This window comes from Shinella sp. WSJ-2, from assembly GCF_003432075.1.
Classification (GTDB): Bacteria; Pseudomonadota; Alphaproteobacteria; order Rhizobiales; family Rhizobiaceae; genus Shinella.
On record NZ_QWBU01000008.1, the window covers coordinates 168,994 to 223,946 of the forward strand.

The following is a 54,953-nucleotide window of genomic DNA, read 5'->3' on the forward strand; positions in this document are numbered from 1 at the left end:
CCTTCCGCCGGGGTGACATCATGCCTTTCCTCGCCCATATGAAGGCGGACATGCCTGACCACTTCGAGGACGTGACGATCTGCGATTTCGGCCATATCGGCGATGGCGGCGTGCACTTCAACCTCGTCGTCGCCAAGGACGATCCGCGCCTTGCCGATCCCGATTTCGAGGCGGACCTGCGCGCCTGGGTCTTCACCGTCGCCGTCGAAAACTTCGGCGGCAGCTTCAGCGCGGAGCACGCCATCGGCCGCAAGAACCAGGCCTTCTACGACCAATACACCCCGGAAAAGATCCGCGACCTCGCGGCCGGGCTGAAAACCATCACCTCGCCGGGTCCGCTCGGCGCCATGACCTTCTAAGAAACTCAGGGAGATACCCCATGACGAAAGTCGACGTGAAAAAGGAAACCGAAGCCCTTCTCGACAAGCTCGGCGTTGCCCGTGGCCTGTGGCAGGGTGGCGACATGGCCTCGTTCAGCCCGGTCAGCGGCGAAGAGATCGGCAAGCTGAAGACCGTTTCGGGCGCCGAGACAGACAAGGCCATCGACGCCGCCCATGAGGCCTTCAAGGCCTGGCGCCTCGTGCCGGCCCCCAAGCGCGGCGAACTCGTGCGCCTGCTCGGCGAAGAGCTGCGCGCCGCCAAGGCAGATCTCGGTCGCCTCGTCTCCATCGAAGCCGGCAAGATCACCTCCGAAGGCCTCGGCGAAGTGCAGGAAATGATCGACATCTGCGATTTCGCCGTCGGTCTCTCCCGCCAGCTCTACGGCCTCACCATCGCCACCGAGCGCCCCGGCCACCGCATGATGGAAACCTGGCACCCGCTCGGCGTCGTCGGCATCATCTCCGCCTTCAACTTCCCGGTCGCCGTCTGGTCGTGGAACGCGGCGCTCGCGCTCGTCGCCGGCAATTCCATCGTCTGGAAGCCCTCTGAAAAGACCCCGCTGACCGGCCTCGCCTGCCAGGCGATCCTCGATCGCGCGCTGGCCCGCTTCGGCGATGCGCCGGCGAACCTTTCCCAGGTCCTCATCGGCGACCGCACCATCGGCGAAGCCCTCGTCGACAACCACAAGGTCGCGCTCGTCTCGGCCACCGGCTCCACCCGCATGGGCAAGGAAGTCGGCCCGCGCCTCGCCAAGCGTTTCGCCCGCTCGATCCTCGAGCTCGGCGGCAACAATGCCGGCATCGTCTGCCCGTCCGCCGATCTCGACATGGCCCTGCGCGCGATTGCCTTTGGTGCCATGGGGACCGCCGGCCAGCGCTGCACGACGCTCCGCCGCCTCTTCGTGCATGACAGCGTCTACGACCAGCTCGTGCCGCGCCTGAAGAAGGCCTATACCAGCGTTTCCGTCGGTAACCCGCTGGAGACCTCGGCCCTCGTCGGCCCGCTCGTCGACAAGCAGGCCTTCGACGGCATGCAGAAGGCGCTGGAAGCCGCCAAGGCCGAGGGCGGTTCCGTCACCGGCGGCGAGCGCGTTGCCGACGCCGGCAAGGACACGGCCTACTACGTCAAGCCGGCCATCGTCGAAATGCCGAAGCAGGCCGGCCCGGTTCTCGAAGAGACCTTCGCGCCGATCCTCTACGTCATGAAGTATTCCGACTTCGACGCCGTTCTCGAAGACCACAACGCCGTTTCGGCCGGTCTCTCCTCGTCGATCTTCACGCTCAACGTTCAGGAAGCCGAGCGCTTCCTCTCGGCCGACGGTTCGGACTGCGGCATCGCCAATGTCAACATCGGCACTTCGGGTGCTGAAATCGGCGGCGCGTTCGGCGGCGAGAAGGAAACCGGCGGCGGCCGCGAATCCGGCTCCGACGCCTGGAAGGCCTATATGCGCCGCGCCACAAACACGGTGAACTACTCGAAGGCCCTGCCGCTCGCCCAGGGCGTCTCCTTCGATATCGAGTAAGCCGATATGAACGACCAGACCAAGATCGAGGAGGCGGGCTTCCAGCCCGCCTCGCGTATCGCCGCCATCGGCGTCTCAAAAATCCTGCAGATCGGCGCCCGCGCCGCTGCCATGAAGAAGGAAGGCCTGCCGGTCATCATCCTCGGCGCCGGCGAGCCTGATTTCGACACGCCCGATAACGTCAAGGCCGCCGCCAAGGCCGCCATCGACCGCGGCGACACGAAATACACGGCCCTCGACGGCACGCCGGAGCTGAAGAAGGCGATCTCTGAAAAATTCCGCCGCGAAAACAACATCGACTATGCCGTCGACGAAGTCACCGTCGCGACGGGCGCCAAGCAGATCCTGTTCAACGCCTTCATGGCGACGGTCAATCCGGGCGACGAGGTCATCATCCCGACGCCCTACTGGACGTCCTATTCCGACATCGTGGAAATCTGCGGCGGCGTGCCGGTGCTGATCCCCTGCGACGCGGAAGCCGGCTTCCGCCTGAAAGCCGAGCAGCTGGAAAAGGCGATCACGCCAAAGACGCGCTGGGTGCTGTTCAACTCGCCGTCCAACCCGTCCGGCGCCGCCTATAGTGAAGCCGACTACCGCCCGCTGCTGGACGTGCTTCTTCGTCATCCGCATGTCTGGCTGATGGTCGACGACATGTACGAGCACATCGTCTATGACGGCTTCAGGTTCGTGACCCCCGTCGCGATCGAGCCGCGCCTGAAAAGCCGCGCGCTGACGATCAACGGCGTCTCCAAGGCCTATGCCATGACCGGCTGGCGCATCGGCTATGCCGGTGGCCCGAAGGCACTGATCAAGGCCATGGCCGTGATCCAGAGCCAGGCGACCTCCTGCCCCTCCTCCGTCAGCCAGGCCGCCTCGGTCGAGGCGCTGAACGGCCCGCAGGAATTTCTGAAGGATCGTCAGGCGAGCTTCAAGCACCGCCGCGACCTCGTCGTCTCGGCCTTGAACGCCATTCCCGGCCTCGCCTGCCGCACCCCGGAAGGTGCCTTCTACACCTTCTCCGGCTGCGCCGGCGTGATCGGCAAGACCACCCCGAAGGGCAAGCGCATCGAAGCCGACAGCGACTTCACGGATTATCTCCTCGAAGACGCCAACGTCGCCGTCGTGCCCGGCTCCGCCTTCGGCCTCTCCCCTTATTTCCGCATCTCCTACGCCACGTCGGAAACGGAACTGACGGAAGCGCTGAAGCGCATCGCGGACGCCTGCGCCAAGCTCGCCTAAGTCAGCAAAAAGACAATCCGGCAAAAATCATAACCTCCACCGGAGGTGGAGGTTTGAAACGCTGCGCTTGGACCGCTAGAAGCGGTTTTGCTATAAGTTAGTAGCTACGGTTAAAGAGGTCGGCAGAGTCGGAAGCTTTGTCGACCTTTTCCTGATTACGGATATATCGTCTGACGACCTGCTCATCATAGCCAGACGTCGACACGAAGTACCCTCGCGCCCCAAAATGGTATCCCTTGTAGCGCCGCTTGCGCGCATATTTATTGGCAACGTAAAGAGCCGTCTTACCCTTTAAAAAGCCAACAATGTGCGACACAGAATACTTCGGCGGTATCGATATCAGCATATGCACATGGTCGGGCATCAAGTGCCCTTCCTCGATCCGGCAATCCTTCTGCAAAGCAAGTCTATGCAACAGATCACCAAGCTCACGGCGCAAATCCCCGTAGAGCCTTTTCGTTCGGTATTTACTCGCGAAGACCACATGATATTTGCAGTCCCACGTCGCGTGCGATTGCGAGCGTTCGTCCATAAAACCTCCGTTCTATGTCTCGGAAAACCTAACGGTCCAAGCACGGAGGTCTCTCAATCACGATGTAAAACCCGTCCAGTCCTCCACCGCAGGTGGAGGTTTATTTACTTCATAATAAAAGGGGCCTCGAAAGAGGCCCCATTTTTATGTGTCCGCGCCTTGTGGCGTTCTCTGCTTCCCCGCGGCTTTGGGCCACAGATGCGAAAGATGCCCCGGCCTTTTCGGCCGGGGCATCGAAGGTCTTCAAAGAGATCAGGCGGCGTGGGCGCCGCGGTTTTCCTGGGCGTAGTAGTGACCAAAGCGGTTGGCGAGGAAGGCGTCGAGGGCGATTTCTTCCTGGCGGATGAAGCCTCTAGCGCGCAGCGAGCCATCGGCCAGCATGTCGAGCACGGCGCAGATCGAGCCGGCCGTCGTGATCTGGATGGCGGAGTGCAGGGCGCCGGCGACCGGGGCGCTATAGACCTTGTTGGCGTAGGTTTCCTGGATCAGGCGGCCACCCTTGCGGCCCGAAACGGTCACGAAGATGATCACGACGTCCTGCGTGGTGGTCGGCAGGGCGTTTTCGAAGATGTCCTTGAGGACTTCGCGGCGATGACGGAGACCCAGGTCGTTCAGCAGCGCCTTCATGATGGCTGCGTGGCCGGGATAGCGGATCGTGCGGTAGTTCAGCGTCCGAACCTTGCCCTTCAGCGTCTCGCAGAGGGTGCCGAGGCCGCCCGAGGTGTTGAAGGCTTCGTAGGTAACGCCATCGAGCGAGAATTCTTCACGCTCTTCCAGCGCCGGAACCTCGATCAGCGCGCCTTCGACGATGGCTTCGCAGGGCTCGATATATTCGTTGATGACGCCGTCCGTGCTCCAGGTCAGGTTATAGTTCAGGGCGTTGGACGGGTACTGCGGCAGGGCGCCGACGCGCATGCGCACGCTGTCGAGCGTGTCGAAGCGGCTGGCAAGGTCGTTGGCGACGATGGAGATGAAGCCCGGTGCCAGGCCGCACTGCGGAATGAAGGCCGTCTTGGCGTTTTCGGCGATGCGCTTGACCTGGCGGGTGGATTCGACGTCTTCCGTGAGGTCGAGATAGTGCACGCCGGCAGCGGCGGCCGCTTCGGCGATCGCGACCGTCAGGTGGTAAGGGGCGGCCGAGAGAACGGCGAACTTGCCGGTCAGAAGGGCCTTCATGGCGGCAGCATCGGCGATATCGACGACGGCCGTGGTGACCGCGGCATGCTTCTCGATGGCAGCGAGCTGCTCTTCGGCGCGGTCCGCAACGGTGACGCGGTAATCCCCGCTGTGAGCCAGCATGCGTGCAATGGTCGAGCCGATCTTGCCTGCGCCGATGACGACGATGTCCTTCATGTGATTTCCCTCCGGCATGAATTGATGCGCTTAATTTGAGAGGGATGGCTGTCGATTTAAAGCGCCATATCTGGCATAATCAATTATCGATATCGGCAGAACGACGGTAAAAATGAGCATTTCGACGCTAGGCGCCAAGGATCGTGAGCTCCTCGCCATCCTCAGCGAGAACGCCCGCGAGCAGACCGCGACGATCGCCCGCAAGCTGGGCCTATCGCGCACGACCGTGCAGGCGAAGATCGACCGGCTGGAACGGGCTGGCGTGATCGCCGGCTACGGCGTCAAGCTTTCGGATGCCTATGAGAGCGGCATGGTGAAGGCCCATGTCCTTATCACCATCGCGCCGAAGACGCTGGCGCGCATCACCACGGAACTGCACGCCATCTCCGCCGTGCGCACCCTGCATTCGGTGAGCGGCAGCTTCGACCTGATCGCCGTGGTCGAAGCGGCCTCGATCGCCGAACTCGACGACCTGATCGACAAGATCGGCGCCATCGACGGCGTGGAACGCACGCTGTCATCGATCATCCTGTCGACGCGGATAAGGCGGTAGCCGATACTGTCATTCATGATTTACTGAAAGCATCAGTCGATCCTGCGCCACAAGCCTGCGGGCAATAGCCGCCACCATCGGCCGTATGACGCAGGGGACATAGCGGCGGGCACAAAAAAACCGGCTGCTTTTGACGGCCGGTTTTATTGTTAGCAATGAAGCGTCCCTTAGAAGCGGTCCTCTTCGTCCTCGTCCGGGGTAGACGACTTGAGCGACTTGAGCTTGGCGAAGACGGCGTCGGCGTCGATTTCCTTTTCCTCTTCACGGTCGTTGTAGGGCAGCTTTTCCGTTTCGTGGGCGGATTCGAGCGTGGCACCGAGTTCGGCGGCCGTCGGCAGAGGACGGCCCTTCGAGGCGCGTTCGACTTCGAGGTCGAGATCGATCTGCGAGCACAGGCCCAGCGTGACCGGATCCATCGGCGTCAGGTTCGTCGAATTCCAGTGGGTGCGGTCACGGATCTGCTCGATCGTCGATTTGGTGGTGCCGACGAGACGCGAGATCTGCGCATCCTTGAGTTCCGGATGGTTGCGCACGAGCCAGAGAATGGCGTTCGGGCGGTCCTGACGCTTGGAGACCGGCGTATAGCGCGGGCCCTTGCGCTTGGATTCGGGAACGCGAACCTTGGGGTCGGAAAGCTTCAGCTTGTGGTTCGGGTTGCCTTCGGCGCGCGCGATTTCCTCGCGCGACAGCTGGCCGGTCGAGATCGGGTCGAGACCCTTGATGCCCTGGGCTGATTCGCCGTCGGCGATCGCCTTCACTTCAAGCGGGTGCAGTTTGCAAAAAGTCGCGATCTGTTCGAACGACAGCGCCGTGTTGTCGACCAGCCAGACCGCGGTCGCCTTTGGCATGAGGAGCTGCTGAGCCATGCATATAGTCCTTCTGTCCGTCCGCGCCGGTGTCGCGGGTCGTGGGGTAGTTAACCACTATGTTCCGGGAATTGCGCCCTCTATACCCTCACTGTCGCAGAAATGCAATTCTTCAAGAGACAAATGACCTTTGTCTAATTGCCGTAATGCTTTGACCTGATATGAATGGCGCCGAGAGTGGCGGGGCCGGAGGAGAATACGGTTTCCCGCGCATGCGCAGTCATAGGGAGGCATCCATGTCCGCAAAGACCTATCCGGTCCTGAAATCCGCGAAAAACCGTACGCTCATCGACAACGACACCTATCAGAAATGGTATCGCGAGAGCATCGAGAACCCGGAGCGCTTCTGGGACAAGCACGGCATGCGCATCGACTGGTTCAAGCCCTATACAAAGGTGAAGACCACCTCGTTTACCGGCAAGGTCCCGATCAAGTGGTTCGAGGACGGCATAACCAACGTCTCCTACAACTGTATCGACCGTCACCTGAAGGCGCATGGCGACGACGTCGCCATCATCTGGGAAGGCGACAACCCCTATATCGACAAGAAGATCACCTACAACGAGCTTTACGAACATGTCTGCCGCATGGCGAACGTGATGAAGAAGCACGGCGTCAAGAAGGGCGACCGCGTCACCATCTACATGCCGATGATTCCGGAGGCAGCCTATGCGATGCTCGCCTGCGCGCGTATCGGCGCCATCCATTCGGTGGTCTTCGGCGGCTTCTCGCCGGATGCGCTGGCCGGCCGTATCGTTGACTGCGAATCGACCTTCGTCGTCACCTGCGACGAGGGCGTGCGCGGCGGCAAGCCGATCCCGCTCAAGGAAAACACCGATACGGCGATCGACATCGCCGCCAAGCAGCATGTCATCGTCAACAAGGTTCTGGTCGTGCGCCGCACCGGCGGCAAGATCGGCTGGGCACCCGGCCGTGACATCTGGCATCACAAGGAAGTGCTGACGGTGCCGCGCGATTGTCCGCCGGCCAAGATGAAGGCGGAAGACCCGCTGTTCATCCTCTACACCTCCGGCTCGACAGGCAAGCCGAAGGGCGTGCTGCACACCACGGCCGGCTACCTCGTCTACGCCTCGATGACGCACAAATACGTCTTCGATTATCAGGACGGCGATATCTACTGGTGCACGGCCGACGTGGGCTGGGTCACCGGCCATTCCTACATCGTCTATGGCCCGCTGGCGAACCGCGCCACCACGCTGATGTTCGAAGGCGTGCCGAATTTCCCGGATGCCGGCCGCTTCTGGGAGGTGGTCGACAAGCACAAGGTCAACATCTTCTATACGGCGCCGACGGCGATCCGCGCGCTGATGGGTGCCGGTGACGATTTCGTCAAGCGCTCCGACCGGTCGTCGCTGCGTCTGCTCGGCTCGGTCGGCGAGCCGATCAACCCGGAAGCCTGGGAATGGTACTACAACGTCGTCGGCGAAGGCCGTTCGCCGATCGTCGATACCTGGTGGCAGACGGAAACCGGCGGCATCCTGATCACCCCGCTGCCGGGGGCGACGGACCTGAAGCCGGGTTCGGCGACGCGGCCGTTCTTCGGCGTCAAGCCCGAGCTCGTCGACAACGAGGGCAATGTGCTGGAAGGCGCTGCCGACGGCAATCTCTGCATCACCGACAGCTGGCCGGGCCAGATGCGCACCGTCTATGGCGATCACAAGCGCTTCGTCGAAACGTACTTCTCCACCTACAAGGGCAAGTATTTCACCGGCGACGGCTGCCGCCGCGACGAAGACGGCTATTACTGGATCACCGGCCGCGTCGACGACGTGCTCAACATCTCCGGCCACCGCCTCGGCACAGCCGAAATCGAATCGGCCCTCGTCTCGCACCACCTCGTTTCGGAAGCGGCGGTCGTCGGTTATCCGCACAGCCTCAAGGGCCAGGGCATCTATTGCTACGTATCGCTGATGGCCGGCGAGGAAGGCAATGACGCGCTGCGCCAGGATCTCGTCAAACACGTCCGCAAGGAAATTGGCCCGATCGCGACGCCGGACAAGATCCAGTTCGCCCCCGGCCTGCCGAAGACCCGCTCCGGCAAGATCATGCGCCGCATCCTGCGCAAGATCGCCGAGGACGATTTTGGCGCACTCGGGGATACCTCGACGCTGGCTGATCCAGCCGTCGTCGACGACCTGATCGCGAACCGCCAGAACAAGGCGGGCGGCTGAACCGTCGGGTGACGGAACGACAAAGCGAAACGGCGGCCATTATCGGCCGCCGTTTTCGTTTGAAGAAATTGCTTGGACTTATTGGAATGGGGCACCCCTCCCCTTCCCACTCACGTCATCCTCGGGTTTGATCCGAGGACGGAGAGAGGTTGGGCGCATGAAGCAAAGGGGCATGAAGCGATGTGACTTCCTAAGCTGGCTTCCCACTCTCAGAAATCGATCGCCCGGCCCTTGATCTCCCAGTCACCGAACCGCGCCGGGTCTTCACCGCCGCGGCCGCCGATCTCCTCGGCGCGCTCGGCGGGCTGGGTTGCCTTGCGACGTTCCTCGGCTTCCTGCAGGGCGCGCTGGGCTGCGGGCGGAAGCACTTTTCGGCCGTCGGAATGATTGTCGTTGTCGCTGTCCATGAAAATCGGCATCCTTCCTGGATATTGAAGAAGTGCGGGTGGTTTCCCATCATATAGGAGCGCGACGACGCTGTGGAAAGCGCCGTTTCACGTGAACCATGTCCTTGAAACCAAGGATCGATAGCGGGGTCGATGGACCTGACAGGAGCCGAAAACGTATGAACATCGTTCGCACAGCCATGCTTCTCGCCGCTATGACGGCGCTTTTCATGGGCGTGGGCCTGCTCATCGGCGGCAAGGGCGGCATGATGATCGCGCTCGTCGTTGCGATCGGCATGAATGTCTTTTCCTACTGGAATTCCGACCGGATGGTGCTGTCCATGTACGGCGCCAAGGAGGTCGACGAACGCACGGCACCCGAATATTACGGCATCGTGCGGGATCTCGCGGCGCGTGCCGGCCTGCCCATGCCGCGCGTTTTCGTCATGAACAGCGACCAGCCCAATGCCTTCGCGACGGGCCGCAATCCGCAGAACTCCGCCGTCGCTGCCTCCACCGGCCTTCTCCAGGCGCTGTCCTATGAAGAGGTGGCGGGCGTGATGGCGCATGAGCTGGCGCATATCCAGAACCGCGACACGCTCACCATGACGCTGACGGCGACGCTCGCGGGTGCGATCTCCATGCTCGCAAACTTCGCCATGTTCTTCGGCGACAGCAACAACCGCGAGAATAACAATCCGCGTGGTTTCGTCGGCGTGTTGATTGCGATGATCGTCGCGCCGTTCGCCGCCATGTTGGTGCAGATGGCAATCAGCCGCACGCGCGAATATTCTGCCGACAAACGGGGTGCGGAGATTTGCGGTAACCCGTTGTGGCTGGCCTCCGCACTCGGCAACATCGCAGTCGCGGCCGGCCGCGTTCCCAACAATCAGGCCGAGCGCAATCCGGCAACTGCGCATATGTTCATCATCAATCCGCTCTCGGGCGAGCGCATGGACAACCTGTTTTCGACCCATCCGAACACCGAGAACCGCATTGCCGCGCTTCAGGAAATGGCTCGCACCATGCAGGCCCGCTCGACGGAACCGGCCCGGGCTGATAATCCCGTGCGCAAATCGCGCTCCGTACCGACGACGGGCTGGGGACGCGGTGGCTCCGAACCACCCAAAGGTCCCTGGTCTTGAACGACGACACGCGCAGAAAAAAATCATTCCCGAAACGCCATGACGGTCCCAGGCGACCGAAGCCCGAGGCGGTCGAGACCCAGCCGGAAAAGCCGGGCTTGCGCGCCCGCCAGGCTGCGGCAAAGATCCTCGCGGCCGTGGTCGATCGCAAGACGTCTCTCGACGGCATGCTGGACCTCGAAAACGGCAACCCCGCCTATCGCCAGCTGAACGATGCCGACCGGGCGCTGGTGCGCGCCATCCTCAACACGGCGTTGCGCCATCTCCCACGTATCGAGGCCATTCTCGACACGCTCGTCGGCACGCCGCTGCCGGATGGCGCCCGCGCGTTGCACCATGTGCTGACCGTCGCGGCTGCGCAAATCCTCTATCTAGACGTGCCGGATCATTCGGCCGTCGACCTCGCCGTCGAGCAGGCGCAGCTCGACCCGCGCAACCGTCGTTTTGCCAGCCTCACCAATGCGGTGCTGCGCCGGCTGTCGCGCGAAAAGGCCTCGCATCTCACCGCGACCCGCGCCGTTCCCGTCATTCCTGAATGGTTTTACGACCGACTCGCCAAGATCTACGGCCGCGAGCATGCCGGCCGCATCGCCGAAGCGATGCTGCAACCGTCCGCCATTGATCTAACCGTCAAGTCCGATGCCGAAGGCTGGGCCGCCAAACTCGGCGGCCGTGTGCTGCCGACCGGCTCCGTTCGGCTTCCCGCCGCCTCCGGTGCCATTCCCGCACTGGAAGGGTTCGACGACGGGCAATGGTGGGTGCAGGATGCGGCGGCGAGCCTGCCGGCAAAGCTGTTCGGCGATCTCAGGGGCAAGCGTGTCGTCGATCTCTGCGCGGCTCCCGGCGGCAAGACGGCGCAACTTTTGCTCGCCGGCGCTAACGTCGTGGCGCTCGACCAGTCCGGCAACCGTCTGAAGCGGCTCATCGGCAATCTCGAGCGTCTCGGTCTATCGGCGACGACGCAGGAGATCAACATGGCGGATTTCCGCACCGACGAGCTCTTCGACGCCGTTTTGCTCGATGCCCCCTGCTCTTCCACCGGCACGATCCGCAAACATCCAGACGTGCTCTGGACAAAAGGTCCCGAGGATATCGAAAAGCTCGCCCGCCTGCAGGAGCGCTTGCTCCGTCATGCCCTGACGCTGGTCAAGCCAGGCGGTGAGCTCGTCTTTTCCAATTGCTCGCTCGATCCCGACGAGGGCGAGGACATGGTTTCGCGCGTTCTTGCCGACAATGCAGACTGGCGAATCATTCCGGCCGATCCCGCCGACTGGCCGGGTCTGGAGGATGCGGTTTCGCCGCGCGGCGAGTTGCGCACGACGCCGGCCATGCTGCCGGCAACCGGAGATCATGCGGGCGGATTGGATGGATTTTACGCGGTAAGGCTTCGGAAAGCCGGTTGAGCGCAAAATCATCCCAAAATATTGCCGAGGTCATCAACAGTCCATCAGCAGGCGATGAATTGACGGCGCTCCTCTCCTCGGCCTACCTATAGGTCTGGAGGCATTCGTTAACCATGCAGCTTTCCGACCATCAGCGGCTATCCTATCTGTATATGCGTGAGGGCTGGCGGCGCTTCTCGCGAAGGCTTGCCTTGGGCCGGATCAGCGCCATGCGTTTTTCCGGCGGCACGCCAGACCGCCTCATCGTTGCGCCGACCGATCTGCATCCGGCCGATTCCTTTGCCGGCGAAGAAATCACTGCTGGCCGCTTCCCGCTCGCCGGCCGCAGCCTCGAATGCGAGGGCGAATCGCCCTTCGCGCTGGAACTGCCATCGGAAGAATTCGCCGTTCGCCTGCATTGCTTCGGCTGGCTGCGCCATATGCGCCTCGTCGATCCGGAAAAGGCGGCGCTGACGACCCGCTTCATCGTCGACGACTGGCTGCAAAGCCATGGCCGCGTCATCGGTGGGCTTGCCTGGCGGCCGGATGTCACGGCGCAACGCATCATCGCCTGGCTCTCACACTCGCCCGTCGTGCTGAAGGATGCCGATTATCCCTTCTACCGCCGTTTCCTGAAGAGCCTAGCCTTTCAGGTGCGCTACCTGCGTCACGTCGCCGATACGACGCGCGACGGCGAACCGCGGCTGCGTGTGCGTATCGCACTCGCCATGGCCTCCATCGCCATGCCCTCCTCGCCCTCCAAGATGCGCAAGGCCGCCCGTCATCTCGACGAGGAACTGGACCGGCAGATCCTGCCGGACGGCGGCCATTGCTCGCGCAATCCGCGGGCCGCCCTCGATCTGTTGCTCGATCTGCTGCCGCTGCGCCAGACCTATGTCAATCTAGGCCATGATATGCCGGCGCAGCTCATTCCCTGCATCGACCGCATCTATCCGGCGCTGCGCTTCTTCCGTCATCAGGGCGGCGAACTCGCGCTATTCAACGGCGCGACCTATACGCTCGCCAATGAGCTGATGTCGGCGCTTCGTTACGACGAGACCGGCGGTGCGCCCTTCAAGGCCCTGCCCTCGATCAATTACGACCGGGTGGCGGTGAAGGACACCGTGGTGCTGATGGATACCGGCATGCCGAAATCCGTCGATCTGTCATCGACGGCGGCCGCCGGCACGCTTTCCATCGAAGTTTCCTCCGGAAAGAACCGCTTCATCGTCAATTCCGGGCGCCCGCGTTTTGCCGGCGAGGCGATGCGGCAGATGTCGCGCATGACGGCCGCCCATTCGGTGGCGACGCTGAACGACACGTCCTCCTCGCGTATTTCCAGCTCACGCTTCCTCGGGCCCATCATCATCGGCGGCGTCAGCAAGGTGAACGTCACGCGCATCGAGCGCGATTCCGGTGCCGATGGCGTGACGGCGAGCCATGACGGATATCTCAAGCGCTTCGGTCTGATCTATGAGCGCGATATCCTGGTGTCGGCGACGGGTGGCGAAATCCGCGGCCGCGAGCGTTTCTTCAAGCCGGCGGCGGCGAATGCGCCGATCGACAAGGGTACGGCCATCGTACGCTTCCACGTCCATCCGACCATCCAGCTCTATCGCGCCTCTGCCAACGAGACGCGGCTGGTGGCGGCGGATGGCGAGGCCTGGGCGCTGACCTGCCTCGATGTGCCGGTCGAGGAGGAGGAAGACGTCTTCTTCGCTGATCCTTCCGGCGTGCGCCCCTCCCGGCAGCTGACGCTGACAATGCCGCTTGCCGAGATGCCGGAAGTTCAGTGGTCCCTCGCGCGGCAACGTTGAGAATTCAGCCTTTCACGGTTTTCTCCCGGTCCTGCCTGTGATAACGGGGCGCATGACCATCCGCCCCTCCTCCCGGGGCCGCAGAACGGAGCGCCCCATGGCCGTTGTTTCCAAGAAAATTCCCGCCCCTGACCGCGTTGCCGTCCGCACCGCGCTTCTGTCCGTCTCCGATAAGACCGGTGTCGTCGAGCTTGCGAAGGCACTCGCCGACAAGGGCGTTCGCCTGCTCTCGACGGGCGGCACGCACAAGACGCTCCGCGATGCCGGCCTTGCCATCACCGACGTTTCGGAGGTCACGGGCTTTCCGGAAATCATGGACGGCCGCGTGAAGACGCTGCACCCGTCCGTGCATGGCGGCCTGCTGGCGATCCGCGACGATGCCGAGCATGTCGAGGCGATGAAAGCGCACGGCATCGGTGCGATCGACCTCACCGTCATCAACCTCTATCCGTTCGAGGAAGTCCGCGCCAAGGGTGGCGATTATCCGACGACGGTCGAGAATATCGATATCGGTGGACCGGCGATGATCCGCGCCTCGGCCAAGAACCATGCCTATGTGGCCATCGTCACCGATCCCTCGGACTATCCGGCGCTGCTGGAAGAGCTGGCCGACGGTTCGACCTCCTATGCCTTCCGCCAGCGCCTTGCAGCGAAGGCCTATGCCCGCACGGCGGCCTATGATGCGGCGATCTCCAACTGGTTTGCCGAGGCGCTCGATATCGCGATGCCGCGTCACCGCGTGCTCGGCGGCGTGCTGAAGGAAGAGATGCGCTACGGAGAGAACCCGCACCAGAAGGCGGGTTTCTACGTGACCGGCGAGAATCGTCCCGGTGTGGCCACCGCGACGCTGCTGCAGGGCAAGCAGCTCTCCTACAACAACATCAACGACACCGACGCCGCCTTCGAGCTGGTTGCCGAGTTCCTGCCGGAAAACGGCCCGGCCTGCGCGATCATCAAGCATGCCAATCCCTGCGGCGTGGCCACCGGCAAAACGCTGAAGGATGCCTATGCGCGGGCGCTGGCTTGCGATCCCGTTTCGGCCTTTGGCGGCATCATCGCGCTGAATTCGACGCTCGACGGCGAGACGGCGGAGGAAATCGTAAAACTGTTCACCGAGGTCATCATCGCGCCCGATGCCGACGAGAAGGCGCGCGCCATCATCGCCTCCAAGCCGAACCTTCGCCTGCTGGTGACGGGCGCCCTGCCCGATCCGCGCGTGCCCGGTCTCTCCGCAAAGACGGTTTCCGGCGGCCTGCTCGTGCAGAGCCGCGACAACGGCATGGTCGAGGATCTCGACCTCAAGGTCGTCACCAAGCGCGCACCGACGGCGCAGGAGCTTGTCGACATGAAGTTCGCCTTCAAGGTCGCCAAGCACGTCAAGTCGAATGCGATTGTCTATGCCAAGGATGGCCAAACGGCCGGTATCGGCGCCGGCCAGATGAGCCGTGTCGACTCCGCCCGCATTGCTGGCCTGAAGGCCGAGGAAGCCGCCAAGGCCATGGGCCTGGCCGAGCCGCTGACGCGCGGCTCTGCCGTCGCCTCCGAGGCCTTCCTGCCCTTCGCTGACGGCCTGCTCTCGGCGATTGCTGCGGGTGCGACGGCCGTGATCCAGCCGGGCGGCTCGATGCGCGATGCGGAAGTCATTGCCGCGGCGGATGAAGCGGGCGTCGCCATGGTCTTCACTGGCATGCGCCACTTCCGCCACTGATCCTTAGCCGGAGTCATCCCGGAAATCGAAACGCCCCGCTTGCGGGGCGTTTTGTGTTTCAGGCCTCGACTTTCGCTGCCGGATAGGGCGTGCGCAGCAGGAGCAGGAAGCCGACGACGAGGAAGACGATGAGCGCCATCATGCCCGCGCGGGCAGAGCCCGTTGCCGTTGTGATGAGGGCGACGGAGAGCGGCGCCAGAAAGGACGTGGCGCGGCCTGAGAGGGCGTAGAGGCCGAAATAGCGGCCGGCCTCGTCCGGATGGATGCTCTGGGCGAGATAGGAGCGTGCCGAGGCCTGCACGGGGCCGAAGGCGACGCCGATCAGCAGGCCGTAAAGAATATAGGCCTTTTCCGCGGCGGTGCCGAAGAGACCGCCGGAATCCTCTGCCGGAAGCGGGATCAGGCCGAACAGAGTGAAGCCGGGGCCGGTCGAGACGATACCGACCGTCGCGATGGTCAGACAGACGAGGCTCATGATGACCACGGTCTTGGATCCCAGCCGCGTATCGAGCCGGCTGGCGTAGAGGCAGCCGCCGATGGCGACGACATTGAGGATGATGCCATAGATGCCGAGTTCGAAGGTCTGCCAGGCGAACATGCCGGCAGCGAAGGTGCCGCCGAGCGCGAGGAGGCCGTTGACGCCGTCCTGGTAGATCATGCGGGCAACGAGGAAGCGCAGGATGCCGGGCTTGTTCTTCAGGTCCTTCAGCGCCTCGGACAGGTCGGCGAAGCCGGCGCGCACGGCAGCGGCGATCGGCAGGCCCTTGCTCTGGTCCGGCGTGAAGAAGAACATCGGCAGGATGAAGACAAAATACCACAGCGCCGAGATCGGCCCGGTGATGCGGGCATCCTCCCCAGCCGCCGCATCAAGGCCGAAGAGCGGCGCGATGCCGATGGCCGTCTTGCCGGTCTCCGGATTGGCGGCGAGAAGGGCCACAACCGCGATCAGCACGATCATGCCGCCGAGATAGCCGAGACCCCAGGCAATGTTGGAGATGCGGCCGGTATCCTCAGGGCGCACGAGCCGCGGCATCATGGAATCGTTGAAGACGATGGAGAATTCGGCGGCGACGGTCGCCAGAACGATCAGCACCATGGCGTAGATGAGACCGCTGCCGGGGGCGGCATACCACAGGGCGGCAAGCGAGAGGATCTTGATGGCCGCAAAGACGGCGATCCAGGGTTTTCGCGCACCGGAAGCGTCGGCAATCGAACCCATGATGGGGGCGAGCAGCGCAATCGCGATGCCGGAAAGCGTGAGCGTATAGCTCCAGGCAGCCTGGCCGGCGGCGTGATCCTCCGTCAGGCGCGAGACGAGATAGGGGCCGAAGATGAAGGTGGTGATGACGGTGAAGAACGGCTGCGCCGCCCAGTCGAACAGCATCCAGCCCGCAATCCCGAGCCGGCCCGTGCGTGGCTCCCGGCTTTCCGTGACAACCGTCATCGCCCCTCCCGCTGATATCGGGGGCGATGACCGCGCCCGTCCCCAAGCCGGCTAACGGGGTCCGTCAGCCGGCAGGGAACTGTGTCATTTCGCTCTTTCCTGCGCAAGGTCGCTCAGGATGCCCGCAGCGACGGAGACCTTGGCCAGCGTCGCTTCGCCGCCGTCCGTCAGCGCCGAGAGGTTTGCCGTCACACGGGCAAGCCGCTCCTTGTCGCCCTGCTGCCAGGTGGTGAGCGGCGCCTTGTCGCCCTTGTGGCGCGTCAGCACCACGGTGGCAAGGTCGCGCCGGGCATTGGCGATATCGGTGAGGCTGCGCTGGAGGGCGAGCGCCTCGTAAAGATCGCCGGTCGGGATGCGGCTTGCCGACGAGAGCAGACGGCCGATGTTCAGCGTCGCGCTGATGCCGGCGAAGGTCTGCGCCGTCTTGGCGAGTGAATCGCCTGTCGCATTGGCGATCAGCATGACCTCGGGCACGAAGGTGAGCAGGGAGAGCGTTGCGATCTCTTCCGCAAGCTCGGCCGGAACACCCTCGTCCTCATAGGCATGCGCCTTGCGGCGGGCCTCGTCGCCGATGGCGTCGGACACCAGCGTGGAGAGCTGCGGACGCAACTGCTTCAGCGCCTGTTTCAGTTTGTGCACCGCTTGGTCCATTGGGCCGGAGACGGCGCCGGTGGTCAGTAGCAGGCTGGTGACGTTGGCATAGATGCGGCCGATCTCTTCGTAGAGCTCGTTCTGCAAGGTGCCGGCGACTTGGTTGTCCAGGGCATCGACGCCAGCATAAAGCGCGGCAAGACCATAACCGTCACGGGCGATCACCGCTGCCTTCACCGCATTCGCCGGGCCGAAGCCGGTGCCATCGGTCAGGCCGTTGATGAAGGCCGGGCCGCCGCGGTTGATCACTTCATTGGCGAGAATCGTCGCGATGATCTCGCGGCGCAGGCGATGCGAGCGGATATCGTCCGCATAGGTCTTCTGCATCTTGGCCGGGAAGTAACCGGTCAATGTCGGCTCAAAATAGGGCTCGTCCGGCAGGTTGGTGTGAACCAGCTCATCGAACAGCACCAGCTTGGCATAGGAGAGGAGCACGCCGATTTCCGGCCGCGTCAACGGCTTGCCGGCCTGGTAGCGTTCGGCAAGCGTGCGGTCGTCGGGCAGCGTCTCGACCTTGCGGTTGAGCAGGCCGCCTGCCTCGAAGCGGTCCATCAGGCGGGTCAGCGGCGCGCGGTTGGCCGTGCCCTGCTTTTCGACCAGCGAGATCGCCAGCGATTGCAGATAATTGTTGCGCAACACGAGATGGCCGACTTCATCAGTCATCGAGGCAAGCAGCACGTTGCGCTTGGCGCGCGTCAGCCGCTCGTCGCGCATGGCCGAGGCGAGTGCGATCTTGATGTTGACCTCGACGTCCGACGAATTCACGCCGGCCGAGTTGTCGATGGCGTCCGAGTTGCAGCGTCCGCCCTTGAGGGCGAAGGCGATACGACCGCGCTGGGTGACGCCGAGATTGGCGCCCTCGCCGATCACCTTGGCGCGGACATCGTCTGCGACGATACGGATCGGATCGTTGGCGCGGTCGCCCACCTCGGCGTCCGTCTCGTTCTGGCCGCGGATATAGGTGCCGATGCCGCCGAACCACATCAGGTCGACCGGCGCCTTGAGGATCGCCGTCATGATTTCGAACGGGGTGGCCTTGGCCTTGTCGAGGCCGATGACGGCTTGTGCCTCCGGCGTCAGCGTCACGGATTTCTCTGTGCGCGGAATGATCATCGCGCCCTTGGAGAGGACGGAGCGATCATAGTCCTGCCAGCTCGAGCGCGGCAGGTTGAACATGCGGCGGCGCTCGGCGAAGGACGTGTCGGTATCCGGCGACGGATCGATGAAGATGTCGCGGTGGTCGAAGGCCGCGACGAGCTTGATCTTGCGCGACAGCAGCATGCCGTTGCCGAAGACGTCGCCCGACATGTCGCCGACGCCGGCGACGGTAAATGGCGTCTTCTGGATGTCGATGTTCATCTCGCGGAAGTGGCGCTTGACGGTTTCCCAGGCGCCACGGGCGGTGATGCCCATCTTCTTGTGGTCGTAGCCGGCCGAGCCGCCCGATGCAAAAGCGTCGTCGAGCCAGAAGCCGGCTTCCTGCGCCAAGCCGTTCGCGGTGTCGGAGAAGGTCGCGGTGCCCTTGTCCGCGGCGACGACGAAATAGGGATCGTCCCCGTCGAGGCGCACCGTATCGGCCGGCGGCACCACATCCTGGCCGACGATGTTGTCGGTGACGGAGAGCAGCGTGCGGATATAGGTCTTATAGGCTTCGGTGCCGGCCTTGAAGACGGCGTCGCGGCTGCCGCCAACGGGCAGCTGCTTCGGATAGAAGCCACCCTTGGCACCGACGGGCACGATGACCGAGTTCTTGACCTGCTGCGCCTTCACGAGGCCGAGCACTTCCGTGCGGTAGTCCTGCGCGCGGTCGGACCAACGCAGGCCGCCGCGGGCGACCTTGCCGAAGCGCAGGTGCACGCCCTCGACTTCCGCGCCATAGACGAAGATTTCGCGGAACGGGCGTGGTTCCGGCAGGCCGTCGAGCGCCTTCGGGTCGAGCTTAATCGCGAAGGTCTTGCGCGGCTTGCCGTCGGCGTCGTGCTGGAAATAGTTGGTGCGCAGCGTCGCCTGGATTGCGTTGACGTAGCGGCGGAGAATGCGGTCCTCGTCGAGGCTCGGCACGTTGGCCAGCGCCTCCTCGATGGCCGTGGAGATGTCGCCGGACTTCTTCTCGCGCTGACGCTCGGTCAGCTTGGGGTCGAGACGGGTCTCGAACAGGCGGAAGAGGTTGGCGGCAATGGCCGGATACTTGTTGAGCGTATCGGCGATATAGCCCTGCGAATAGGCGATTCCGGTCTGGCGCAGGTAGCGCGAATAGGTGCGCAATGCCATGACTTCGCGGGCTGAGAGGCCGCCGGTCAGGACAAGACGGTTCAGCGCGTCGTCGTCCACTTCGCCGTGCCAGGCGGCGAGGAAGGCTTCCTCCAGCATGGGGCTTAGCTTGGCGAGATTGACCTCCAGGCCGTCGCGCTGCTTCAACTCCATATCATGCAGGATGACGCGGCGCTCATTGCCGTCGAAGGTCGTGAGCGTCAAATCGTGTGTTTGTTCGCTGATGACGTTGAAACCGAGATTTTCGAGCAGCGGCACCCGGCGCGACAAGGAAACCGGTTCGCCAGCGTGGAAGATTTTCAGCTCCACCGAAGTAAGGTCCGTGTTCCAGGCCTTGCGATAGAAAGAGATGCGGATCGGGGTTTCCGGCGTTGCCGTCGAAATCAGGGCGAGATCAGCATTGGCCTCGGTGGGCGTGAAGTCTTCCTGATAGCCGGTATCGGCATGGAGGCGAAGACCGTCTGCGCTGGACAGCGCCTCGAAGCGATCGGTCCAACGCGTGGCGATCTCGCGCACCGCCTGTTCCAACTTGTTCTGGGCAATGCGCGGCGTCTTACCGCCTGAACGTCCGATGATGAAGTGCACGCGGGCAAGGCCACCCTCGGGGAAAGCCGGGTAATACGCCGACACGCGACCATCATAAGCCGACTTCAGATAGTTGCCGATCTTTTCGCGCACGTCGGAATCGTATTGCTCGCGCGGCACATAGACGATGACGGAAACGAAGCGGTCGAAACGGTCGATGCGCGGCAGGACTCGGATTCGCGGCCGATCGGACAGCTCGTTGATCTGCTCCGAGAAGGTGGCGAGCAGTCCGGGATCGATCTGGAAGAGATCGTCACGCGGATAGGATTCCAGGGTGTTGATGAGCATCTTGCCGGAATGGCTCTTCGGGTCGTAGCCGAAATGATCGACGACCGCTTCGACCTTTGAGCGCAGCAGCGGGATCTGGCCAGCAGCATGCGTGTAGGCCGTCGAGGTGAAGAGGCCGACGATTCGCAGCTCGCCGATCACCTTGCCCTTCTCGTCGAAACGCTTCAGGCCGATATAATCCATATAGGCGCGGCGGTGCACGACGGATTTCACATTCGCCTTGGTGACGATCAGGAAATCCGGGCCTTCCAGGAATTCGAGGATTTCCGGCGTCGTCGTGACCGCGTCCTTGCCCAGCCGCAGCACGCGCACGTCCGGATCGGAGAGGATGCCAAGACCGTCGCCGCCGCGTTCCACCGTCGCCCGCTCGCCTTTGCCGGAATAGGAATATTCCCGCATGCCGAGGAAGGTGAAGTTGTTGCCGCGCAGCCAGTCGAGGAAGGCGAGCGCCTCGCTCTTGCCAGGCTTGTCCTTGGCGTAGCGCTCCATGTCGGCGGTGGCGCCGTTGAGCTTTTCCAGCATGGACGGCCAGTCGTCGACGGCCAGATGCACCTGGTTAAGCACATGCATCACGCGGTCGGCCAGCGCTGCGGCTTCATTGGGTGCCAGTTCGGAAAGATGGATTTCGATATGACTGACGCGCTGCGTCGGGTCGCTCTCCTCATCCGGCGAGAAGAGCTTCGGCGCTTCCTCCTGGTTGACGACGAGGATCGGATGGATCGCGAGATGGATATCGCGGTGCGTGCTCGTCACCTCGCCCATGACCGAGTCATAGAGGAACGGCTGGTTGCGGTCGGTGACGGAGAGGACGGAGACCGGTTGGCCCTGCGGTTTGACATCGGCAAGTGTGGTGACGGTGACGCGCGGCTGGCTGCCGTCCCACGCCTCGAGTTCGGCCATGGCATGGGCGGCGGCGGCGGCAAGCATCGGGCCGGTATAGTGTTCCAGATCGTCCTTGCTGGCACGCCCGAAAAGGATGTCGGGGTTGAGTGTTTTTGCGCCGAGAGCGGCGGCTGCGGCCTTTGCGGCCTCGATGTGTTTTTCTCGTTTCACGTTGGTCCGGGCACCCATGGAATTCTCCCTCGAATCCGATGGCCGGACGTTAGCAGAAGAAAAAATACGCGCGACGAAATTTGTGCATTTGCGAGAAAATTCAATCGATTTTGTCCGAGATAGGTCAGTTTTGCTGTCGTTTTGTCGCCAAATTCGTGATTTTTCGTCGAAAAGCAGCCAAAAACCGGCCAGACGCGGTTTATGCCGCTCTGCGGTAAAGCACCAAATCCGGCGCGACCGTTGACAGGTCCCGACCCCCTTGCCATCACTTCGACGAAACGAAGGAAGCCGGCTATGAGCGAGAGCGACAAGGGCACCGTCATCGTCATTTCGAGCCATGTGGTGCGCGGCACGGTGGGTAACCGGGCGGCCGTCTTTGCACTCGAAACGCTCGGTCACCCCGTCTGGGCCTTGCCGACGGTCATCCTGCCCTGGCATCCGGGCCATGGTCGCGCGACGCGGGTTACGATATCGGACGATGATTTCGACGCGATCATCTCCGACCTGATCGGCGCGCCCTGGCGCGGCGAGGTGAAGGCGGTGCTGTCTGGTTATCTCGGCAGCGCGGCGCAAGCGCGCTCCGTGGCGCGGCTGGTGGCAAGCCTGCGGGTCGACAATCCCGAGCTTCTTTATATGTGCGACCCCGTCTGCGGCGATGAACGCGGTCTCTACGTGCCGGAGGCGACGGCGGTGGCGATCCGCGACAGCCTGATCCCGCTCGCATCGATCGCCACACCGAACCGTTTCGAGCTCGCCTGGCTAGCCGGTGCGCCGCTGGAAACCAACAATGCCATCGTCGAGGCGGCCCTTTCGCTCGGCCCGGCCCGCATGCTGGTCACCTCCTCGCTGCCGTTGATGGCGGGCAGCACGGGCAATCTCTTTCTTTCCGGGCGCAGCGCGCTTCTGGCCGAGCACCGGCTGGTGGACAATCCGCCGAACGGCACGGGCGACCTGCTTGCCGCCGTCTTCCTGTCCCGGCTGATGGAAAATCTTCCCGAGGAGCGGGCGCTGATGCTGGCGACGGCGAGCGTCTTCGAGATCGTGGCGCGCACCGCCAAGCGCGGCGCGGACGAGCTGACGCTGGAGCAGGATGCCTCCAGCATTTCCACACCCATGGCCATGGTGCACATGCGCCGCCTCGTTCATCCGGCGCAGCCGCGCCGATCCTGACTTGCGTCCGGCACCGTCGAGTGGTTTATGCGGGAAACCGGATGGAGCCTCGTCCGGTGGACCGTATCACGGGGGTATTCCGACCTATGAACCGCTTTCCCGATCGTCTTCTGAATGGCTATCGCAATTTCATGTCCGGCCGCTACGCCGAACAATCCGCACGCTACCGGGCGCTGGCCGAGACCGGCCAGAAACCCAAAACCCTCGTCATTGCCTGTTGCGATTCCCGCGCGGCACCGGAGACGATCTTCGACAGCGGTCCGGGCGAACTGTTCGTCGTGCGCAACGTCGCCAACCTCGTGCCGCCCTATGAGCCGGATGGCCAGTTCCACGCGACCTCGGCAGCGCTGGAATTCGCGGTCCAGTCGCTGAAGGTCACCGATATCGTGGTGATGGGTCACGGCCGCTGTGGCGGCATCGCCGCGGCCCTTGATCCGGATGCCGAGCCGCTGTCGCCGGGCGATTTCATCGGCAAGTGGATGGGTATGCTGAAGCCCGTGGCCGAGCAGATCCAGAGTGCAGAAATCCTGACCCAGGGCGAACGCCAGCGCGCGCTCGAGCGCGTCTCGATCCGCAATTCCATCGCCAATCTCAGGACCTTCCCCTGCGTGCGCATTCTCGAGGAGAAGGGCCGCATGCAGCTGCACGGCGCCTGGTTCGATATCTCGACCGGCGAGCTCTGGATCATGGATGCTGCCACTGGCGACTTCAAACGTCCGAGCGCTTGAGCGTTCCGAACGACACGGCAATAAAAAGCCCGGCTTGGTCTCCCAAGCCGGGCTTTTTCAATTCCGGATGACCGGCGATCAGTCGCCGTCGATTTCCGCGCCGATGATGGCGATCGCGCGCTGGTAAACGCTCGCCGCGTTCCAGCCCTGCAGGGCGCCGAAATTGGCCTGGCCCGGCTGATAGCCGCCGCCGGCGCTCCAGCCGTGGCCGCGCAGAAAGTTGGCGGTGGAGGCAAGCGCGTCGGCCTTCGAGCCGACGAGGTCGATGCGACCGTTGCCGTCGCCGTCGACGCCGTATTTCAGGACGTTGGCCGGCAGGAACTGCGTCTGGCCGATTTCGCCATGGGCGGCGCCGCGCGCCGTGGTGCTGAGCGTGCCGTTCTGCACGAGCTGCAGGGCAGCGTAGAGCTGGTTGGTGAAGTACTCCGTGCGGCGGCAGTCATAGGCGAGCGTCGCGACGGCGGACAGCGTGTGCTCCTTGCCGAGGAAGCCGCCGAAGCCGGTTTCCATGCCCCAGATCGCGATCAGCGGGCCGGCCGGAACGCCGTAGCGGGCTTCGATGCGATCGAACAGGGCGGCGTTCTGCTTCTTCATGCTCTTGCCGCGGCTGATAATGGCCTTGCCGCCGCGCTTCTGCATGAACTGGTCGAGCGAGAGCTTGAAGCTCTTCTGGCCGCGGTCGGCACGGATCGTCGCCCTGGCATAGCTGACATTGGCGAAGGCCTTGTCGAGCGTCGAACGGCTGATGCCGCGACCGGCCGCCTCGTCCTTGAACGCCTCGACCCAGGCCGGAAAACCGCCTGCATCATTTCCGCACTTGGCGGCCTGAGCCGCTGCCGGTACCGCCGCCGTGGCGATCATTGCGGCCAGCACTTTGGCCACGCTCTTGATCATGCCCATGAAAAACCCCGTGATCTCGAAAATTCCGCTGCGGGAGCATGGCATGCTCCCCCTGTTCCTGTCATCGCACCTTGCCGTGAGCTTCGCTTGCAGCCTGGCTCAAAGCGAAGTCCCGATTGTTCTCAAACGGAACAACCGGGACTTTTATTTAAACTTGGTTAAGGGAACGTTGCCACATTTCACCGAAATGCCGAAAACGCATCCTTGCCAAGAAATTATGCAGCCTGCTTCTTCGCCTTGATCAGGCCGCGCGCGACGAGCAGCTCCGCGATCTGGATGGCGTTGAGGGCGGCACCCTTGCGCAGGTTGTCGGAGACGACCCACATGTTGAGGCCGTTTTCGACGGTCGCGTCCTCGCGGATGCGCGAGATGTAGGTGGCGTCTTCACCGGCCGATTCATAAGGCGTGATGTAGCCGCCGTTCTCATGCTTGTCGATGACCTGGCACCCCGGAGCTTCGCGCAGGATGTCGCGGGCCTCGTCCGCCGTGATCTCGTTTTCGAATTCGATGTTGACGGATTCGGAATGACCGATGAAGACGGGAACGCGCACGGCCGTGCAGGTCACCTTGATCTTCGGATCGAGCATCTTCTTGGTCTCGGCGAGAACCTTCCACTCTTCCTTCGTGTAGCCGTCTTCCATGAAACTATCGATGTGCGGGATGACGTTGAAGGCGATGCGCTTGGTGAACTTCTTCGATTCGACCGGATCGGCGACGAAGACGGCGCGGGTCTGCTGGAAGAGTTCGTCCATGCCTTCCTTGCCGGCGCCGGAAACCGACTGGTAGGTCGAGACGACGACGCGCTTGATCTTGGCGCGGTCATGCAGCGGCTTCAGCGCGACGACGAGCTGGGCGGTCGAGCAATTCGGGTTGGCGATGATGTTCTTGCGCGAGAACTGCGCGATGGCGTCCGGGTTCACTTCCGGAACGATCAGCGGAACGTCGGCGTCGTAGCGCCAGGCCGAGGAGTTGTCGATGACGACGCAGCCCTGCGCACCGATCTTCGGCGAGAACTTCTGCGAAACCGTGCCGCCAGCCGACATCAGGCAGATGTCCGTATCGGAGAAATCGTAGTTCTCGAGGTTCTGTACCTTCAGCGTCTTGTCGCCGAAGGAGACTTCGGTGCCCTGGGAGCGGGCGGAGGCGAGCGCCACGACTTCATCAGCCGGGAAACCACGCTCGGAAAGGATGTTCAGCATTTCCCGGCCGACATTGCCGGTCGCGCCGGCGACTGCGATCTTGAAACCCATGACTAAAGCTCTCTTTCTCTGTCTCTCCGCGGGTTTTGGAGGGAAACCCGCCGGCCATGAGCGCGGGTTTCTGTCCCCGGCCATACCGGGGAGAGAGCGGTGGCCAGAGACGTCAGACGGTTTTCGTCGTCGTTTTGGCCATTGTTTTGGAAATCGATACGCCATAGCGAACCCGTCCGGCGTTGAAGGCCGGAGCGATCATGCGGGCGATGGAAAGACCAAAGCGGTTCATGACGGTTCCCTTGCGTGGGTGCTGAATACGCTCATCTGCCGAAGAGTCAAGCCTTGCCTGCCCGTTTGGGCAAATCGCGGCCTCCCCTCGCCTTCGACTTAAGTCCTACACCGAAAGTCATAAGCCCAAAGCAGCGCTGATGCGGCGTTTCGTTTTCTGTCATCCTTCTATCAGGCGCACCCTGTCCGATGTTTTTAGGGAGAAACTCCGGACCTCATACGGGCTGCCTCGATACGCCGTTTTTGTGGAGGACAAACAAATGGCAAATGTTTCGACGGTGGGCAACGCCAAGTCGGCGCCCATGACAGGCGAGCAGAAGAAGGTGATCTTCGCCTCTTCTCTCGGCACCGTTTTCGAATGGTACGATTTCTATCTTTATGGTTCGCTGGCAATCTATATCGGCGCCACCTTCTTCAGCCAGTATCCGGAAACGACGCGCAACATCTTCGCGCTGCTCGCCTTCGCTGCCGGCTTTCTGGTACGCCCGTTCGGAGCGCTCGTCTTCGGCCGCCTCGGCGATCTCGTCGGCCGCAAATACACCTTCCTCGTCACCATTCTCATCATGGGCTTCTCGACCTTCGTCGTAGGCCTCCTGCCCGGTGCCGCCACCATCGGCATCGCCGCTCCGATCATCCTGATCCTGCTGCGCATGCTGCAGGGCCTGGCGCTCGGCGGTGAATATGGTGGTGCCGCGACCTATGTCGCCGAGCATGCGCCCGACGGCAAGCGCGGTTACTTCACCTCCTGGATCCAGACGACGGCGACGCTCGGCCTGTTCCTGTCGCTGGTGGTCATCCTCGCGGTGCAGTTCATCGTCGGCAAGGAAGCCTTTGCCGCCTGGGGCTGGCGCATTCCCTTCCTCGTATCGGTCGTCCTGCTCGGCGTTTCCGTCTGGATCCGTCTCAAGATGAACGAATCGCCTGCCTTCGCGAAGATGAAGGAAGAGGGCAAGGGCTCCAAGGCACCACTGACGGAAGCCTTCGGCCAGTGGCGCAACGCCAAGATCGCGCTGCTCGCGCTGTTCGGCGCCGTCGTCGGCCAGGCCGTCGTCTGGTATTCCGGCCAGTTCTATGCGCTGTTCTTCTTGACGGGCGTGCTGAAGGTCGATGGCCAGTCGGCCAATATCATGGTCGCCTGCTCCTTGCTTCTCGGCACCGGCTTCTTCGTCTTCTTCGGCTGGCTGTCCGACAAGATCGGCCGCAAGCCGATCATCATGGCTGGCCTGCTGCTTGCCATGCTGACCTACTTCCCGCTGTTCAAGGCGCTGACCTGGGCCGGCAATCCGGCACTTGCCACGGCACAGGATACGGTCCGCGCGACCGTCACTGCGGCCCCCGGCGATTGCAAGTTCCAGTTCAACCCGACGGGCACGGCGAAGTTTACCACCTCGTGCGATATCGCCACCGCGTTCCTCACCAAGAACTCTGTGCCCTATGATGTCGTCGCTACGGCGGCTGCTGGCACGGCGGCGACGGTGAAGGTCGGCGAACAGACGATCAACAGCTATGACGCAACGGCGGCCGGCGACCAGGCTAAGGCCCTCGATGCCGCCTTCCAGAAGCAGACCAACATGGCGCTGCACGATGCCGGCTATCCGCTGGTGCGGGGCGTCGCAAAGGTGCCGGACACGAAGCTTGATGCCTTCGTCGCCGCCAACCCGGAACTGAAGCTCGATGCAGCCGCCATCCGCGCTGGTGAAAAGGCAAGCATGCCTGCCGCCGACCTCGTCACGGCCAAGCTGCTGACCGCCGAGGAAGCCGCCGGCGTCACCGACATGGCCGTCTACTCGATTGCCGGCGGTGGTGCCTATACCATGGTCGCCGATCCCGCAGGCGTGAACTGGGTGACGATCATCGCCGTGCTGACCGTGCTCGTGATCTATGTCACGATGGTTTACGGCCCGATCGCTGCGCTTCTGGTCGAACTCTTCCCGACCCGCATCCGCTACACCGGCATGTCGCTGCCCTACCATATCGGCAACGGCTGGTTCGGCGGCCTTCTGCCGGCAACGGCATTCGCGATGAGCGCTGCCCAGGGCGATATCTACTACGGCCTGTGGTACCCGATCGTCTTCGCAGGCATCACGCTGGTCATCGGCCTTCTCTTCCTGCCGGAAACGAAGGACCGCGACATCCACGCCATGGATTGATCTCCCCCTTCCGACCGATCCTTGGCGGACCCGGCGCGTGGCGACACGCGCCGGGTTCTTCGTTTAGGGCCTTGGCAGCATGGATTTCGGCAATGGCCAGCCGCGCGCGTCGAAACGGAAGAGCCAGTCCCTGCGGGCGAAGACGAAGGCGGTGGCAATCGCCGTCCAGAGGCCGAGCAGCAGGCCGGCGGCGACATCGCTCGGATAATGCGCGCCGACGATGATGCGCGAGAGACCGATCGTCAGCGCGCCGAGCAGGAAGAGCGGCCGCAGGCGCGGCACCAGCATCGAGAAGGCGCCAAAAAAGGCGCCGACGGCGGCAGAATGGCCGGAGGGAAAGCTGGAATAGAGGTCGTCATAGGCGAAAGGCGTCAAGCTGTAGGCGCCGTATTCGGCAAAGAGTTCCGGCCGCGCCCGGCCGACGATCAGCTTGATGAGATGCACGAGCGTCGTGGTCGCGCCTGTCGTCACGAAGAAATACAGCGGCAGCCGCCACGCGGTTCGCGTCTTGCCGGTCAGCGTCTCGTTGCGGCTCACCCGGTGCACGACATAGGCGAGGATGACAAGCGTGCCCGAGCCGTAGATCATCCAGGCGAAGGTACCGAAATCGGTGATACGCTTGTTGAAGGCGACGATGGTGACCGGGAGGCCCTGCGCGCGCTGGGAAATCATCGGGTCGAAGGGAGCGAGCGCCAGGACGAGCACGACAGTGGCGGCGAGGATCCAGAGGGAGGAGGTCGCGAGCGATCGGTTCATGGGCATCCCTTGCAAATGGCGTCGCTTCCATGTGCTGGCGCAACGCGGCTTTTCAAGGGATGAACACGAAAAAGGCTCCCGGAGCGAAGCACCGGGAGCCTTTTCAGTGACGGATGTCGGTTCAGGCCGACAGTCTCTTGAAGACGGAGAGGATGGCATCGCCCATCTCGGTCGTGCCGACCTGGCGGCTGCCTTCCGACATGATGTCGCCAGTACGGATGCCGCTGTCGAGAACCTCGGCGATCGCCTTTTCGAGGTTATCGGCTTCTGCGACCATGTTGAACGAGTAGCGCAGGCACATGGCGAAGGAGGCGATCATGGCGATCGGGTTGGCGATGCCCTTGCCGGCAATGTCCGGCGCCGAGCCATGTACGGGCTCATAGAGCGCCTTGCGCTGGCCCTTGGCATCCGGCGCGCCGAGCGAGGCGGACGGCAGCATGCCCAGCGAGCCGGTCAGCATGGCGGCGACGTCGGAGAGCATGTCGCCGAACAGGTTGTCCGTTACGATCACGTCGAATTGCTTGGGAGCACGCACGAGCTGCATGCCGCCGGCGTCAGCCAGCATATGCTCCAGCTGCACGTCGGAGTAGGCGCGCTTGTGCGTTTCCGTCACGACCTGGTTCCACAGCACGCCCGACTTCATGACGTTGCGCTTTTCCATCGAGCAGACGCGGTTGCCGCGCGTGCGGGCGAGTTCGAAGGCGACGCCTGCGATACGTTCGATCTCGTAGGTGTCATAGACCTGCGTATCGATTCCGCGCTTCTGGCCGTTGCCGAGGTCGATGATCTCCTTCGGCTCGCCGAAGTAAACGCCGCCGGTCAGCTCGCGCACGATGAGGATGTCGAGGCCTTCGACCAGTTCCGGCTTCAGCGAGGACGCGTTGGCGAGCGCCGGGTAGCAGATCGCCGGGCGCAGGTTCGCGAAAAGCTTCAGGTCCTTGCGCAGGCGCAGCAGGCCGGCTTCCGGGCGCACTTCATAGGGGACGACATCCCACTTCGGGCCGCCGACGGCGCCGAACAGCACGGCATCGGCCGCCAGCGCCTTCTCCATATCGCCTTCCGAGATCGCCACGCCATGGGCGTCATAGGCCGAGCCGCCGACGAGGCCTTCGTCGGTCGTAAAGCCGGCGCCGAGTTCGGCGTTCATATAGGCGATGATCTTGCGGACTTCCGCCATGGCTTCCGGGCCGATGCCGTCGCCGGGCAGGAGGAGGAGGTTACGCGCTGTCATGAGATTGTCCCTAGTGTCACGGATTGGTCGCGCGCTTCTTAGCGCAACTTCCGTTCAAGGAAAATCGCCGCAACGAAAGAATTTTGCGCGCAGGCCTTGGCCTTTCGGCTAGGTCCGGCGCAGCGCCGTGACTTCGATTTCGATCAGCATTTCCGGCCGGATGAGGTCGCAGACGACCATGGTGGCCGCGGGGCGAATCGTGCCGAAGGTTTCGCCGAGGATCGGGAAAACACGATCGGCGAAGGTGGCGTCGGTCACGTAATAGTGGCAGCGCACGACGTCCTCGAAGGAAAAGCCGGCATCGACCAGAACCTTGCCGATGGTGGCAAGGCAATTGCGCGTCTGGTCCTCGACGCTATCGGGCATGGTCATCGTGGCGTAGTCGTAACCGGTCGTGCCGGAGACGAAGCACCAGTTGCCCTCGACGACGGCGCGCGAATAGCCCGCCGTCGCTTCAAAAGGAGAGCCGGACGAGATCAGCCGGCGCATTGCTTTATGCCCAGGGACGCGAGGACGCGTTCTGCTTCTCGAAGCTGTCGATCGCGGCTGCCTTTTCCAGCGTCAGGCCGATGTCGTCGAGGCCGTTCAGCAGGCAGTGGCGACGGAAGGCATCGATTTCGAAGCCGATGCGGCCGCCGTCGGGACCGGTGATTTCCTGGGCTTCCAGGTCGACGGTCAGGATAGCATTGGAGCCGCGGCTGGCGTCGTCCATCAGTTTATCGAGTTCGTCCTGGCTGACGACGATCGGCAAGATGCCGTTCTTGAAACAGTTGTTGTAGAAGATGTCGGCGAAGCTGGTGGAGATGACGCAGCGGATGCCGAAGTCGAGCAGCGCCCACGGCGCATGCTCACGCGACGAGCCGCAGCCGAAATTGTCGCCGGCGACGAGGATCGTGGCATTCTGGTAAGCCGGCTTGTTCAGCACGAAGCTTTCGTTAACGCTGCCATCTTCGTTGTAACGCGCTTCGGCGAACAGGCCCTTACCGAGGCCGGTGCGCTTGATCGTCTTGAGGTAGTCCTTCGGAATGATCATGTCCGTGTCGATATTGACGACGGGAAGCGGCGCGGCGACACCTGTCAGCTTGACGAACTTGTCCATGCGAAAACCCTCGAAATGCGGTGGTGAGATTTTGCCAAGCGTTTAGATCAGTTTTCCCGGAATTTGAAGGGAAATCTTGATCAAGGGCCGCAAAGGCAGAAGCCGGGCGCAGAAGAAGCGCCCGGATATCCCTTGTTGGGAGGAGACCTCGCTTAGAGGTCGATGATCGTCCCGCGACCGTCGTTCCAGATACGCGGCTCGCGCTGACCGGGGGCCGCGCGGTCGTTTCGTGCACGCGCCGTGGCGCGGACGGGTGCTGGCTGAAGCTTGCCCGCAAGCATGGAGCCGAGCATAAGCACGGCGGCGATGCCGGCGATGGCAAGTCCGATCGAGGCGGCGAACACGACGGTTGCGCCAGCGACCAGCATGGCGAAGACGGTGAAGAGGATGGAGCGGATACGCTGCATTTTGATTTGCCCTTTCTGCAAGAAGCAATGTGGGGGCCGATTTTGTTCATTGCAAGGCCGAATCTTTGGGCGCTTGCCGCCTGCGGCAAAGCGCGGCACAAAGAGCGCATGAACAGGACCCCGCACCACCATCCGCTTCGCCTGCGCCGTTCGGTGCTGAGCGTGCCTGCCATCAATGCCAAGGCGTTGGCCAAGTCCGCGACGCTCGATTGCGACGTCGTTCTCTTCGATCTCGAAGATTCCGTCCTGCCGGAAAAGAAGGCGGAGGCGCGGGCGGCGCTGATTTCGCATTTCGCCACGCTCGACCGCGTCCCTGGCCGCGAATATGTCATCCGCATCAACCCGCTCGACGGGCCGGATGGCGTGCTCGACCTCGAAGCGGTGCTGGATTGCATGCCCGACGCCGTGGTCCTGCCGAAGGTTTCCGAGCCGCAGGACGTGTTGACCGTTGCCGACTGGTTGTCCGAGGCGGGCGCCGATGACGACCGCGACTTTGGGCCGCGGCTCTGGGCGATGATCGAGACGGCCGCCGGCCTTCTCAACCTTTCCGCCATCGCCGAGACGGGCCGCACGGAGGGCGGTAGGCTCGATTGCCTCGTCGTCGGTCTCAACGATCTGCGCAAGCAAACTGGCATTGCCGACATTCCCGGCCGCCCCTATCTTACGCCTTTACTGCTTCAGGTGATCGTCGCTGCGCGGGCCTTCGGGCTCGACGTCGTCGATGCCGTCTTCAACGATTTTACTGATACCAGCGGTCTCGAGGCCGAATGCCGCCAGGGACGGCAGATGGGTTTCGACGGCAAGATGCTGATCCATCCCGCGCAGATCGACGTGGCAAACGCGGCCTATGGCGTGACCGAAGCCGAAACGGCCGAGGCTCTGGCCATCGTCGCGGCCTTCGCCGCGCCCGAAAATGCGGGCAAGGCTGTTGTCACCATCGCCGGCCGCATGGTCGAAAAGCTCCATGCCGACCAGGCGAGCCGTCTGCTCGCCAAGGTCGACCTGATCAACGAAAGAAAGAGAACTGCATGAAAGTCTATCGCTTCCTCACCGCCGTCGACGACGCCACCTTCTGCCACAAGGTGACGCTGGCGCTGAACAAGGGCTGGGAGCTGCACGGCTCGCCGACCTATGCCTACAATGTCGATGCCAAGGTCATGCAGTGCGGCCAGGCGGTTGTGAAGGACGTACCGGGCAAGGAATATACGCCCGATATCAAGCTCTCCGAGCAGTAAGTCGAAAACCGGTTGCGGCGGGTCAGCCCGCCGCGATTTCCGTGCTCGCCTCGATACGCTCCATATCGTCGTCCGACAGGCCGAAATGATGGCCGATCTCATGGATAAGGACATGGGTGATGATATCGCCGAGCGTTTCCTCGTTCTCCGCCCAGTAATCGAGGATTGGGCGGCGATAGAGGGTAATGCGGTTCGGCATCTCGCCGGTCTCGACCGTAAAACGTTCCGTAATTCCGCGTCCTTCAAACAGACCAAGCAGGTCGAAGGGCGTTTCGAGCGCCATGTCCTCGAAAACGTCGTCTGTCGGGAATTCGGCGATCTCGATGATGAGGTTGCCCGTCAGCGCACGGAACTCTTCGGGCAGGTGGCCATAGGACTCCAGCGCCAGCGATTCGAACGTGCTGATGGTCGGGGCATGGCGGTTACGCCAATCCTCGGTCTGGTCAATGCGGGCCATGGGCTCTCCTTTGCCCGTCATATAGACGATTTCCAAGGTTTTTCGAGGGTTCAATTTGCAGAGCGCGTGGCCGATAGCCCGAAAGCCGGCGGTCCGTCCGTCGATTCGAGTCTTCGGCCTTTCAGGAAGTTTTGTCGGATTCGCAAATCCGCACGGGAAAGCTGGAATTTGCAACAATTCGTGATCGGTCAGTTTGACGCAGCCATAGCTCATACTGGCCGGCGTCATCGAACTGTAAGTCGCTGAAAAGACGATGATTCTAATCAGGATTAGAACGACTCTAAATTATTGAGTCAGCAAGCCTGACCTGTTCATTCTTGACACTCAATATCCTCTTTTGCTTAATGCCGGAAACCCAGTGCTTTGCGTAAGACAGGCAAGACGATATGCTCGTTTGCAGCTGCAATTTCATCACCGACAAGGACATTGTCGACGTGGTCAACAGCCTTCTCGACGAAGACTGTTGGCAGCTGATCGTGCCTGCAAAGGTCTATCACGCGATGCAGAAGCGCGGACGCTGCTGCGGCTGTTTCCCCAATGTGGTCGATATCATCATCCGCACAACCGAGCAGTATCACGCCCGCCGTGACTCGACGGGCGACGAGATATTTGATTTCATGACCCGCCTCAAACAATTCCATGAAGAAAACAGGAGAGCGGATCTTGAAAGGCGACAAAAGGGTCATCGAGCAGCTTAACGAAGCGCTCTATCTCGAGCTGGGTGCTGTCAACCAGTACTGGCTGCATTTCCGCCTTCTCGAGGACTGGGGTTACACGCTTCTCGCCAAGAAGGAGCGTGCCGAGTCCATCGAAGAGATGCAGCACGCCGACAAGCTCGTCGCACGCATCATCTTCCTTGAAGGCCACCCGAACCTGCAGACGGTCGCACCGCTGCGCATCGGCCAGAACGTCAAGGAAGTCCTGGAAGCTGATCTCGCCGGCGAATACGACGCCCGCGCGGCTTACAAGAAGTCGCGCGACATCTGTCACGAGGCCGGCGACTACGTCACCATGAAGCTGTTCGAAGAACTGCTGATCGACGAAGAAGGCCATATCGACTTCCTCGAAACCCAGCTGGAACTGCTCGGCAAGCTCGGCGAGGAAAAGTACGGCCAGCTCAACGCGGCCCCGGCCAACGAAGCCGAATAAGGCACCCGGCCCTTTGCGGCCAACTCATTCCGATCGATGAAAACCCCGGCTTGTCCGGGGTTTTTTCGTTTTGGGCTGTCGGCTTTTCAGCCTGTTCCCCCGGGAACACGGGTGGTTCGCGCTGGCCCCGTACACCCCTTGTCAGTTCCCGGGGGAACAGGGGCGTGACTTTTTTTGCACAATATAGCCGGCAAGAACGCGTGCAGTCCGCAGCGTTCGACTGAACAGACGACGCCGGTCCCGGCTCGAAAGATGCAAAAAATCGCAACTTGACGTTGCTCTAGGGTCCGCTTAGCCATTTGAGGCCTGGGCGCTTGGCCAGGCATCTTTTCAGGCCCTGATGTTCTCCGAGGCAATTTCGGATGAGATCGAAGTGGCCGGCGCATGTCCAGAACACAAGATCAGGAGGCCCGGATGGGTATGGTAATGGGTACGGATGGCGTCGACAATCTGCTCGGCAGCGATCTCGAAGACGATATGATCATGGCGCTCGGCGGCGCCGACAAGATCAACGGCGGCATGGGTGCCGACCAGATCCTGGGCGGTGCCGGGGATGATACGGCCAATGGTTCCTTCCAGAACGACTATCTCATGGGGGACGAGGGCGCCGACAAGCTCTATGGCGACAGCGGTGACGACATCATCGATGGCGGCGCGGGGGCCGACAAGCTCTATGGCGGCTCCGGTCGCGACATGCTGATGGTGAACAGGCTGCAGACGGCGGCGGGCGACGTCGTCGACGGCGGCTCGGGCACCGACCGGCTGATCATCGACTATTCCGACCAGACGACCGGCCTCAACATCACGATCAAGGACTGGATCGCACCCCAGATTTTGACGGGCAATGTCAGCACCCTGAATGTCGAGAGCTTCCAGATCACGGGAACCGATCTTGCCGACCGCATCACCGGCGGCAACTATTCTGACATGCTGACGGGTGGTCGCGGTAACGACATCCTATCCGGCGGCCGCGGCTTCGACATGCTGATGGGCGACGAGGGCAAGGATACGCTGCGCGGGGGCTATGGCACCGACTACCTGACGGGTGGCGCGGACGATGACCTTCTTTATGGCGACCAGGGCGGCGATCTTCTCTACGGCGGCGACGGCAGCGACACCGTTTATGGCGGCGATGGCATGGATCTCATCTACGGCGAAGCCGGCGATGACAAGCTCTATGGCGATGCGGGCGACGACATGATCGACGGCGGGGCCGGCAACGACATCATCAATGGCGGCTCCGGCAACGACACGGTCACCTACAAGTATGGTGAGGGTAAGGACACCATCACCGACACGAGCGGCAGCGACCGCCTGGTGCTTGATGCCTTTACCGGCAATTTCGCCGCCAAGGCGGCAACCGTCGTCAACACGATCGGCGGCGGCACGACCATCTCGGGCTTCGAGCACTATACGATCAACGCGACCGGAACCGGCGCCAACACGATCACGACGCTTGCGGGCAATGATGTCATCAATTCCGGGGCTGGCAACGACATTGTCAATGCCGGTGATGGAAGCAACCGCGTGGATGCCGGCCTCGGCAAGGACAAGGTCGTCACGGGCACCGGGTCCGACTATGTGCTGCTCGGTGACGGCGGCGCCGATACGGCCGATGGCGGCGCCGGCAACGACACCGTCGCCGTCGACCGCAAGACGGCCACGGCTGCCCTCACATTCGAAGGGACGGGCGCCTCCGCCAAGATCAGTGACGGGACGACGCTGAAGAACTTCGAAACGATCGAGGTATCCTTTGGTTCGGGCGATGACGTTGTAAAATCGGTCGGCTCGGCCGGCAGCGTGCGCTTCTATGGTTTTGCCGGCAATGACACGCTGATCGGCACGGCAGGTTCCGACGTGCTCGATGGCGGCGCCGGCAATGACAAGCTGACATCGGGCGCGGGCAACGACAGCCTGTACGATAAGGGCGGCACCAACACGATCAATGCCGGCGACGGCAATGACGTTGTGCGGGTCGGCGACCTCGGTTCCTCGATCGGCCATAACACAGTCGATCTCGGCGCGGGCAATGACAGCTTCTATCGCACGGCCTCCACCGGCAAGCTGACGCTCAACGGCGGCACGGGCACGGACTTCGCCTCCATCGACTTCAGCAAATATTCGTCGGGCATCACCTTCAAGGTCGCGCCGAGTGTCGTCGTCGCCGGCACGCCGGTTACGGTGAACAGCATCGAGCGCGTCGCGCTTTACGGCGGGGCGGGCAATGACGTCTTTACCGGCGGTGCGCTGAACGACGAGCTGCGTGGCGGTGCCGGCACCGATACGCTGACGGGTGGTGCGGGCAACGACATCCTTTCGGGCGATGCCGGCAACGACACGCTGCGCGGCGGCGACGGCAACGACACGCTCTATGGCGACGGTCTGAACAAGACCGGCGGGCGCGACAAGCTTTATGGCGAGGCGGGCAACGACACCGTCTATGCCGGCATCGGCGATACCGCCGACGGTGGCACCGGTACCGACACGCTCGATCTCGATGTTGCCGAGCAGACGAAAGACATCACCTTCACATTCACCACCGGCAAGGTGACAGTCGACGCCACCACCAACTTCAACGCCTTCGAGGCGCTCGTCTATGACGGCTCCAAGGGCAAGGATACGGTCACCGGCGGCAGCCTCAACGACAAGCTGTTCGGCAATGCTGGCAACGACGTGCTGCATGGTGCGGCCGGCAATGACTGGCTGGAAGACGGCGCGGGAAGCGATCAGTTGTTCGGCGATGCCGGTAACGACACGCTCGTTCGCACCGAATTCACCGGCAAGGATGTCTTCGACGGCGGTAGCGGCACGGATACGCTGATGTTCGACGACGGACCGACTTCCGTCGTGCTCGATCTCGAGAACCAGGCTAAAAACAAGGGTCTCGCTCTCGGCCTGACCGTCAAGGGTTTCGAAATCATTCACGGCAGCAGCGCAGATGACGACATCCGGGGCGATGCCGGCAACAACACGCTCTATGGCGGCGGCGCTGACGACGTTCTGCAGGGGCGTGGCGGCAATGATGTGCTGGTCGGCGGCGCAGGCGACGACTGGCTGACCGGCGGTACCGGCAACGACCAGTTCGTCTTCAACCTTGAAGGCCGGGACGGCGAGGGTGACGTCATCACCGACTTCACCCGTGGCCAGGACAAGCTGATGATCGACCGCAGCGACTATGGCATCGCGGCCGGTGATGCGACCGTGACGCTGGTCGTCGGTGCCGATCCGGTGGCGACCTCGAGCAAGGGCACATTCCTGTTCGAGAGCGACAATGGCCGCCTGTGGTTCGACGCCGACGGCAAGGGCTCTGATGCGGATCTCGAGCTGGTCGCCACGCTGCAAGGCATCAAGACGCTTTCGACGAGCGACTTCGGCTTCCTTTGACCCCTTCGGACCAAAGAAAAACCCTCCCCGGCTTCTCCGGGGAGGGTTTTTTGCATTCAGGGTGCCAGATGAGCGAAGGCGGCGACGACCTCTTCATAGACCTTGCGCTTGAAGGGCACGATCAGCTCGGGCAGTTCCCGCATCGGCTTCCAGCCCCATTCGTCGAATTCCGGCTCGTGCCCGCCCGGTGGTGGGTTGATGGCGATCTCGCTTTCGGCGCCTTCGAAGCGGAAGGCGTACCAGCGCTGCGTCTGACCGCGGAATTTTCCCTTGAGGCCAATGCCGATCAGGTGTTCCGGCAGGTCGTAATTGATCCAGCGCCCGGCATCGGCGAGAAGCGAGACGCTCTTCATGCCGGTTTCCTCGTAGAGCTCACGATAGGCGGCTTCCAGCGGATCCTCGCCCTTGTCGATGCCGCCCTGCGGCATCTGCCAGAGCTGCGGCGAGCCGTCATATTCGGAATTGCCGATGGCGATGCGCCGGCCGGCCCAGACTTTGTTGTCGGTGTTCAGCACCATGATGCCGACGCAGGGGCGATAGGGCAGATCCTCGGCCCTGATCACCCTGTCCTTGTCCTTGCCCATCGAATTGTTCCTATTGTTTGGCGGGGATATCCGCGAGAGAGGCGACACCGACGATCTCAATACCGCGGCCGCCTGCTTCCTCGCACCATTCGCGGATGGCGTCGACACTCTCGTCGAAGGCCGAGGCGATGCCGATGGCCGTGCCGTTGCGCCGCGCGATGCGCTCCAGCTCGTCGAGCTTCTTCAGCACCGATTCGCGCGACAGGTCGGCGTCGAGCTGGAGATCGGCAAAGGCATGCGGCGCCTCGACAGCGCCGGCAATCGTGCCGGACAACGACTGCGCCGAACTGCCGTCGTCAAGGAAAAGCAGGCCGCGGCTGGCGACATCGCGCATGACCGGCTCCAGCGCGTCCGCATCGGAGAGGAAGCGCCCGCCCATGAAGTTCACGATGCCGGTATAGTTGGTGGTCTTCGCCATGGCGCGGTGCAACTCGGCAAGGTTCTTGGCGTCGCCGAGATCGGTGCGCAGCGTGTGCGGGCCGGGGTCGTTCTCCGGATAGTCGAAGGGTTCGAAAGGCACCTGCAGCAGGATTTCGTGGCCGTCGCGGCGGGCTTCCTGCATCCAGCGCGGCAGGCTGTTGCCGCTGGCGGCAAAGGCGAGCGTCACTTCGCCGGGCAGTTCGCGGATGGCGCGCTGTGTGCCCGTCTGGCTGAGACCAAGGCCGCCGACGACGATGGCGATGCGCGTGCCGCGCGCGCCCGACCAGGGCCGGGCGTATTGATCCATCGGCCGCGTGCCGTCGAGGCCGATCACAGGGATCTTGCCGTCGGATGTATCCTCCAGCAGGTCCTCGTTCGGGAAGGCGGCCGTGCGTGAATCCTGGCCGACACCGCCGGCCTCGATGATCAGCGGACCGGACCCTGTACGCCCACCGGGCTTGTAGGTACGCACGACATTGCCGTCATCGGTCAGCGTTTCCTCGACGCGCGCGCCCGAAAGGCCCGATGTGCGGGGCACGCGCTCTTTGGCGACGGCGACCTTCTGGTCGGCCTTGTCTGTGGTCTGGTTTTTGCCGGCGGCTTCTTCCGCGGGTGCGGGCAGCGGCGTTGTGATGAGGCCGCTCGGCGCCATGGCCGTCCAGGCGGAAAAGCCGAGAAGGCCGGCAACGCTGAGGGCAAACACGACCGTACCGGCAGAGAACCGTGACGGTCCCGCCGGTTGCGGCCTTGCCTTGCGGTCCTGGCCGAGCGGTGCGTGAATGTCTGTGCCCAAGGTCAGTCCGCGCTGGCCGAAGCTCTATATAGAACATCCGGGCCCGTGCGGTGACGGGCCCGGATGCAGAGGATTAGTTCTTCAGCTCGGCCTTTTCCGGATTGGCCGGAAACGCCTTGTCGGTCTTCTGGCCGCGCAGCAGTTCCAGCGCGTACTGAAGCTGCACGTCGTCCTTGGCTTCCGGCGGCACATAAGCCGAAGAACCGGAGCCCTGGTCCGTCTCGCTCTGGCCCTGGATATGACCGCGCAGGCTGGATTCACCCGCGGTTTCCAGCTTGCCCTGCAGATCGGCCGGTAGCGGCTGTTCGACCGTGATGTCAGGCGTGATGCCAGTACCCTGGATCGATTTGCCCGACGGCGTGTAGTAGAGCGCGGTCGTCAGGCGCAGCGCACCGGCGTCGCCCATCGGAATAATGGTCTGGACCGATCCCTTGCCGAAGGAGCGCGTACCGAGCACGGTGGCGCGGCGCAGATCCTGCAGTGCGCCTGCGACGATCTCCGAAGCCGAAGCGGAGCCGCCGTTGACGAGCACGATGACCGGCTTGCCGTCAGTGTCGTCGCCCGGCGTCGCGTTGAAGCGGCGGGTTTCGTCCTCGTTGCGACCGCGGGTCGAAACGACCTCGCCGCGCTCGAGGAAAGCGTCGGAAACGTTGATCGCCTGGTCGAGAAGACCGCCCGGATTGAGACGCAGGTCGAGGACGTAGCCCTTCAGCTTGTCTTCCGGCACTTCCTTCTTGATCTTGGTGATCGCGGCTTCCAGGTCGTCATAGGTCTTTTCCGTGAAGGAAATGACGCGCAGATACCCGACATCGCCTTCGACGCGCGACTTCACCGCACGGACAGCGATGATGTCGCGCATGATGGTGAGTTCGATCGGCTTGTCGGCGCCCTTGCGAATCAGCGTCAGCTTGATCGGCGTGTTGACGGCGCCCCGCATCTTCTCGACGGCTTCTTCCAGCTTCAGGCCGCGGACATCAGCACCGTCGATCTTCGAGATGAAGTCACCGGCAAGAACGCCGGCACGGGCGGCCGGCGTGTCGTCGATCGGCGTGATGACCTTGACGAGCTCGTCTTCCATCGTGACTTCGATGCCGAGACCGCCGAATTCACCGCGCGTCTGGGTGCGCATGTCTTCGGCGTCCTTGGCATTCATGTAGGAGGAATGCGGGTCGAGCGAGGAGAGCATGCCGTTGATGGCGCTCTCGATCAGCTGGTCTTCCTTCGGTGGCGTCACATATTGCGCGCGCACACGCTCGAACACGTCGCCGAAGATGGACAGCTCGCGATACGTCGACGAGCCGGCGGCTTCGGCGGGCAGCGTTGCCGTGTTGATGACGCTCATGGCCGTCGCACCCATGAGTGCACCGACGAGAACGAGTGAAGCCCTACGAATCATTGCGTGCCTTTCCAGAATATTTGGCGGACCACCACGGCTGGGAATCAACCGGTTTTCCGTTCTTTCGGAATTCAATGTAAAGTGTCGGCTTGTCTGTTTCCAGCGTCAAAGCATTGACACTCGCAACCCTTTTTTCACCCATCACGGCGAGCGGTTCACCCGCCACGACGAACTGACCCTCGCGCACATTCACCTTGTCCATGCCCGAGAGAACCAGGTGATAACCTCCGCCGGCATTCAGGATGATCATGCGCCCATAACTGCGAAACGTTCCGGCAAAGACGATCCATCCATCCGACGGAGCCGTGACGAGGGCACCCGCACTGGTCGCCAGCGTCACGCCCTGCGAATCATGTCCGGTACCGTCCGCTTCGCCAAACCGGCGCAGCACGTCCCCGGCCACGGGATAGTCGAGTTTTGCCTGCAATTCCTGAAATTCGTATGCGGGAGCAATGCGGTTTTTGTCGGGCACGCTGTCGCGGGCCAAGGCGCGTGCCTTCTCGCGTTCGGCGTCCGACTGGTTGCGCCGCGCCTCTTCCTGCGACTTGGCGAGCGCTGCCGCATCGCGCACCGAACCTATCTCCTGCTCGAGGCTGCCGATCAGGCCCTCGAGGCTCGAGGCACGCGCCGCGAGCTCTTCGGCGCGGCGGCGCTCGGCGGCGAGCGTCCGGTTGTTGGTCGTGGCCAGAGCCTCGTTCTCCGCTATCAAGAGTTCGGAGCGCTTCTCCTCCTCAAGCCGCAGCTGCATGGCATCCGTCAGTTCCGTGTGCTCGCGGTCGATGTCGCTCTTGATGTCCATCAATGCGGAGAGATCGTCGATGAGCCCGTCGGTCTCCTTGCGGATGCCGGGCACAACGGCCCCGAGCAGGATGGCGCTGCGTACCGAGGCGAGCGCATCATCGGGCGTCACCAGCAGCGCCGGCGGCGGGTTGCGGCCCATGCGCTGAAGCGCAGCGAGCACTTCGGCGAGCAGGCCGCGGCGATCGTGCAGCGAGGCGCGCACGCCTGCCTCCCGCTCGCGCATGCCTTCCAGCCGCTTTTCGCCGGCCAGAATCTTCTCTTCCATGTCCTTGCGCATCGCCGCGGATTTAACGATTTCGTCGCGCAGCGTCTGGCGCGACTTGTCGAGCTTGGCGATTTCGGCTTCCAGCGCCTTGGTCTTCTCGTCGGAAACGGTGATCGACTGGGAGAGCGTTTCCAGCTCGCGGCGCGTGCTGTCACGGCGCAGCGAGAGGGCCGCGGCGGGATCGACCTCGGCCTTCGGCAGGGAACCGGTCGTGACCGTCGCCTCGTTGGGCTCGGCGGCAACGGGAGAAGACAGGAGGACAAACGATAGCGCAGCCGAAAGCAGCGCCAGCCGCAGCAGGCGGCTGACGTCTCCACCGGGATAGGCTTTGCCGGTTTTCGTCATCGTTTCCCAAAAATCTGTTCTGACCGCTCTAAGCTGATTTGGCGCTTTCGCCAAGAAAACCTGCGACCTGAAGATCCCTTGGACAGAAGAGCGCCGAAAATACGGCCTCTGCCATCCTGAACCCCTGCCATTCTGAACCAGGGGGCTTGCGCGGCGATGGTGTCAGCTGCGGTGATAGGGATGGCCGGAGAGAATGGTGACGGCGCGATAGAGTTGCTCGGCGAGCAGAATGCGCACGAGCTGGTGCGGCCAGGTCATCTTGCCGAGGCACAGCGTTGCGTCTGCGCGGTCGTAGAGCGCGGGGTCGAGCCCGTCGGCGCCGCCGATGGCGATCATCAGCTCGCGCTTTCCGGCATCGCGGAACCCGCCGAGGAGATTGGCGAAACCGGGCGAATCGAGTGATTTGCCGCGCTCGTCGAGCAGGATCAGCACGGCGCCGTCGGGCAGTGCCTTTTCCAGCATTGCCGCTTCCTCGCGCTTGCGCGTCTCGGCATTGCCGGCGCGGCTTTCGCCGACTTCGGCCATCTTGCCGAGTTCGAGACCGATGGCGGGACCGGCCTTCGCGAAACGGTCGATATAGCGGGCCGCAAGATCCTTCTCAGGGCCGGCCTTCAGCCGTCCAACCGCAAAAAGTCCAACCCGCATCGCCCGAAGCCCTGTCCGTTCGGGTGGCGCCTAAGCCGCGCCACCGTGTTTCCTCGCCAGACAGGTGCCCGGCGTCTTACTGAGTTTAGTGAACCGTGCCGTCTTCCATCTCGGGAGCCGCCCACATCCGTTCGATGTTGTAGAACTCCCGGATCTCGGGCCGGAACACATGGACGATGATATCGCCCGTGTCGATGAGCACCCAGTCGCCGGCTTCAAGGCCCTCGACGCGGGCATTGCCCAGGCCTTCGTCCTTCATGTCGGAGATGAGGTGATCGGCAATCGCCATAACGTGACGGTTCGAGCGTCCGGACACGACCACCATGTAGTCGCCCAGCGCCGATTTACCGGCAATGTTGATCGTGACGATATCTTCTGCCTTCGAGTCCTCGAGGCTAGCGAGGACCAGGTGAAGGGCACGGTCGGCGGCATCGTCGCTGCGGCCCGCGCTCCTGGAGAAAACGCCGATGACGTTTCCCTTTGCGTGCGCTGTTGTCAGGTTCGTTCCTTTCCGTAAAACAGGTCAAGCACGTCTCGTGCCGGTATATGTGGTCGCCGGCACCTACTAAATGTAGGCACCAATGGTTACCACTTTCAAGACGTCACTTTTGATGGATGGTTTTCTCTAACGTTGTGCGTGTCCGCAGCGCCGTTGAACTGAGCGGAGAGCGTGGCCCGTGGATGAAGGTCCAGGCGGGTGCGCGCCGGCCCGGCAGGCTCATCGCATCCTCCTCATCGACACGGGCATAGTCAAAGGTTTTGGCCATGCGCGAGGAGAGATAGGCGAGTGTCGAGCCCGGTCGGTCGATGACGGCAATGGGGAAAGTGCAGGCGATCTTCTGCCAGTTCTGCCACTTGTGGAAGGTTTTCAGGTTGTCGGCGCCCATGATCCAGACGAAATTCACGCCGCGGTTCAGCGCCTGCACGCGCTCCAGCGTCTTGGCCGTATAGCTCTGCCCAAGCCGTTTTTCGAAGGCCGTCACTTTGATACGGGGACTGGGAGCAATCTCTTCGCTGAGACGGATGCGCTCGGCGAGCGGCGCCAGTTCCTTGTGATCTTTCAGCGGGTTGCCTGGCGTCACCATCCACCAGAGCTGATCGAGGCCAAGGCGGCGAAGCGCGGTTTCGGCAACCAGTGCATGGCCTTGGTGCGGCGGGTTGAACGAGCCGCCAAACAGGCCGACCGCCATGCCCTTCTCGACATGCGGCATCCTCAGATAACGCTCTGCAACCGCGTCCGCCGTCACCTCAGGGCCGCACCTGTCCGGTGCCGCGCACCCGGTACTTGAACGAGGTCAGCTGCTCGACGCCGACGGGGCCGCGCGCATGCATTTTGCCGGTCGCGATGCCGATCTCGCCGCCCATGCCGAACTCGCCGCCATCGGCGAACTGGGTGGAGGCATTGTGCACGAGAATGGCTGAATCGATCTCCGTGAAGAAACGTTCGACCACGTCGGCGTCTTCGGCGATCACGGCTTCCGTGTGGGCGGAGGACCAGCGGTTGATATGCTCGATTGCGCCGGAAATGCCATCGACCAGCGAAACGGAAATGATCGCGTCGAGATATTCCGTCGACCAGTCCTGTTCGCTTGCGGCGACAAGACCGGGGATGCGGGCGCGGATCTCGTCCGTGGCGCGCACCTCGCAGCCGGCGGCGACGAGGCCTTCGACGAGCGGGGTAAGATGCGTGTGGGCAACGGCTCGGTCGATCAGCAGCGTTTCGGCCGCGCCGCAGACGCCGGTACGGCGCATCTTGGCATTGAGCACGATCTTTTTCGCCATCTCCAGGTCGGCGGATTTGTCGACATAGATATGGCAGAGACCTTCGAGATGGGCAAAGACCGGAACGCGCGCCTCGCTCTGCACGCGCGCGACGAGGCTTTTGCCGCCGCGCGGCACGATGACGTCGATCGAACCGTTGAGGCCCGACAGCATGGCGCCGACGGCGGCACGGTCGGTGACGGGCACGTATTGGATTGCGTGTTCCGGCAGGCCGGCGGCTTTGAGGCCGGCAACAAGGCAGGAATGGATCGCCTGCGATGAATTCACGCTGTCGGAACCGCCGCGCAGGATCACGGCGTTGCCGGCCTTCAGGCACAGCGCACCGGCATCGGCCGTCACATTCGGCCGGCTTTCGTAGATCACGCCGATGACGCCGAGCGGCGTGCGCACGCGCTCGATATGCAGGCCGTTCGGCCGGTCCCATTCGGCGATGATGTCGCCGACCGGGTCCTTCAGGTCCGCGATATCGCGGATCGCAGCGGCGATGCCGTCGATGCGCTCGGGCGTCAGTGTCAACCGGTCGATGAAGGAAGCCGCGACGCCGCTTTCGCGGGCATTGGCGAGATCGATGGCATTGGCCGCGAGGATGGCCTCGCGGTTGGCGAAGATTTCGGCCGCCATGGCTTCGAGCGCGCGGTTCTTCTCAGTGGCCGTGGCGATGGCCAATGGGCGGGCGGCGGCGCGGGCATTGCGGCCGATCTCGGCCATCAGGGCGTCGATATCGGTCTTGACCTGATCAAGCATGGCTCACGTCCTTTCCCGCCTCCGCGGTGGATGCGGCAAGGCCGGTCACCACGAGGTCGTCCCGATGCACCATCGCGGCGCGGCCGGCATAGCCGAGGATTTCGGCAATATCAGCGGATTTCTTGCCGACGATCAGCCGCGCTTCATCCGCATCGTAGCCGGCAAGGCCACGGGCGATCTCGCGGCCGTTCGTGCCGTAGATCGATACGGTATCGCCACGCGAAAACGCGCCCCAGACACCGCGTACCCCGGCGGGCAGCAGGCTTTTTCCCGCACTCAGCGCCGTTTCGGCACCGGCATCGATCTCCAGCCGGCCAGCCGGCTGCAACTGCCCGGCAATCCACGTCTTGCGCGCCGTGACCGGCGAGCCCGAAGGCGCAAACCACGAGGAGCGCGCACCCTCTTCGATGGCGCGCAGGGGATGATCGACCTTGCCGGAGGCGATGATCATGGCGCAGCCTGCGCCCGTCGCGATCTTGCCGGCATCGATCTTGGTACGCATGCCGCCGCGCGACAGTTCCGACGCCGCACCGCCCGCCATTGCCTCAATCTCGGGCGTGATGGCGTCGATGGTTTCGAGGAAGCGGGCTTCGGGGTCGAGATGCGGCGGCGCCGTATAGAGGCCGTCGATATCGGACAGCAGAACGAGCAGGTCGGCGCCCGTCATCGTCGCGACGCGGGCAGCGAGGCGATCGTTGTCGCCGTAGCGGATTTCCGTCGTGGCGACGGTGTCGTTCTCATTGATGATCGGTACGGCGCCGAGCTTCAGAAGCTGGTTGATCGTCGCGCGCGCATTGAGATAACGGCGGCGCTCTTCCGTGTCACCGAGCGTCAGCAGAATCTGGCCGGCGACGATATCGTCGGAGGACAGGCTCTCCGACCAGGCGCGCGCCAGCGCGATCTGGCCGACGGCGGCAGCGGCCTGGCTTTCCTCCAGCTTCAGGGCACCGGCCGGCACCCTCAGCACGGAGCGGCCAAGCGCGATGGCGCCGGAGGAGACGACGAGCACATCGGTGCCGCCGGCCCGGAGCGCCGCGATGTCGCGGCACATGGCGTCGAGCCAGGCCTTCTTCAGGCCCGTCGCCCGGTCTACGAGCAGGGCCGAGCCGATCTTGATCACAATCCGGCGGTGTTTTCCGAGCGGTTTGCGGTTCTTCGTCATCTCACTCGTCGGATCCGGCATTCTTCGATTGAACGATGATGTCGCGTACGGCGCGCAGCGCGCCGACCATGCCGACATTGGCGACCGCGGAAAGCTGCAGCACCGGCTGGCCGCAGGCCTTTTGCAGCGCCTTGGTCTTCCTCTTCAGCTCGTCCTCGTCGAGAAGGTCGATCTGCGAGAGTGCCACGATCTCCGGCTTGTCGGTAATGCCGCCGCCATAGGCTTCCAGCTCGTGTTTCACCGTCTTGTAGGCCTTGCCGACATCCTCTTCCTGCGCGGAGACGAGATGCAGCAGCACGCGCGTGCGCTCGACATGGCCGAGGAAGCGGTCGCCGAGGCCCACACCGTCATGCGCGCCCTCAATGAGGCCGGGAATGTCGGCGAAGATGAATTCGCTGCCGTCGATCGTCGCCACGCCGAGATTCGGGTGCAGCGTCGTGAAGGGATAGTTGGCGATCTTCGGCCGAGCGCGGGTGCAGGTGGCCAGGAAGGTCGACTTGCCGGCATTCGGCAGGCCGACGAGACCGGCATCGGCGATCAGCTTCAGCCGCAGCCAGATGGTCTTCTCATCCCCTTCAAGGCCCGGATTGGCCCAGTTCGGCGCCTGGTTGGTGGCCGACTTGAAATGCGCGTTGCCGAAGCCGCCATTGCCGCCGGCGGCGAGCTTAAAGCGCTGCCCCTCGGCCACCATGTCGACGATCAGCGTCTCATTGTCTTCCTCGAAGATCTGCGTGCCGACGGGCACCTTCAGCGTCACCGAGGCGCCGTTGGCGCCCGTGCGGTTGCGACCCATGCCGTGCGTGCCGGTCGAGGCCTTGAAATGCTGCTGGAAGCGGAAGTCGATCAGCGTGTTGAGGCCGTTGACGGCCTCCACCCACACATCGCCGCCGCGTCCGCCATCGCCGCCGTCGGGGCCGCCGAATTCGACGAATTTTTCACGGCGGAACGAGACAGCCCCTGCCCCGCCGTCGCCGGACCGGATATAGACTTTTGCTTCGTCCAGGAACTTCATCGGCTCGCCGTTCGCTTTATTCTGTTCAACATGCTCATTTTGCCGTCTTCGATATAGCCGCTTCCCGCAGAGGTCAAAGACTATCGTGAAATTCGTCAGCTATAACATCCAGTACGGCATCGGTCTCGACGATCGCCTCGACCTGCCGCGCATCGTCTCGTCGATCCACGGCGCCGATATCATCGCCTTGCAGGAGGTGACCCGCAACTTCCACCTCAATGGCGGCATCGACATGGTCGCCGAATTGCAGACCCTGCTTGCCAACCACTATTCAGCCTTCTGGCCGGCCTGTGATCTCGATGCGGGCTCGGCAATCGAGAAGGGCCGCGTGGTCAACCGCCGCTTCCAGTTCGGCAACATGATCTTCTCCCGCTGGCCGATCGTCTCGACCCGCCTCATTTCACTTCCCCGCACCCGCACGCTCGACAAGCTGAACCTCCAGCGCGGCGCGACCGAGGCGGTGATCGCCACGTCCAGCGGCCCGCTGCGCGTCTATTCCGTGCATCTCGACCATGTCCACCGCGACGAGCGCATCGCGCAGATTCGCTATCTCAAGGACCGCGCCCAGTTCTACAGCTTCGAGGGCGGTGCGATTTCCGGCGCCCATGAATTCGGACTGCCCGAACCTCCGGTGCCGGAAGATTACGTCCTGATGGGCGACTTCAACATGGTGCCGGAATCGCCGGAATATTGCGAAATGGTCGGCGATGTCGACGCGCTCTACGGCCGCCAGATCCGCGCCACCAATCCCGTCGATGCGCTGGCGGGGCTTGGCAAGCGCCATGCCGCAAGCTTCAGCTGGATCAACCCGAAGGATCATGCCGACCGCATGTTCCTCGACTACTGTTTCCTCAGCCACGGCCTCGTGGAGCGCCTGAAGGATGCCTGGGTCGATGAAACCGCCTTCGGCTCCGACCATATGCCGGTCTGGTTCGAGCTGTCGTAAAGCGGGGCGGATCTCTCCGCCCCGATCGATATCAATGCCTTGGCGAGGCCGGGCGGAAATCACCCGGTGCCAGCAGCGTTTCGATATGCGGCACCATCGCCCCGCGGGCGGTGCTGAAGATGTCGCTGCAGCCGGTGATGCGGAAGCCTGCCTTTTCTTGCACCTTGAGCGAGGCGAGGTTGTCGGCGAAGACGCCGGAATGGATTTCCGTGCCCGGCATGCGCATCAGGAAGCGTGCGATGGCCGCATGCACCGCCTCGCTCATATAGCCGCGCCGCCAGTAGAAGCGGTTCAGCCAATAGCCGATCTCCCAGCCTTTGCGCCTCTTCTCGAAGGACACGCAGCCGATATGCACGTCGTCATCCGCGGTGATGGCGAAGGCCCAGCCCTCGTTGAGATCGGTGGTCATCACCGAAAGCCATTCGGTGGCATCCTGCCGGTCGTAGGGGGCGGGGACGCGCGCCAGCATGCGCGAGACCTGGAAATCGGCCAGCGATTGGGCGATCGCGTCCGCATCCGACATACGGTGAGGACGCAGCGTCAGGCGGGCCGTCGTGATGGTCGGGCAGGGGCCGGGACCGGCGACGCGCGTCCGTTCGACGGAGGTTTGCATGGCGTTCATCGCATGCCTCCCCAGCTCTTCAGCGAGACCCAGGTCTTGCGGTCAAGCCTGTACCACTCGACAGGCACCATGCCGCCGACGGCAAGGCTCTGCACCATGCCGGTCGCCTGGAACTGGAAGCCGCACTTCTGGATGACGCGCCGCGAGGGTATGTTCATGACCCGGCAGCGCGCATCGATCTGGTCGACATCGCGGGTGCGAAAGACCATGTCGATCAGCGCATGCGCCGCTTCCGTGACATAACCCTGGTTCCAGTGGGGTTCGCCCAGCCAATAGCCCAACTCGACCGTGCGTCCATCCTCATGCGGTTCGATACCGCAGCAACCGAGGAAGGCGCCGTTGTCAGCTTTCGTAATGGCATAGACGCACTTGCCAATCGCGCCGGCGCGTGTGCGTCGCACGAAATCGGCGGCATCCGCAACCGTATAGGGGTGCGGCATGCGGGCGACCATGTTGGCGATATTGGCGTTGTTGGCGAGATGGGCAAGGGCGTCGATGTCGTCTTCGTGCGGGGCTCTCATGACGAGCCGCGGCGACAGTAAGATCGGGCAATCGGTCCTCGACCGGTCAGGCCTCAGCCTTTCCTGGGGAGACCGTGATTGGTCTTCCCGCAACAACTCGGTTTGCATGTTCAGTCCTCCAGAACGAAAAAGGGAGATAAGGTCTTGCCTCATCTCCCTTTTTCTTCTTCAGGCCTGAAACCTGTAGCGCCAGCCGGGTCGATGAGACGCCGGCTGTTTTAGAGCGCTACCGGCTTATTCCGCTGCTTCCGCTTTCGGGGCTACAGACACGTAAATGCGACCGTTGGCCTTCGTACGGAAATTCACATTGCCAGCTGTCAGAGCGAAGATCGTGTGATCCTTGCCGAGGCCGACATTGGCACCGGGATGCCACTGCGTGCCGCGCTGACGGACGATGATGTTGCCTGCGAGGACGGCTTCGCCGCCGAACTTCTTCACGCCGAGGCGCTTGGACTGGGAATCGCGACCGTTGCGCGAGGAGCCGCCAGCTTTTTTGTGTGCCATGGGAGTTCTCCTTTACCTGTCCGGATTATTCGGCTGCGGCTTCGGCGGCGTCAGACTTCTTGGAAGCCTTCTTCGCCTTGCCGGCGCCAGCGATGTCGATGATGCGGACAGTCGTGTTGTGCTGACGATGACCGCGCGAACGCTTCGAGTTCTGGCGACGGCGCTTCTTGAAGGCGATAACCTTCTTGGCGCGGCCATGCTCGACGACTTCTGCGGTGACGACGGCGCCTTCGACGAAGGGCGCGCCGATCGTTGCATCGGCGCCAACGCCGACCATCAGCACTTCGGTGAATTCGATCTTCGCACCAGCGTCGCCCGACAGCTTTTCAATCGTCAGAACGTCGTTGGCGGCCACGCGGTACTGCTTACCGCCGGTCTTGATGACTGCGAACATTTTATATCCTTTCATGTTCGTGCCGGCTCTTTGTCCCAAAGGGCAAGGCCGTCTTTTTATCAGTCGCGGGAATGACGATGCATTGGCGCACCGCCGGCTTAAAGAGGGTCCAGGCAGGCGGCGCTTGAAATCCAAGGCCGAAAGCGCAAAGAACCTTCGTAGCGGCACAAGTGAGACCTATGCCACTGCACCTTGCGCAATAGGTGAGCCGCCGGAAACTGTCAAGAGAATTCCCGTCACCATGACAAAGAGATGAATTTTCTCAAGCCCCGCCCCCTTGCGCCCCCGCCCGACACCCGCTATGTACCGCCCCGCGCTGAAGAGCGCCGACCAGTTAAGCGGAGAGGTGGCTGAGTGGTCGAAAGCACCGCACTCGAAATGCGGCATACGGGCAACCGTATCGTGGGTTCGAATCCCACCCTCTCCGCCATTATGGACCTTGGGCCGTAAGGTTTTCCCTACTTGATCGTCGCTGACAGTCCTACTCTTTGTATGGAAGGTTTCAGTAAGGGCCACACTAGCGGCGCGCTTAGCGTCGTTGCAACTTCATCCCGCTTCGGAAAAATGCACGACGTGGAGAACGCTATGGACGATGATGAAATCATCGCGGCTTTTATGAGCCAAGAGAATATTGGCCTCGCGGCTGATCACCAGGACTATGCTGGAGATCTTGTTGAGGATTGGAACATCGATCCTGCAGAATGGATCGAAGAGAACTTCGCTGATGTGGATCCGGCTATAGCTCAGCGCGCAGCTGACCGGATCAACGCTAGTGGTCCTTGGGTCTATCTGGACCGCTTTGAATAGAGCTTGGCCTTCTGGCCAGCGGTCTCTCGGGGAGCGTGCTTGATAGGAAACAGTTGTGGTGCTATTGACGAGCTGCAGCAGTAGCTCAGCAAGGTCAGAGCGCGCGACTTAGTCGCGAGGCCCCGGTTCAATTCCGGGCTGTTGAAACGTTGTCTTGTCAGGCTGCGTTTCGACAGCCCGGGTTGAGTGTAAAATGGATAACGCATCCCGCCTGGCGATTTATAGTGCGCAATGCAAAAATGTTCGTGCGCTGGAAGTCGCTCGTAAGCAAATTAGGCGGTCGATCAATGACGCGCTACGAAGCGGAAATCTCGTAGCGGTTGATGTGCATACGAAAGCACTGGCGCTTGTTTTCTGTGCCTGGGTAGAGGCGAATTTTTCAAAAACAATTCACACGCCAAAAGGCTTCTCACTTATCGAGATCGCGCAAATTAAGGCGTCGATACGCGTCGGGAGTGTTGTGGATGGCTGGGAAAAGTGTATCCAGCTCGCCTTCTTGAAGAGTGCAGCAACTAAAAGCAATTTCACGCCAAATGTCAAACAGAGGTTGAAGAAATGCGTTACGTCTTTGGTGGCAGATCCCAGTCTAATCCGTAACAAGGTGGCGCATGGGCAGTGGATTGAAGCCCTGAATAGAGATAATACGAAAATCAATGCAGATCTTACGGTATCTATACATTCGCTGGATGTCGTTAAAGTCGAAATGTGGTTTGATTGCCAAAAAATCCTCTGCGAAATTGTGGAGCTGTTGATTGAGTCCCCCAACAAAGCCTTCATGGCATCCTACTGGGGGATGATCGAAAAGGTCGAGCAAATTCCGATCGACCGGGCAGCATGGACAATTTCATCGAAAAGGACACGGCTCAAGGCGAAGCGGAAACCGGGCGGAAATTAGTCGTCGTTTGGTGCTGCTAAATGTAGTGAACTACTTATCAGTCCACCCATTCATACCGCGCTTTAAGCCCGTTCAGGTTGCGGTATGGAATTGCACCGCTGTGCTGTAGCATTCCAACAACGATACCTGGATGGATCTCGACCTGCTTAGCGAACGCTTTCACAGCTACTTCAGACCTCGGGTTAGTTCTCTTGAAAGCGGCAAATCTAGTCCTGCCAACGAGGTTTTCCTCCGCCCAGGCATCGGCCTCATCCTCCACTCCGTCACCCTCGCCGCCCTTATCGTCAGCGAACGCTCGTCCCCTATGAAGCGTTATGTGGGCGGCTTCATGGAAGAATGTCCACCAGAAATGGTCGTTACTCTTCATTCGCAACGACATTTGAATGATTGCTCTATCGCCCTCGAGCCATCGAGCGGAACCGAATAGACAGGTCTTCGAAATCGGCTTCTCAAGCACAAATGCCACGCCGGCGCTACGGCATAGATCCACCATACGAGGATAGAAGATCTCCGGCGGGCTGGTTGTCAGCTTACGGATTTCAAGCACAGCATTAGCAAACTTGTCGGGGTCAAACGCCGGCAGGTTCATCCCGCGCGCCTTCTTCTCTCCAAGGAGCAGCCACGCGGCAACATGAAATTGGCTGGTATCGAAGGCCTTAGATTGTCTATGATGGACAGCTAAGTTTGCCCATCTGGCACCGAAAGCATGCGGGCTTCCGACAGCAAAGAACTCCAGGAGGGAGCTTAGAAGTCGGCCGTTATCATTGGTCGCGGGCAGCGCACCACGATCTTTCAGCTCTTTGATTGGGAACTTGGAGAGAACCTGATCCGCATCGGCCAGTGTCTGGTGGTTGGCAGCCTTGGCTTCATGGAGATCCCACTTCGCCTGCAAGCCTGTCCAGATGCTGGCCTTTAAACCAAGAACGCGTTCTAGTTTCAATGCCGTTTCTGCCGTCACCGGGTTGGTGCCGTTGATGATAGTGCTAACATGCTTCGGGCTCATGTCCGCCAGCCTGGAAAATTCGGCTTGGGACCATCCCCGGTCCTCAAGATACTCGGCAAGATGCTCACCAGGATGAGTTGCCCAATCTGGCGCCCAGTCTTCCTTCTTCCTTACAGCAACCATCGCCCAATCCCATCGCCATCACTGTTTGAAAGGTCATTTGGTTTCAATGGTAGTCAACAATAGCGCGAATCCGAATCGCGACAACGGCGGCACGGTCTATGCCTCCGTCGTCGCGAATTGGGACCGGGTCGTGATCAGGCTCAAATATGAGCCGCCAATTCCCGGTGACAGCTACCGCAAAACAGCCAGCCCATTCACCATCAAGCTGATGGCATCGATCTGGCGGATCAGTAGGGACCTCGCTGAGATTGCTCGCCTGCTCCAACACCGCTATCCGCATTTTCAGGCGGCTAGCGCGATCACCGTATGCCTTCCTCAACTCCTTGTCAGACTCCAGCTGACGTCGAAGTTTGCCATTCGCAAAATCGATTTTCATCAGCCGTCGCCCGTTACCCAATAAGTAATAGAATCGGAATCGTTACGCAATAGGTAACACACACCGACAAAAGATTAAAGTTCACCATCTGTGAAGTGCCGGGATAATCCTTGGCGCCCCTCCAGGGGCATCCTACGCGTGATCGACAGCAACAAGCCGTTGGAGATCACATGGCTACAATCCGAAAACTCAGAGGACGCTGGCAAGCCCAGGTGCGTCGGCGTGGCATGAAGCCTCGCTGCAAATCCTTCGACACAAAGCAGGAGGCCGAGAAGTGGGCGCGTGATCTTGAAGCCCAGGTTGATCGCTTCGGTGCCGCACCGGACACGAAGATCCTCGAGACCACGACGCTTGGGCAGCTCCTGGATCGCTACCAACGCGAAATCTCACCCACCAAGCGCGGATCCGTTCAGGAGATCCAGCGGATCGACGTGCTGCGTCGCCATGATCTCGCATACCGGACGCTGATCGGACTGAGCCAGCAGGATATCGCCTCGTTCCGCGACGAGCGCCTGCAGTCGGTAGCTCCATCTACCACTGTCCGCGAACTCGCTATCCTGAGCCACGTCCTTGAGGTTGCCATCCGCGATTGGGGGCTGCCGCTCGGGAAGAACGTCGTGAAGCTAGTGCGCCGTCCGGTGATCCGAAATGAGCGAAGCCGCCGACTAACAGGCAACGAGGAGCAGCGTCTGCTCGACGGTTGCGACGGCGGGCAGACGCCATACCTCAAGACACTGCTCATCCTGGCGATCGAGACCGGGATGCGTCGAGGGGAGATCCTTGGCCTGAACTGGTCCGACATCTCGCACAATCGCCGGGTGATCACGCTCGCTCTGACCAAGAACGGCTCCGGTCGCGAGGTGCCTTTGTCTCAGAGAGCATTCGACGCGTTGATGGCTTGGAAGGATCGTGCGCCGATAGATCAATCTACAGTTTTCCCAATGACGCCAGGAGCATTGGAGCAGGCGTGGCGTCGGTTGCTCATCAGGGTAGGGGTCAAGTCGCTACGCTTTCACGACTTGCGTCACGAGGGCGTCAGCCGTCTATTCGAGCGAGGGTTGAACGTTATCGAAGTTTCTACCATTAGCGGTCACAGAGAGCTAAGGATGCTTCGGCGCTACTCACACCTATCAGCCGACGATTTGGTTGCACGCCTGGGATAGATCCGTCTATGTTGATTGCCACTGAGAACTGACCCGGCATTTCCACCGAGAATTGACCCGCCTATTAGATGTCGTTCGGGTCGGTGGTTGCGGTCAAGCTCTTCCTTTTCTCCTTCGTCGTTTTGGGCTCATGAG

General features: G+C 62.3%; 51 protein-coding genes and 1 tRNA gene (1 of these 52 running past the window's edge). 23 read left to right on the forward strand and 29 right to left on the reverse strand.

The window, feature by feature from the left end:
- The 3 genes in view from D0Y60_RS17930 to D0Y60_RS17940 are tightly spaced (at most 20 nt apart) and all read left to right on the forward strand, a layout consistent with a single transcriptional unit that may run on beyond the window.
- Window positions 1-359, forward strand: the final stretch of a protein-coding gene (locus D0Y60_RS17930; protein WP_117371393.1) for an FAD-binding oxidoreductase. Its footprint begins 1,060 nt before the window's first position; only the last 359 of its 1,419 coding nucleotides appear in the window; its start codon lies off the left edge, out of view; the stop codon is at window positions 357-359.
- A gap of 20 nt (window positions 360-379) precedes the next feature.
- Window positions 380-1,903, forward strand: coding sequence for an aldehyde dehydrogenase family protein (locus tag D0Y60_RS17935; RefSeq protein ID WP_117371336.1), 1,524 nt, complete (start codon window positions 380-382; stop codon window positions 1,901-1,903).
- A 6-nt stretch (window positions 1,904-1,909) separates the two neighbouring features.
- Window positions 1,910-3,142 carry a pyridoxal phosphate-dependent aminotransferase gene (locus D0Y60_RS17940; protein ID WP_117371337.1) on the forward strand — a complete coding sequence of 411 codons (1,233 nt, stop codon included), beginning with the start codon at window positions 1,910-1,912 and terminating at the stop codon, window positions 3,140-3,142.
- A gap of 97 nt (window positions 3,143-3,239) precedes the next feature.
- Here D0Y60_RS17940 and tnpA read toward each other — a convergent pair whose 3' ends face one another.
- Both tnpA and D0Y60_RS17950 read right to left on the reverse strand, forming a co-directional pair.
- A complete protein-coding gene (gene tnpA / locus D0Y60_RS17945) occupies window positions 3,240-3,674 on the reverse strand; it encodes an IS200/IS605 family transposase (RefSeq protein ID WP_117371338.1) in 435 nt (144 codons plus the stop codon).
- A 252-nt stretch (window positions 3,675-3,926) separates the two neighbouring features.
- Window positions 3,927-5,027 carry a saccharopine dehydrogenase family protein gene (locus D0Y60_RS17950; protein WP_117371339.1) on the reverse strand — a complete coding sequence of 367 codons (1,101 nt, stop codon included), beginning with the start codon at window positions 5,025-5,027 and terminating at the stop codon, window positions 3,927-3,929.
- Window positions 5,028-5,139: 112 nt separating this feature from the next.
- Between D0Y60_RS17950 and D0Y60_RS17955 the strand changes: the two genes are divergently transcribed.
- On the forward strand, window positions 5,140-5,580 hold the full coding sequence (locus D0Y60_RS17955) for an Lrp/AsnC family transcriptional regulator (RefSeq protein WP_117371340.1): 441 nt from the start codon (window positions 5,140-5,142) through the stop codon (window positions 5,578-5,580).
- A 167-nt stretch (window positions 5,581-5,747) separates the two neighbouring features.
- Here D0Y60_RS17955 and D0Y60_RS17960 read toward each other — a convergent pair whose 3' ends face one another.
- Window positions 5,748-6,446 carry a DUF1013 domain-containing protein gene (locus D0Y60_RS17960; RefSeq protein ID WP_117371341.1) on the reverse strand — a complete coding sequence of 233 codons (699 nt, stop codon included), beginning with the start codon at window positions 6,444-6,446 and terminating at the stop codon, window positions 5,748-5,750.
- Window positions 6,447-6,682: 236 nt separating this feature from the next.
- Here D0Y60_RS17960 and acs point away from each other — a divergent pair, with 236 nt between their 5' ends.
- The gene (acs, locus tag D0Y60_RS17965; protein ID WP_117371342.1) at window positions 6,683-8,638 is read left to right on the forward strand and encodes an acetate--CoA ligase; all 1,956 of its coding nucleotides are present in this window, start codon (window positions 6,683-6,685) and stop codon (window positions 8,636-8,638) included.
- A 209-nt stretch (window positions 8,639-8,847) separates the two neighbouring features.
- Here acs and D0Y60_RS17970 read toward each other — a convergent pair whose 3' ends face one another.
- Window positions 8,848-9,045 carry a DUF1674 domain-containing protein gene (locus D0Y60_RS17970; protein ID WP_117371394.1) on the reverse strand — a complete coding sequence of 66 codons (198 nt, stop codon included), beginning with the start codon at window positions 9,043-9,045 and terminating at the stop codon, window positions 8,848-8,850.
- Window positions 9,046-9,203: 158 nt separating this feature from the next.
- On the opposite strand from D0Y60_RS17970, the gene htpX reads away from it, so the two are divergent.
- The 4 genes from htpX (at window position 9,204) to purH (ending at window position 15,076) form a co-directional block, all read left to right on the forward strand.
- Entirely contained in the window at window positions 9,204-10,169 is a 966-nt protein-coding gene (htpX, locus tag D0Y60_RS17975; protein WP_117371343.1) for a zinc metalloprotease HtpX, read from the forward strand.
- Window positions 10,170-10,267: 98 nt separating this feature from the next.
- Entirely contained in the window at window positions 10,268-11,572 is a 1,305-nt protein-coding gene (locus D0Y60_RS17980; protein WP_245409221.1) for an RsmB/NOP family class I SAM-dependent RNA methyltransferase, read from the forward strand.
- A gap of 113 nt (window positions 11,573-11,685) precedes the next feature.
- Window positions 11,686-13,368 (forward strand): heparinase II/III family protein, encoded by a 1,683-nt coding sequence (locus D0Y60_RS17985; protein ID WP_117371345.1) that lies wholly within the window; start codon window positions 11,686-11,688, stop codon window positions 13,366-13,368.
- A 97-nt stretch (window positions 13,369-13,465) separates the two neighbouring features.
- Complete coding sequence (purH, locus tag D0Y60_RS17990; protein WP_117371346.1) at window positions 13,466-15,076, forward strand: bifunctional phosphoribosylaminoimidazolecarboxamide formyltransferase/IMP cyclohydrolase; 1,611 nt, start codon at window positions 13,466-13,468, stop codon at window positions 15,074-15,076.
- Window positions 15,077-15,134: 58 nt separating this feature from the next.
- On the opposite strand, the gene D0Y60_RS17995 is transcribed toward purH, so the two are convergent.
- Window positions 15,135-16,520, reverse strand: coding sequence for an MFS transporter (locus D0Y60_RS17995; protein WP_117371347.1), 1,386 nt, complete (start codon window positions 16,518-16,520; stop codon window positions 15,135-15,137).
- 84 nt (window positions 16,521-16,604) lie between these two features.
- Entirely contained in the window at window positions 16,605-21,386 is a 4,782-nt protein-coding gene (locus tag D0Y60_RS18000) for an NAD-glutamate dehydrogenase (RefSeq protein ID WP_117371348.1), read from the reverse strand.
- A 276-nt stretch (window positions 21,387-21,662) separates the two neighbouring features.
- Between D0Y60_RS18000 and pdxY the strand changes: the two genes are divergently transcribed.
- Both pdxY and D0Y60_RS18010 read left to right on the forward strand, forming a co-directional pair.
- Window positions 21,663-22,538 carry a pyridoxal kinase PdxY gene (gene pdxY / locus D0Y60_RS18005; RefSeq protein WP_117371349.1) on the forward strand — a complete coding sequence of 292 codons (876 nt, stop codon included), beginning with the start codon at window positions 21,663-21,665 and terminating at the stop codon, window positions 22,536-22,538.
- 86 nt (window positions 22,539-22,624) lie between these two features.
- Window positions 22,625-23,266: a carbonic anhydrase gene (locus D0Y60_RS18010; RefSeq protein ID WP_117371350.1), complete on the forward strand. Its 642-nt coding sequence runs from the start codon at window positions 22,625-22,627 to the stop codon at window positions 23,264-23,266.
- Between the two features lie 78 nt (window positions 23,267-23,344).
- Here D0Y60_RS18010 and D0Y60_RS18015 read toward each other — a convergent pair whose 3' ends face one another.
- Together D0Y60_RS18015 and D0Y60_RS18020 are read right to left on the reverse strand one after the other, a co-directional pair.
- Window positions 23,345-24,166 carry a lytic transglycosylase domain-containing protein gene (locus D0Y60_RS18015; protein WP_117371395.1) on the reverse strand — a complete coding sequence of 274 codons (822 nt, stop codon included), beginning with the start codon at window positions 24,164-24,166 and terminating at the stop codon, window positions 23,345-23,347.
- Window positions 24,167-24,381: 215 nt separating this feature from the next.
- A complete protein-coding gene (locus tag D0Y60_RS18020) occupies window positions 24,382-25,416 on the reverse strand; it encodes an aspartate-semialdehyde dehydrogenase (protein ID WP_117371351.1) in 1,035 nt (344 codons plus the stop codon).
- Between the two features lie 491 nt (window positions 25,417-25,907).
- Between D0Y60_RS18020 and D0Y60_RS18025 the strand changes: the two genes are divergently transcribed.
- The gene (locus tag D0Y60_RS18025) at window positions 25,908-27,797 is read left to right on the forward strand and encodes an MFS transporter (protein WP_117371352.1); all 1,890 of its coding nucleotides are present in this window, start codon (window positions 25,908-25,910) and stop codon (window positions 27,795-27,797) included.
- A gap of 63 nt (window positions 27,798-27,860) precedes the next feature.
- Here D0Y60_RS18025 and D0Y60_RS18030 read toward each other — a convergent pair whose 3' ends face one another.
- From D0Y60_RS18030 to D0Y60_RS18050, 5 genes are all read right to left on the reverse strand, one after another.
- Window positions 27,861-28,553: a phosphatase PAP2 family protein gene (locus D0Y60_RS18030; RefSeq protein WP_117371353.1), complete on the reverse strand. Its 693-nt coding sequence runs from the start codon at window positions 28,551-28,553 to the stop codon at window positions 27,861-27,863.
- 121 nt (window positions 28,554-28,674) lie between these two features.
- Window positions 28,675-29,784, reverse strand: a complete 1,110-nt coding sequence (gene leuB / locus D0Y60_RS18035; RefSeq protein ID WP_117371354.1) for a 3-isopropylmalate dehydrogenase — start codon at window positions 29,782-29,784, stop codon at window positions 28,675-28,677.
- Window positions 29,785-29,892: 108 nt separating this feature from the next.
- Window positions 29,893-30,273: a RidA family protein gene (locus tag D0Y60_RS18040; protein WP_117371355.1), complete on the reverse strand. Its 381-nt coding sequence runs from the start codon at window positions 30,271-30,273 to the stop codon at window positions 29,893-29,895.
- Between the two features lie 4 nt (window positions 30,274-30,277).
- Complete coding sequence (leuD, locus tag D0Y60_RS18045) at window positions 30,278-30,883, reverse strand: 3-isopropylmalate dehydratase small subunit (RefSeq protein ID WP_117371356.1); 606 nt, start codon at window positions 30,881-30,883, stop codon at window positions 30,278-30,280.
- Between the two features lie 152 nt (window positions 30,884-31,035).
- Window positions 31,036-31,290, reverse strand: a complete 255-nt coding sequence (locus D0Y60_RS18050) for a hypothetical protein (protein WP_117371357.1) — start codon at window positions 31,288-31,290, stop codon at window positions 31,036-31,038.
- A gap of 108 nt (window positions 31,291-31,398) precedes the next feature.
- Between D0Y60_RS18050 and D0Y60_RS18055 the strand changes: the two genes are divergently transcribed.
- Both D0Y60_RS18055 and D0Y60_RS18060 read left to right on the forward strand, forming a co-directional pair.
- A complete protein-coding gene (locus tag D0Y60_RS18055; RefSeq protein ID WP_117371396.1) occupies window positions 31,399-32,322 on the forward strand; it encodes a CoA ester lyase in 924 nt (307 codons plus the stop codon).
- Complete coding sequence (locus tag D0Y60_RS18060; RefSeq protein ID WP_117371358.1) at window positions 32,319-32,525, forward strand: DUF1737 domain-containing protein; 207 nt, start codon at window positions 32,319-32,321, stop codon at window positions 32,523-32,525. Before D0Y60_RS18055 ends, D0Y60_RS18060 begins: the two co-directional genes overlap by 4 nt.
- 22 nt (window positions 32,526-32,547) lie before the next feature.
- On the opposite strand, the gene D0Y60_RS18065 is transcribed toward D0Y60_RS18060, so the two are convergent.
- On the reverse strand, window positions 32,548-32,982 hold the full coding sequence (locus D0Y60_RS18065; protein ID WP_117371397.1) for a metallopeptidase family protein: 435 nt from the start codon (window positions 32,980-32,982) through the stop codon (window positions 32,548-32,550).
- Between the two features lie 386 nt (window positions 32,983-33,368).
- Here D0Y60_RS18065 and D0Y60_RS18070 point away from each other — a divergent pair, with 386 nt between their 5' ends.
- The 3 genes from D0Y60_RS18070 (at window position 33,369) to D0Y60_RS18080 (ending at window position 37,515) form a co-directional block, all read left to right on the forward strand.
- Entirely contained in the window at window positions 33,369-33,680 is a 312-nt protein-coding gene (locus D0Y60_RS18070) for a (2Fe-2S)-binding protein (protein WP_117371359.1), read from the forward strand.
- A complete protein-coding gene (gene bfr / locus D0Y60_RS18075; protein ID WP_117371360.1) occupies window positions 33,646-34,131 on the forward strand; it encodes a bacterioferritin in 486 nt (161 codons plus the stop codon). Before D0Y60_RS18070 ends, bfr begins: the two co-directional genes overlap by 35 nt.
- A 414-nt stretch (window positions 34,132-34,545) precedes the next feature.
- Window positions 34,546-37,515 (forward strand): calcium-binding protein, encoded by a 2,970-nt coding sequence (locus D0Y60_RS18080; protein ID WP_117371361.1) that lies wholly within the window; start codon window positions 34,546-34,548, stop codon window positions 37,513-37,515.
- A gap of 56 nt (window positions 37,516-37,571) precedes the next feature.
- Here the strand turns inward: D0Y60_RS18080 and D0Y60_RS18085 are convergent, their stop codons facing one another.
- The 10 genes from D0Y60_RS18085 to obgE all read right to left on the reverse strand — a co-directional run bounded on the left by D0Y60_RS18085 (window position 37,572) and on the right by obgE (window position 47,464).
- On the reverse strand, window positions 37,572-38,099 hold the full coding sequence (locus D0Y60_RS18085; RefSeq protein ID WP_117371362.1) for an RNA pyrophosphohydrolase: 528 nt from the start codon (window positions 38,097-38,099) through the stop codon (window positions 37,572-37,574).
- 10 nt (window positions 38,100-38,109) lie between these two features.
- Window positions 38,110-39,312 carry a divergent polysaccharide deacetylase family protein gene (locus tag D0Y60_RS18090; protein WP_117371363.1) on the reverse strand — a complete coding sequence of 401 codons (1,203 nt, stop codon included), beginning with the start codon at window positions 39,310-39,312 and terminating at the stop codon, window positions 38,110-38,112.
- Between the two features lie 73 nt (window positions 39,313-39,385).
- The gene (locus D0Y60_RS18095) at window positions 39,386-40,708 is read right to left on the reverse strand and encodes a S41 family peptidase (protein ID WP_117371364.1); all 1,323 of its coding nucleotides are present in this window, start codon (window positions 40,706-40,708) and stop codon (window positions 39,386-39,388) included.
- The gene (locus tag D0Y60_RS18100; protein ID WP_117371365.1) at window positions 40,698-42,119 is read right to left on the reverse strand and encodes a murein hydrolase activator EnvC; all 1,422 of its coding nucleotides are present in this window, start codon (window positions 42,117-42,119) and stop codon (window positions 40,698-40,700) included. The genes D0Y60_RS18095 and D0Y60_RS18100 overlap by 11 nt, the downstream gene beginning before the upstream one ends.
- 162 nt (window positions 42,120-42,281) lie before the next feature.
- On the reverse strand, window positions 42,282-42,764 hold the full coding sequence (rlmH, locus tag D0Y60_RS18105) for a 23S rRNA (pseudouridine(1915)-N(3))-methyltransferase RlmH (protein ID WP_117371366.1): 483 nt from the start codon (window positions 42,762-42,764) through the stop codon (window positions 42,282-42,284).
- Window positions 42,765-42,849: 85 nt separating this feature from the next.
- Complete coding sequence (gene rsfS / locus D0Y60_RS18110; protein ID WP_117371367.1) at window positions 42,850-43,263, reverse strand: ribosome silencing factor; 414 nt, start codon at window positions 43,261-43,263, stop codon at window positions 42,850-42,852.
- 103 nt (window positions 43,264-43,366) lie between these two features.
- On the reverse strand, window positions 43,367-43,975 hold the full coding sequence (locus tag D0Y60_RS18115; protein ID WP_117371368.1) for a nicotinate-nucleotide adenylyltransferase: 609 nt from the start codon (window positions 43,973-43,975) through the stop codon (window positions 43,367-43,369).
- A gap of 37 nt (window positions 43,976-44,012) precedes the next feature.
- Entirely contained in the window at window positions 44,013-45,290 is a 1,278-nt protein-coding gene (locus tag D0Y60_RS18120) for a glutamate-5-semialdehyde dehydrogenase (protein WP_117371369.1), read from the reverse strand.
- Window positions 45,283-46,452: a glutamate 5-kinase gene (gene proB / locus D0Y60_RS18125; protein WP_117371370.1), complete on the reverse strand. Its 1,170-nt coding sequence runs from the start codon at window positions 46,450-46,452 to the stop codon at window positions 45,283-45,285. Before proB ends, D0Y60_RS18120 begins: the two co-directional genes overlap by 8 nt.
- Window position 46,453: 1 nt before the next feature.
- Window positions 46,454-47,464 carry a GTPase ObgE gene (gene obgE, locus D0Y60_RS18130; RefSeq protein WP_117371371.1) on the reverse strand — a complete coding sequence of 337 codons (1,011 nt, stop codon included), beginning with the start codon at window positions 47,462-47,464 and terminating at the stop codon, window positions 46,454-46,456.
- An 85-nt stretch (window positions 47,465-47,549) separates the two neighbouring features.
- Here obgE and D0Y60_RS18135 point away from each other — a divergent pair, with 85 nt between their 5' ends.
- Entirely contained in the window at window positions 47,550-48,410 is an 861-nt protein-coding gene (locus D0Y60_RS18135) for an endonuclease/exonuclease/phosphatase family protein (RefSeq protein WP_117371372.1), read from the forward strand.
- 31 nt (window positions 48,411-48,441) lie between these two features.
- Here D0Y60_RS18135 and D0Y60_RS18140 read toward each other — a convergent pair whose 3' ends face one another.
- The 4 genes from D0Y60_RS18140 to rplU all read right to left on the reverse strand — a co-directional run bounded on the left by D0Y60_RS18140 (window position 48,442) and on the right by rplU (window position 50,451).
- A complete protein-coding gene (locus D0Y60_RS18140; protein ID WP_117371373.1) occupies window positions 48,442-49,032 on the reverse strand; it encodes a GNAT family N-acetyltransferase in 591 nt (196 codons plus the stop codon).
- On the reverse strand, window positions 49,029-49,661 hold the full coding sequence (locus D0Y60_RS18145) for a GNAT family protein (RefSeq protein WP_117371374.1): 633 nt from the start codon (window positions 49,659-49,661) through the stop codon (window positions 49,029-49,031). The genes D0Y60_RS18140 and D0Y60_RS18145 overlap by 4 nt, the downstream gene beginning before the upstream one ends.
- A 126-nt stretch (window positions 49,662-49,787) precedes the next feature.
- Complete coding sequence (gene rpmA / locus D0Y60_RS18150) at window positions 49,788-50,057, reverse strand: 50S ribosomal protein L27 (protein WP_117371375.1); 270 nt, start codon at window positions 50,055-50,057, stop codon at window positions 49,788-49,790.
- Window positions 50,058-50,082: 25 nt separating this feature from the next.
- Window positions 50,083-50,451, reverse strand: coding sequence for a 50S ribosomal protein L21 (gene rplU / locus D0Y60_RS18155; protein ID WP_050745338.1), 369 nt, complete (start codon window positions 50,449-50,451; stop codon window positions 50,083-50,085).
- A gap of 340 nt (window positions 50,452-50,791) precedes the next feature.
- Between rplU and D0Y60_RS18160 the strand changes: the two genes are divergently transcribed.
- The 3 genes from D0Y60_RS18160 to D0Y60_RS18170 all read left to right on the forward strand — a co-directional run bounded on the left by D0Y60_RS18160 (window position 50,792) and on the right by D0Y60_RS18170 (window position 52,153).
- Window positions 50,792-50,881 (forward strand) — tRNA-Ser (locus D0Y60_RS18160).
- A 155-nt stretch (window positions 50,882-51,036) separates the two neighbouring features.
- Window positions 51,037-51,258: a hypothetical protein gene (locus D0Y60_RS18165; protein ID WP_147324538.1), complete on the forward strand. Its 222-nt coding sequence runs from the start codon at window positions 51,037-51,039 to the stop codon at window positions 51,256-51,258.
- Window positions 51,259-51,451: 193 nt separating this feature from the next.
- The gene (locus D0Y60_RS18170; RefSeq protein WP_147324539.1) at window positions 51,452-52,153 is read left to right on the forward strand and encodes a hypothetical protein; all 702 of its coding nucleotides are present in this window, start codon (window positions 51,452-51,454) and stop codon (window positions 52,151-52,153) included.
- 37 nt (window positions 52,154-52,190) lie between these two features.
- Here D0Y60_RS18170 and D0Y60_RS18175 read toward each other — a convergent pair whose 3' ends face one another.
- Window positions 52,191-53,279 (reverse strand): HigA family addiction module antitoxin, encoded by a 1,089-nt coding sequence (locus tag D0Y60_RS18175; protein ID WP_117371378.1) that lies wholly within the window; start codon window positions 53,277-53,279, stop codon window positions 52,191-52,193.
- A gap of 46 nt (window positions 53,280-53,325) precedes the next feature.
- Between D0Y60_RS18175 and D0Y60_RS25075 the strand changes: the two genes are divergently transcribed.
- Together D0Y60_RS25075 and D0Y60_RS18185 are read left to right on the forward strand one after the other, a co-directional pair.
- The gene (locus D0Y60_RS25075; RefSeq protein ID WP_245409217.1) at window positions 53,326-53,679 is read left to right on the forward strand and encodes a hypothetical protein; all 354 of its coding nucleotides are present in this window, start codon (window positions 53,326-53,328) and stop codon (window positions 53,677-53,679) included.
- A 146-nt stretch (window positions 53,680-53,825) separates the two neighbouring features.
- Window positions 53,826-54,818: a site-specific integrase gene (locus tag D0Y60_RS18185; protein ID WP_117371380.1), complete on the forward strand. Its 993-nt coding sequence runs from the start codon at window positions 53,826-53,828 to the stop codon at window positions 54,816-54,818.
- Window positions 54,819-54,953 lie beyond the last annotated feature (135 nt).

Coding starts and splice junctions, on each gene's coding strand:
- D0Y60_RS17935 (WP_117371336.1), top strand. CDS start 380: ATGACGAAAGTCGACGTGAAAAAGGAAACCGAAGCCCTTCTCGACAAG.
- D0Y60_RS17940 (WP_117371337.1), top strand. CDS start 1,910: ATGAACGACCAGACCAAGATCGAGGAGGCGGGCTTCCAGCCCGCCTCG.
- tnpA (WP_117371338.1), bottom strand. CDS start 3,674: ATGGACGAACGCTCGCAATCGCACGCGACGTGGGACTGCAAATATCAT.
- D0Y60_RS17950 (WP_117371339.1), bottom strand. CDS start 5,027: ATGAAGGACATCGTCGTCATCGGCGCAGGCAAGATCGGCTCGACCATT.
- D0Y60_RS17955 (WP_117371340.1), top strand. CDS start 5,140: ATGAGCATTTCGACGCTAGGCGCCAAGGATCGTGAGCTCCTCGCCATC.
- D0Y60_RS17960 (WP_117371341.1), bottom strand. CDS start 6,446: ATGGCTCAGCAGCTCCTCATGCCAAAGGCGACCGCGGTCTGGCTGGTC.
- acs (WP_117371342.1), top strand. CDS start 6,683: ATGTCCGCAAAGACCTATCCGGTCCTGAAATCCGCGAAAAACCGTACG.
- D0Y60_RS17970 (WP_117371394.1), bottom strand. CDS start 9,045: ATGGACAGCGACAACGACAATCATTCCGACGGCCGAAAAGTGCTTCCG.
- htpX (WP_117371343.1), top strand. CDS start 9,204: ATGAACATCGTTCGCACAGCCATGCTTCTCGCCGCTATGACGGCGCTT.
- D0Y60_RS17985 (WP_117371345.1), top strand. CDS start 11,686: ATGCAGCTTTCCGACCATCAGCGGCTATCCTATCTGTATATGCGTGAG.
- purH (WP_117371346.1), top strand. CDS start 13,466: ATGGCCGTTGTTTCCAAGAAAATTCCCGCCCCTGACCGCGTTGCCGTC.
- D0Y60_RS17995 (WP_117371347.1), bottom strand. CDS start 16,520: ATGACGGTTGTCACGGAAAGCCGGGAGCCACGCACGGGCCGGCTCGGG.
- D0Y60_RS18000 (WP_117371348.1), bottom strand. CDS start 21,386: ATGGGTGCCCGGACCAACGTGAAACGAGAAAAACACATCGAGGCCGCA.
- pdxY (WP_117371349.1), top strand. CDS start 21,663: ATGAGCGAGAGCGACAAGGGCACCGTCATCGTCATTTCGAGCCATGTG.
- D0Y60_RS18010 (WP_117371350.1), top strand. CDS start 22,625: ATGAACCGCTTTCCCGATCGTCTTCTGAATGGCTATCGCAATTTCATG.
- D0Y60_RS18015 (WP_117371395.1), bottom strand. CDS start 24,166: ATGGGCATGATCAAGAGCGTGGCCAAAGTGCTGGCCGCAATGATCGCC.
- D0Y60_RS18020 (WP_117371351.1), bottom strand. CDS start 25,416: ATGGGTTTCAAGATCGCAGTCGCCGGCGCGACCGGCAATGTCGGCCGG.
- D0Y60_RS18025 (WP_117371352.1), top strand. CDS start 25,908: ATGGCAAATGTTTCGACGGTGGGCAACGCCAAGTCGGCGCCCATGACA.
- D0Y60_RS18030 (WP_117371353.1), bottom strand. CDS start 28,553: ATGAACCGATCGCTCGCGACCTCCTCCCTCTGGATCCTCGCCGCCACT.
- leuB (WP_117371354.1), bottom strand. CDS start 29,784: ATGACAGCGCGTAACCTCCTCCTCCTGCCCGGCGACGGCATCGGCCCG.
- D0Y60_RS18040 (WP_117371355.1), bottom strand. CDS start 30,273: ATGCGCCGGCTGATCTCGTCCGGCTCTCCTTTTGAAGCGACGGCGGGC.
- leuD (WP_117371356.1), bottom strand. CDS start 30,883: ATGGACAAGTTCGTCAAGCTGACAGGTGTCGCCGCGCCGCTTCCCGTC.
- D0Y60_RS18050 (WP_117371357.1), bottom strand. CDS start 31,290: ATGCAGCGTATCCGCTCCATCCTCTTCACCGTCTTCGCCATGCTGGTC.
- D0Y60_RS18055 (WP_117371396.1), top strand. CDS start 31,399: ATGAACAGGACCCCGCACCACCATCCGCTTCGCCTGCGCCGTTCGGTG.
- D0Y60_RS18060 (WP_117371358.1), top strand. CDS start 32,319: ATGAAAGTCTATCGCTTCCTCACCGCCGTCGACGACGCCACCTTCTGC.
- D0Y60_RS18065 (WP_117371397.1), bottom strand. CDS start 32,982: ATGGCCCGCATTGACCAGACCGAGGATTGGCGTAACCGCCATGCCCCG.
- D0Y60_RS18070 (WP_117371359.1), top strand. CDS start 33,369: ATGCTCGTTTGCAGCTGCAATTTCATCACCGACAAGGACATTGTCGAC.
- D0Y60_RS18080 (WP_117371361.1), top strand. CDS start 34,546: ATGGGTATGGTAATGGGTACGGATGGCGTCGACAATCTGCTCGGCAGC.
- D0Y60_RS18085 (WP_117371362.1), bottom strand. CDS start 38,099: ATGGGCAAGGACAAGGACAGGGTGATCAGGGCCGAGGATCTGCCCTAT.
- D0Y60_RS18095 (WP_117371364.1), bottom strand. CDS start 40,708: ATGATTCGTAGGGCTTCACTCGTTCTCGTCGGTGCACTCATGGGTGCG.
- D0Y60_RS18100 (WP_117371365.1), bottom strand. CDS start 42,119: ATGACGAAAACCGGCAAAGCCTATCCCGGTGGAGACGTCAGCCGCCTG.
- rlmH (WP_117371366.1), bottom strand. CDS start 42,764: ATGCGGGTTGGACTTTTTGCGGTTGGACGGCTGAAGGCCGGCCCTGAG.
- D0Y60_RS18115 (WP_117371368.1), bottom strand. CDS start 43,975: ATGCCGCATGTCGAGAAGGGCATGGCGGTCGGCCTGTTTGGCGGCTCG.
- D0Y60_RS18120 (WP_117371369.1), bottom strand. CDS start 45,290: ATGCTTGATCAGGTCAAGACCGATATCGACGCCCTGATGGCCGAGATC.
- proB (WP_117371370.1), bottom strand. CDS start 46,452: ATGACGAAGAACCGCAAACCGCTCGGAAAACACCGCCGGATTGTGATC.
- obgE (WP_117371371.1), bottom strand. CDS start 47,464: ATGAAGTTCCTGGACGAAGCAAAAGTCTATATCCGGTCCGGCGACGGC.
- D0Y60_RS18140 (WP_117371373.1), bottom strand. CDS start 49,032: ATGAACGCCATGCAAACCTCCGTCGAACGGACGCGCGTCGCCGGTCCC.
- D0Y60_RS18145 (WP_117371374.1), bottom strand. CDS start 49,661: ATGCAAACCGAGTTGTTGCGGGAAGACCAATCACGGTCTCCCCAGGAA.
- rpmA (WP_117371375.1), bottom strand. CDS start 50,057: ATGGCACACAAAAAAGCTGGCGGCTCCTCGCGCAACGGTCGCGATTCC.
- rplU (WP_050745338.1), bottom strand. CDS start 50,451: ATGTTCGCAGTCATCAAGACCGGCGGTAAGCAGTACCGCGTGGCCGCC.
- D0Y60_RS18165 (WP_147324538.1), top strand. CDS start 51,037: ATGGACGATGATGAAATCATCGCGGCTTTTATGAGCCAAGAGAATATT.
- D0Y60_RS18170 (WP_147324539.1), top strand. CDS start 51,452: ATGGATAACGCATCCCGCCTGGCGATTTATAGTGCGCAATGCAAAAAT.
- D0Y60_RS18175 (WP_117371378.1), bottom strand. CDS start 53,279: ATGGTTGCTGTAAGGAAGAAGGAAGACTGGGCGCCAGATTGGGCAACT.
- D0Y60_RS25075 (WP_245409217.1), top strand. CDS start 53,326: ATGGTAGTCAACAATAGCGCGAATCCGAATCGCGACAACGGCGGCACG.
- D0Y60_RS18185 (WP_117371380.1), top strand. CDS start 53,826: ATGGCTACAATCCGAAAACTCAGAGGACGCTGGCAAGCCCAGGTGCGT.